At 37.9% G+C, this 57,671-nt stretch carries 50 protein-coding genes, 3 tRNA genes, 1 rRNA gene and 2 pseudogenes (1 of these 56 running past the window's edge); 43 read left to right on the forward strand and 13 right to left on the reverse strand.

Annotated features, from left to right (window positions below; genetic code table 11):
- Positions 1-176 precede the first annotated feature (176 nt).
- The 22 genes and pseudogenes from H8R91_RS00010 to H8R91_RS00115 all read left to right on the forward strand — a co-directional run bounded on the left by H8R91_RS00010 (position 177) and on the right by H8R91_RS00115 (position 14,202).
- Positions 177-252: transfer RNA gene (locus tag H8R91_RS00010), tRNA-Lys, on the forward strand.
- A 55-nt stretch (positions 253-307) separates the two neighbouring features.
- Positions 308-382 (forward strand) — tRNA-Glu (locus H8R91_RS00015).
- A 51-nt stretch (positions 383-433) separates the two neighbouring features.
- Positions 434-550, forward strand: a 5S ribosomal RNA gene (rrf, locus tag H8R91_RS00020).
- A gap of 217 nt (positions 551-767) precedes the next feature.
- Positions 768-843, forward strand: a tRNA-Asn gene (locus H8R91_RS00025).
- Positions 844-1,247: 404 nt separating this feature from the next.
- The gene (locus H8R91_RS00030; protein ID WP_186934401.1) at positions 1,248-1,406 is read left to right on the forward strand and encodes a hypothetical protein; all 159 of its coding nucleotides are present in this window, start codon (positions 1,248-1,250) and stop codon (positions 1,404-1,406) included.
- Between the two features lie 78 nt (positions 1,407-1,484).
- Entirely contained in the window at positions 1,485-1,802 is a 318-nt protein-coding gene (locus H8R91_RS00035; protein WP_243237660.1) for a DUF4314 domain-containing protein, read from the forward strand.
- Positions 1,803-1,906: 104 nt separating this feature from the next.
- Complete coding sequence (dcm, locus tag H8R91_RS12225) at positions 1,907-2,332, forward strand: DNA (cytosine-5-)-methyltransferase (protein ID WP_366477105.1); 426 nt, start codon at positions 1,907-1,909, stop codon at positions 2,330-2,332.
- Between the two features lie 68 nt (positions 2,333-2,400).
- A pseudogene (locus H8R91_RS12230) lies at positions 2,401-3,157 on the forward strand (DNA cytosine methyltransferase); the annotation flags it as partial.
- Between the two features lie 135 nt (positions 3,158-3,292).
- Positions 3,293-4,273, forward strand: coding sequence for a DNA adenine methylase (locus H8R91_RS00050; RefSeq protein ID WP_243237662.1), 981 nt, complete (start codon positions 3,293-3,295; stop codon positions 4,271-4,273).
- Positions 4,263-4,460, forward strand: a complete 198-nt coding sequence (locus tag H8R91_RS00055; protein ID WP_186934404.1) for a TBCC domain-containing protein — start codon at positions 4,263-4,265, stop codon at positions 4,458-4,460. The genes H8R91_RS00050 and H8R91_RS00055 overlap by 11 nt, the downstream gene beginning before the upstream one ends.
- The gene (locus H8R91_RS00060) at positions 4,460-4,747 is read left to right on the forward strand and encodes an AbrB/MazE/SpoVT family DNA-binding domain-containing protein (protein WP_186934405.1); all 288 of its coding nucleotides are present in this window, start codon (positions 4,460-4,462) and stop codon (positions 4,745-4,747) included. The genes H8R91_RS00055 and H8R91_RS00060 overlap by 1 nt, the downstream gene beginning before the upstream one ends.
- Before the next feature lie 18 nt (positions 4,748-4,765).
- Positions 4,766-5,164 carry a SpoVG family protein gene (locus H8R91_RS00065; protein ID WP_186934406.1) on the forward strand — a complete coding sequence of 133 codons (399 nt, stop codon included), beginning with the start codon at positions 4,766-4,768 and terminating at the stop codon, positions 5,162-5,164.
- Between the two features lie 73 nt (positions 5,165-5,237).
- Complete coding sequence (locus tag H8R91_RS00070; protein ID WP_186934407.1) at positions 5,238-5,981, forward strand: hypothetical protein; 744 nt, start codon at positions 5,238-5,240, stop codon at positions 5,979-5,981.
- A gap of 64 nt (positions 5,982-6,045) precedes the next feature.
- The gene (locus H8R91_RS00075; protein ID WP_186934408.1) at positions 6,046-6,645 is read left to right on the forward strand and encodes a hypothetical protein; all 600 of its coding nucleotides are present in this window, start codon (positions 6,046-6,048) and stop codon (positions 6,643-6,645) included.
- An 87-nt stretch (positions 6,646-6,732) separates the two neighbouring features.
- Positions 6,733-10,410, forward strand: coding sequence for a SpaA isopeptide-forming pilin-related protein (locus tag H8R91_RS00080; protein ID WP_186934409.1), 3,678 nt, complete (start codon positions 6,733-6,735; stop codon positions 10,408-10,410).
- 12 nt (positions 10,411-10,422) lie between these two features.
- Positions 10,423-10,734, forward strand: coding sequence for a DUF7768 domain-containing protein (locus H8R91_RS00085; RefSeq protein ID WP_436286322.1), 312 nt, complete (start codon positions 10,423-10,425; stop codon positions 10,732-10,734).
- Positions 10,712-11,056: a DUF3852 domain-containing protein gene (locus H8R91_RS00090; RefSeq protein ID WP_186934411.1), complete on the forward strand. Its 345-nt coding sequence runs from the start codon at positions 10,712-10,714 to the stop codon at positions 11,054-11,056. Before H8R91_RS00085 ends, H8R91_RS00090 begins: the two co-directional genes overlap by 23 nt.
- Before the next feature lie 51 nt (positions 11,057-11,107).
- Complete coding sequence (locus tag H8R91_RS00095) at positions 11,108-12,049, forward strand: conjugal transfer protein TrbL family protein (RefSeq protein WP_366476870.1); 942 nt, start codon at positions 11,108-11,110, stop codon at positions 12,047-12,049.
- A 15-nt stretch (positions 12,050-12,064) separates the two neighbouring features.
- On the forward strand, positions 12,065-12,337 hold the full coding sequence (locus tag H8R91_RS00100) for a hypothetical protein (RefSeq protein WP_117705859.1): 273 nt from the start codon (positions 12,065-12,067) through the stop codon (positions 12,335-12,337).
- Positions 12,338-12,940, forward strand: a complete 603-nt coding sequence (locus tag H8R91_RS00105) for a hypothetical protein (RefSeq protein ID WP_186934412.1) — start codon at positions 12,338-12,340, stop codon at positions 12,938-12,940.
- Complete coding sequence (locus H8R91_RS00110) at positions 12,927-13,745, forward strand: class B sortase (RefSeq protein WP_186934413.1); 819 nt, start codon at positions 12,927-12,929, stop codon at positions 13,743-13,745. Before H8R91_RS00105 ends, H8R91_RS00110 begins: the two co-directional genes overlap by 14 nt.
- Positions 13,746-13,758: 13 nt before the next feature.
- Positions 13,759-14,202, forward strand: coding sequence for a hypothetical protein (locus tag H8R91_RS00115; protein ID WP_186934414.1), 444 nt, complete (start codon positions 13,759-13,761; stop codon positions 14,200-14,202).
- A gap of 247 nt (positions 14,203-14,449) precedes the next feature.
- Here the strand turns inward: H8R91_RS00115 and H8R91_RS00120 are convergent, their stop codons facing one another.
- The gene (locus H8R91_RS00120; protein WP_117705856.1) at positions 14,450-14,779 is read right to left on the reverse strand and encodes a helix-turn-helix domain-containing protein; all 330 of its coding nucleotides are present in this window, start codon (positions 14,777-14,779) and stop codon (positions 14,450-14,452) included.
- A 407-nt stretch (positions 14,780-15,186) separates the two neighbouring features.
- The gene (locus H8R91_RS00125; RefSeq protein ID WP_186934415.1) at positions 15,187-16,290 is read right to left on the reverse strand and encodes a tyrosine-type recombinase/integrase; all 1,104 of its coding nucleotides are present in this window, start codon (positions 16,288-16,290) and stop codon (positions 15,187-15,189) included.
- Between the two features lie 318 nt (positions 16,291-16,608).
- On the opposite strand from H8R91_RS00125, the gene H8R91_RS00130 reads away from it, so the two are divergent.
- The 12 genes from H8R91_RS00130 to H8R91_RS00185 all read left to right on the forward strand — a co-directional run bounded on the left by H8R91_RS00130 (position 16,609) and on the right by H8R91_RS00185 (position 43,349).
- Positions 16,609-18,288, forward strand: coding sequence for an O-antigen ligase family protein (locus tag H8R91_RS00130; protein ID WP_186934416.1), 1,680 nt, complete (start codon positions 16,609-16,611; stop codon positions 18,286-18,288).
- Positions 18,289-18,293: 5 nt separating this feature from the next.
- A complete protein-coding gene (locus tag H8R91_RS00135; RefSeq protein ID WP_243237692.1) occupies positions 18,294-19,640 on the forward strand; it encodes a penicillin-binding transpeptidase domain-containing protein in 1,347 nt (448 codons plus the stop codon).
- 20 nt (positions 19,641-19,660) lie between these two features.
- A complete protein-coding gene (locus H8R91_RS00140; RefSeq protein WP_186934418.1) occupies positions 19,661-22,999 on the forward strand; it encodes a leucine-rich repeat protein in 3,339 nt (1,112 codons plus the stop codon).
- 90 nt (positions 23,000-23,089) lie between these two features.
- Positions 23,090-23,875, forward strand: coding sequence for a cohesin domain-containing protein (locus H8R91_RS00145; RefSeq protein WP_279287557.1), 786 nt, complete (start codon positions 23,090-23,092; stop codon positions 23,873-23,875).
- Between the two features lie 11 nt (positions 23,876-23,886).
- Positions 23,887-26,421: a leucine-rich repeat protein gene (locus tag H8R91_RS00150; protein ID WP_186934420.1), complete on the forward strand. Its 2,535-nt coding sequence runs from the start codon at positions 23,887-23,889 to the stop codon at positions 26,419-26,421.
- A gap of 18 nt (positions 26,422-26,439) precedes the next feature.
- Positions 26,440-28,002 (forward strand): cohesin domain-containing protein, encoded by a 1,563-nt coding sequence (locus tag H8R91_RS00155; RefSeq protein ID WP_186934421.1) that lies wholly within the window; start codon positions 26,440-26,442, stop codon positions 28,000-28,002.
- A gap of 89 nt (positions 28,003-28,091) precedes the next feature.
- Positions 28,092-28,463, forward strand: coding sequence for a DUF5640 domain-containing protein (locus H8R91_RS00160; RefSeq protein WP_117705848.1), 372 nt, complete (start codon positions 28,092-28,094; stop codon positions 28,461-28,463).
- Between the two features lie 26 nt (positions 28,464-28,489).
- On the forward strand, positions 28,490-30,832 hold the full coding sequence (locus H8R91_RS00165) for a dockerin type I domain-containing protein (protein ID WP_186934422.1): 2,343 nt from the start codon (positions 28,490-28,492) through the stop codon (positions 30,830-30,832).
- A gap of 26 nt (positions 30,833-30,858) precedes the next feature.
- The gene (locus H8R91_RS00170; RefSeq protein WP_186934423.1) at positions 30,859-32,340 is read left to right on the forward strand and encodes a dockerin type I domain-containing protein; all 1,482 of its coding nucleotides are present in this window, start codon (positions 30,859-30,861) and stop codon (positions 32,338-32,340) included.
- A gap of 17 nt (positions 32,341-32,357) precedes the next feature.
- The gene (locus tag H8R91_RS00175) at positions 32,358-36,308 is read left to right on the forward strand and encodes a leucine-rich repeat protein (protein ID WP_186934424.1); all 3,951 of its coding nucleotides are present in this window, start codon (positions 32,358-32,360) and stop codon (positions 36,306-36,308) included.
- 20 nt (positions 36,309-36,328) lie between these two features.
- Entirely contained in the window at positions 36,329-40,459 is a 4,131-nt protein-coding gene (locus tag H8R91_RS00180) for a leucine-rich repeat protein (RefSeq protein WP_186934425.1), read from the forward strand.
- A gap of 76 nt (positions 40,460-40,535) precedes the next feature.
- The gene (locus H8R91_RS00185; protein ID WP_186934426.1) at positions 40,536-43,349 is read left to right on the forward strand and encodes a dockerin type I domain-containing protein; all 2,814 of its coding nucleotides are present in this window, start codon (positions 40,536-40,538) and stop codon (positions 43,347-43,349) included.
- 28 nt (positions 43,350-43,377) lie between these two features.
- Here the strand turns inward: H8R91_RS00185 and H8R91_RS00190 are convergent, their stop codons facing one another.
- Both H8R91_RS00190 and H8R91_RS11990 read right to left on the reverse strand, forming a co-directional pair.
- The gene (locus H8R91_RS00190; RefSeq protein WP_186934427.1) at positions 43,378-44,178 is read right to left on the reverse strand and encodes a hypothetical protein; all 801 of its coding nucleotides are present in this window, start codon (positions 44,176-44,178) and stop codon (positions 43,378-43,380) included.
- A gap of 11 nt (positions 44,179-44,189) precedes the next feature.
- The gene (locus H8R91_RS11990; protein WP_243237664.1) at positions 44,190-45,368 is read right to left on the reverse strand and encodes a DUF6076 domain-containing protein; all 1,179 of its coding nucleotides are present in this window, start codon (positions 45,366-45,368) and stop codon (positions 44,190-44,192) included.
- A gap of 299 nt (positions 45,369-45,667) precedes the next feature.
- Between H8R91_RS11990 and H8R91_RS12330 the strand changes: the two genes are divergently transcribed.
- The 5 genes and pseudogenes from H8R91_RS12330 to H8R91_RS00220 form a co-directional block, all read left to right on the forward strand.
- Positions 45,668-45,967, forward strand: a complete 300-nt coding sequence (locus tag H8R91_RS12330) for a helix-turn-helix domain-containing protein (RefSeq protein WP_366477108.1) — start codon at positions 45,668-45,670, stop codon at positions 45,965-45,967.
- A 308-nt stretch (positions 45,968-46,275) separates the two neighbouring features.
- Positions 46,276-46,587 (forward strand): plasmid mobilization protein, encoded by a 312-nt coding sequence (locus H8R91_RS00205; protein WP_436286323.1) that lies wholly within the window; start codon positions 46,276-46,278, stop codon positions 46,585-46,587.
- Positions 46,587-48,059: a relaxase/mobilization nuclease domain-containing protein gene (locus H8R91_RS00210; protein WP_186934430.1), complete on the forward strand. Its 1,473-nt coding sequence runs from the start codon at positions 46,587-46,589 to the stop codon at positions 48,057-48,059. The genes H8R91_RS00205 and H8R91_RS00210 overlap by 1 nt, the downstream gene beginning before the upstream one ends.
- A 19-nt stretch (positions 48,060-48,078) precedes the next feature.
- A complete protein-coding gene (locus tag H8R91_RS00215) occupies positions 48,079-48,285 on the forward strand; it encodes a hypothetical protein (protein ID WP_186934431.1) in 207 nt (68 codons plus the stop codon).
- A 96-nt stretch (positions 48,286-48,381) separates the two neighbouring features.
- Positions 48,382-48,570 (forward strand): annotated as a pseudogene (locus H8R91_RS00220) (recombinase family protein); the annotation flags it as partial.
- Between the two features lie 63 nt (positions 48,571-48,633).
- Here the strand turns inward: H8R91_RS00220 and H8R91_RS00225 are convergent.
- From H8R91_RS00225 to H8R91_RS00250, 6 genes are all read right to left on the reverse strand, one after another.
- Positions 48,634-50,310, reverse strand: a complete 1,677-nt coding sequence (locus tag H8R91_RS00225) for a recombinase family protein (protein WP_002569190.1) — start codon at positions 50,308-50,310, stop codon at positions 48,634-48,636.
- A 100-nt stretch (positions 50,311-50,410) separates the two neighbouring features.
- Complete coding sequence (locus tag H8R91_RS12235; RefSeq protein ID WP_004607973.1) at positions 50,411-50,638, reverse strand: transposon-encoded TnpW family protein; 228 nt, start codon at positions 50,636-50,638, stop codon at positions 50,411-50,413.
- Between the two features lie 414 nt (positions 50,639-51,052).
- Positions 51,053-51,313 carry a helix-turn-helix domain-containing protein gene (locus tag H8R91_RS00235; protein WP_002590583.1) on the reverse strand — a complete coding sequence of 87 codons (261 nt, stop codon included), beginning with the start codon at positions 51,311-51,313 and terminating at the stop codon, positions 51,053-51,055.
- Positions 51,294-51,725 (reverse strand): RNA polymerase sigma factor, encoded by a 432-nt coding sequence (locus tag H8R91_RS00240; protein WP_009255547.1) that lies wholly within the window; start codon positions 51,723-51,725, stop codon positions 51,294-51,296. The genes H8R91_RS00235 and H8R91_RS00240 overlap by 20 nt, the downstream gene beginning before the upstream one ends.
- Positions 51,726-52,261: 536 nt before the next feature.
- Positions 52,262-53,251, reverse strand: a complete 990-nt coding sequence (gene rlmN, locus H8R91_RS00245) for a 23S rRNA (adenine(2503)-C(2))-methyltransferase RlmN (protein ID WP_004607971.1) — start codon at positions 53,249-53,251, stop codon at positions 52,262-52,264.
- On the reverse strand, positions 53,252-53,437 hold the full coding sequence (locus H8R91_RS00250; protein WP_004607970.1) for a cysteine-rich KTR domain-containing protein: 186 nt from the start codon (positions 53,435-53,437) through the stop codon (positions 53,252-53,254).
- Between the two features lie 381 nt (positions 53,438-53,818).
- Between H8R91_RS00250 and H8R91_RS00255 the strand changes: the two genes are divergently transcribed.
- From H8R91_RS00255 to H8R91_RS00270, 4 genes are all read left to right on the forward strand, one after another.
- Positions 53,819-54,172 (forward strand): helix-turn-helix transcriptional regulator, encoded by a 354-nt coding sequence (locus H8R91_RS00255; protein ID WP_004607969.1) that lies wholly within the window; start codon positions 53,819-53,821, stop codon positions 54,170-54,172.
- A 261-nt stretch (positions 54,173-54,433) separates the two neighbouring features.
- Positions 54,434-54,763: a plasmid mobilization protein gene (locus H8R91_RS00260; RefSeq protein WP_002585086.1), complete on the forward strand. Its 330-nt coding sequence runs from the start codon at positions 54,434-54,436 to the stop codon at positions 54,761-54,763.
- On the forward strand, positions 54,724-56,070 hold the full coding sequence (locus tag H8R91_RS00265; protein ID WP_002585087.1) for a relaxase/mobilization nuclease domain-containing protein: 1,347 nt from the start codon (positions 54,724-54,726) through the stop codon (positions 56,068-56,070). The genes H8R91_RS00260 and H8R91_RS00265 overlap by 40 nt, the downstream gene beginning before the upstream one ends.
- A gap of 63 nt (positions 56,071-56,133) precedes the next feature.
- Positions 56,134-56,385 carry a helix-turn-helix domain-containing protein gene (locus H8R91_RS00270; RefSeq protein ID WP_002585088.1) on the forward strand — a complete coding sequence of 84 codons (252 nt, stop codon included), beginning with the start codon at positions 56,134-56,136 and terminating at the stop codon, positions 56,383-56,385.
- Positions 56,386-56,562: 177 nt separating this feature from the next.
- Here H8R91_RS00270 and H8R91_RS00275 read toward each other — a convergent pair whose 3' ends face one another.
- The 3 genes in view from H8R91_RS00275 to H8R91_RS00285 are tightly spaced (at most 2 nt apart) and all read right to left on the reverse strand, a layout consistent with a single transcriptional unit that may run on beyond the window.
- On the reverse strand, positions 56,563-56,928 hold the full coding sequence (locus H8R91_RS00275) for a cysteine-rich VLP domain-containing protein (protein ID WP_186934432.1): 366 nt from the start codon (positions 56,926-56,928) through the stop codon (positions 56,563-56,565).
- Positions 56,925-57,131, reverse strand: coding sequence for a transposon-transfer assisting family protein (locus tag H8R91_RS00280; RefSeq protein WP_002569181.1), 207 nt, complete (start codon positions 57,129-57,131; stop codon positions 56,925-56,927). The genes H8R91_RS00275 and H8R91_RS00280 overlap by 4 nt, the downstream gene beginning before the upstream one ends.
- 2 nt (positions 57,132-57,133) lie before the next feature.
- Positions 57,134-57,671 carry the 3' portion of a hypothetical protein gene (locus H8R91_RS00285; protein WP_002585090.1) on the reverse strand. The gene runs 416 nt beyond the window's last position, so 538 of the gene's 954 nt are visible here — the last part of the coding sequence; its start codon lies off the right edge, out of view; it ends in the stop codon at positions 57,134-57,136.

Raw genomic sequence — 57,671 nt, forward strand, 5'->3', positions numbered from 1 at the left:
AGGTTGATAGGCTGCGTGTGTAAGTGTCGTGAGGCATTTAGCTTGGCAGTACTAATAGGTCGAGGGCTTGACCACAAGAGTCTTTTGGTCAGCTTATTAAAGTATTTACAATATTGCTTCTCACTTTGCTTAATCTTTATTCAGTTTTCAGGGCGCTGTCAAAGCGACTGTGAAATGCACCATTAGCTCAGTTGGTAGAGCACCTGACTCTTAATCAGGGTGTCCCGGGTTCGAGCCCCTGATGGTGCACCAAAAAGGTAACAGGGGCTAATGAAAAGAAGACCATTAGCCTTTGTTACAAACAGATGGCTCGTTGGTCAAGCGGTTAAGACTCCGGCCTCTCACGCCGGCAACGCGGGTTCGATTCCCGCACGAGTCACCATGAAGATGGTATATACTTCTCAAATAAGGGAAGAATAAATACAAGAGAATAGTTGGTGTTGATGACGCTGAGGGTCCACCTGTTCCCATACCGAACACAGAAGTTAAGCTCAGTGGTGCCGAAAATACTTGGCTGGTGACGGCCTGGAAAGATAGGGAGATGCCAACACAGGCGAAACACCTAATCGGGTGTTTTGCACTATATTCCTCCATAGCTCAGTCGGTAGTGCGAGTGTACAGAAATGTACCCGAAACTATTACTTAGCCAGAGGAAAAACTAAATATGTTGTTTAAGTCCACTACCGGGGACTTAAGTAACAAAAAAAGATTGCTCTTTGTGCAGTCTTGACAAAAATCTTTGGTAAACTCCAAAGAAAATTGTATATTCCTCCATAGCTCAGTCGGTAGAGCGCATGACTGTTAATCATGATGTCACTGGTTCGAGCCCAGTTGGGGGAGCCAAAAGAGGCTCATAGTTTTTCTATGAGCCTCAATTACTTATATACAAAATTTATTTCCGGTAGAAGTGATAATTGTTTTATCGGAAAGGAAAAGATATGGAGTTCGAAAATATGACAGACAAACAATTTGATGTTCTTATGAACTCAATTATCCAAATAGTGAAGGATTCTGAAACTAAAGATGAAGCTGTTGAAAAGCTACAAAATTTAGTTAAAGGTAAAGAAAACTGATTACTTTTGCTAATCTGCTTAATTTAATATTATCAAATATATGAGTCAATCATTATATTTCTTATTTTAGAGATATAGTAATTGACTCTTTTTTTATTTGGCAATCGTTTTAATTTTTTTGATTAGAACGGTTGCCTTTTTTTATTTACAAAAAATTGAAAGGAATGATTTTAAATGTATTTTACCGACACACCCGAACTCAGGAAGTTTGAAAGAGAGATGCGTCAGAAACCGAATTTTGACAGGCGCAATGATGAGTGTGATGAAAATGAAATCTCACATTTCTCTGACAACAAAAATGTCAATACAAACAGAAAAAAAGAAGGAGATTGATTTTATGACTATAAAAATCAGGAGTCCTACTAATGGATATTGCTTGAATCAAAACTAAAAAAATAGGAGATGTATAACTTGAACGAATATGAAAGACAGCGCAGAATAGCTGAAAGCACAAAGAAATTGTATCCGCCGGGAACAAGAATTGAGCTTATCCATATGAATGAACCACACGCACCTGTTCCAGCAGGCACAAGAGGAACAGTTAAATTTGTTGATTCAATGGGAACGATATTCCCTGAGTGGGATAACAATCGAACCATTGGTATCGTTCCCGGTGAGGATTCATTCAGAAAGCTCACACAGGAAGAAATCGAAGCAGAAAACCAATCTAAATCAGAAGTTGAAGATGAAACTCCTGATGAGGATAGCGGAATGACTATGGGAATGTGAGGTGAGATTTAATCAATAAATCTTCGTTTGGAATGAAGATTTATGTCCATCAAATTCTTTGATATGTTTGCAGGCTCGGCGGTTTTCGTTCAGGTCTTGAAGCCATAGGTGGTTTTGAGTGCGTCGGATACTGCGAAATCGATAAGTATGCAAAGCAGGCATATGAAGCAATATACGATACCGGAGGTGAACTTTACTTTGATGACGAAAGAAAAATTGTACCCGAACAGTTACCCGATTTCGACCTTCTTGTTGGAGGATTTCCCTGTCAGTCTTTCTCAATCGCCGGAGCAAGAAAAGGATTTGACGATACAAGAGGAACGCTGTTTTTTGAGATTGCTCGAATTGCTTCCGTTAAAAAACCTAAGTATATCTTCCTCGAGAATGTTCCCGATATGCTTAACCACGACTCAGGCAAAACATTTGAAACAATCCTCCGTACGGGGTCCCCGAAAAGCTGTAAGCTTTTTGGGGAGAGGAGGCACAGCATAGCGGACGAGCTTTTGACCGCTTGCGGTAGAAACGAGTAAGCAGAGCTTGTGCCGACGAGGGGTATGATGTGTGCTGGCAGGCACTTAACATCAAAAATTTCGGAATACCCCAATCACGAAAACGAGTGTATATTATCGGATATCTTAGAGGACAATGTGCCGGAGAAGTATTATCTTTCACACAAACAAGCGGAAAAACTCTTATACAAAGAAAAGCCAACGCAAGGTGAGCGAATCTACTCATCAAAAGGACTAAGCTGTACGCTGACAAGCGGTTCGGGTGGATTCGGCGGTCATAGCGGACTTTACCTTATTGAAGATACTGAAAACTTCGGATTGCTGATAAAAGCTAAGACTAAAGACGGTTATCAGGTTGCATATCCCGGCGACAGCATTGATACTGCTTTTTCTGGACAGAACTCAAGACGTGGTCGAGTCGGCAATCAGGTAGCACATACTCTAACAACCTCAGCAACGCAGGCGTACTATTTTATTGACCTTAACCCTGACCCGAAACTGACAGAAATTGCAAGGTGCATAACCGCAAGGCACGACTCGGGAATCAGTAACCGAAAAGCTGAACATTCGGGAGTGTTTGTAGAAAATTCAGATGTTCTCGATAACAATGAAAAATTCGCAGTTGCTTTTGTTGATCCAAACGGAGAAGTCCATATCGGCAGAATAAGAAAGCTTACTCCGAGGGAGTGCTGGAGATTACAGGGATTCACGAACGATCAGTTCAACAAGGCGAAAGCAACAGGACTATCCGACAGCAGGCTTTACAAGATGGCAGGAAATGCGGTGACAGTAAATGTAATCTCTGAAATCGGGAAGATTATCAAAAAAGTAAACGATAAAAATTAAATAATAACAACTAATATCAATCGTTCCGAACGACTGATATTGGTTTTCATATATATAAGCCGTTGATTAGATTTTTTTAATTTAATCAACGGCTTTTTGTCGTTTCAGGGGCGATTGGTATTCCGAAATGGAGTGATGAATATCAAAACCCCTGTGAGTTGGATGGGAAATAAAACTTCCATCCTTCATATTTTGTACGCCCTGTTTCCTCTGAATTACGAAAGGTATATTGAGCCGTTCGGAGGCTCAGGAGCTGTACTTTTAGGCAAGAAAAAGCCTGATAAGTTCGAAGTTTACAATGACTATAACCATAATCTTGTAAACCTATTTCGCTGTATGCGTGACAGACCTATGGCATTCATAAAAGAGCTCGGATTTTATCCGCTTAATTCAAGGGATGATTTCAATGCAATCAGGGATTTCTTTAGACAGGAAAAGTTTGACGATAAGTACCTTGATGAGGAATTGGAACTGACGAAGATTATCCTGCCTGACTTGAAAGCAGAAGAAATTATTGAATTGTATATAAAAGTGAAACAGGACTACGACTTGCGCAGAGCAGTAATGTTTCTTAAACTTCTACGATACAGCTATTCAAGCAGTGGAAAGTCATTTGCCTGTCAGCCCTTTTCAGTAGTGAGCCTGTTTCAACTGATAGAGCAAGTCGGCAAAAGACTTGAAAATACTGTGATTGAAAATCAGGATTTTGAAGTCCTGATAAAGCATTACGACCGAGATAATGCCTTTTTCTACTGTGATCCGCCTTACTATTCAAGCGAGTATGTTTATCAATGTGGTTTCACTTGGGATGACCATTTGAGGCTGAAAAACACACTTGCAAATTCAAAGGGTAAATGGCTTGTATCATATAACGATTGTGAGGAAATCCGTAATTTATATGACGGTTACTTATTCTTTGATTTCACAAGGTTACACAATATGAAACAGAGAATCAATGCAGGCGAGCAATTCCCTGAACTGCTTATCAGCAACTACGATATGTATGAAAGGCAGAGAAATAAACCGTTGCAGTTGAGCCTGCTTGACTTAACCACCGAACAACAAATTGATTTAGAACAAATTTTGAAGGAGTGTATAATTAACAATGGAAAATAGAATTTATGTAAGTATACCGCTTGACGCACTTATTGTATCAGGAATTACATCCGACTGTGCTGTACAGATCTCAGCTGTGGATGGAGCAATTCTGATTGAGAGGTGCGATGATGATAGTGAAGAATGTTGTTGCGACTGCATCTGCGATGAGTGCAGAGCAGAACTCGCAGAAAGCGAGGACGAGTAATGCTCAGGTTGTTCAGAGTTCTCGGAAAAAGAGGAAGAATTACAATCCCTTTTGAAATCCGTCAGCGAATCGGATTCAGATGCAACGACGTGCTGTCGTTTACGGAACTTGATGACAGCTCAGTAGTTGTCAGGCGGGAAAAAATCTGCGACAACTGCCAATACCTTGAAGAAGATTTCGAGGAAAATTACACCCTTGAAGATTTCCTCGACAGCTTGTCAGAGGAAGAACAGAGAAACGCACTTCTGCATCTTTCTCTGCTGTGGGCTGAAAAGCAGAAACACTAAATCGGAGGTAAATTTATAATGGCACAGAATACTAATTTCAAAGGAAACAAAAACAACAATCAGAAAAGGAAACTGCCGTATATCAAGGTAAGGATTGATAAGCTCGTTGATGTAGATGATTGCAACACAAAGGCGTTTGCAAGCGTTACTGTCGGCGGTGCTGTGGCAATTCACGGAATCAGAGTGATGAACTCAAGAAAAGGACTGTTTGTTGCAATGCCTGCAAGTAACTATGTTGACGAAAACGGCGAAACGAAGTTCAGCGAGATTGTTCACCCGATTTCAAAGGAGTCAAGAGATATGCTAAACAGCAAGGTTATGGACGCATATCATCAGGCACTTGATGAACAGCAGAGTGAAGATGAATCCGAGAATATGTCGGAAGATGAATCGGAAAGCTTTACGCAGAGTATGTAACAGCAAATAAAAAAATCTCTGGACATTTGAAATTCTTTGGATATATTTGTTGCTTGAAAGGAGCGATGAGAATATGAAAAAGAAAATCGCAATAATGCTGACATTGATTTTAGCAACAGGAACATTCACAGCTTGTACGGCAGAAGAAAAAATGTATAACAGTTCTTTATCACCCACGGTTTCAACTTCCGTGGGTGTTTCTGCATCTGGGAAAAGTTCTGAAATGGCAACAACCGAAACAATGCAATATAGCGAAAATGCCACAGCTTCAAAAGAAACAGAGCCTTCGGGACAGAATGCCAAAACCGAAGAAAAAGCCGACAGTGGACAAAATTCGGCGGTTGTTTCGGCAACGGCTCCGATTCAGAAAACACAATCCGAGGTTCAGAACAACAGCAAGAATACAGTGAAAGGTAATCAGCAAAAATCAGAATCAACTGCGAAAAAGAAAACCGAAACTTCTACTCAAAAGCCTGCTGAAAAGCCAACGCAAAAGCCTGTGCAGAAACCTACGCAAAAACCTACGCAACCGCCTACTAAAGCAAAAACGGTTGATGTTCAGTATGCGGTGAGTGCCTGCATAGCCTACGGTCAGCAGCTTGGAATGAAATACGATTCCTCACTGAACACAGGCAACGCAAGCTGGTTCTCGCCCACAAACGCATCATATTATGATGATACGCAAAGCCTGACTGCAGATTGCTATGGTGATGTTGAGTATGTAGCCTACTACTTCCAAAGCAGTGGCATAGCTCCGAGAGACTTATCATTCAATGTAATCGCAGAAAACAACAAAATATATGTAGTCTACTGTTGAGCAGACGATTAAGCAAGGCACTCACTTCATTGTGGGTGCTTATTTTTATGAAAGGAAGATGACAATGAAAATCAATAATATTACACTTTCTGACCTCCGCCGTATGAACGGCAAGGAAGGTCTTATCTTGCAGGGATGCGGCGGTGAAACACAGGAATGGATGGACGGCATCAATAAAATGCTTACGGACAAAGGAATACTTCTTGACAATACAAAGTTTGAGAATGTTTCTGTGTTTCAAAATGACGGCGTTACCTGTATTCTTTATCCATTTGCCGATGTCCACCTTGACATCGGCAAGCTTGCAATGTGGAGATTACAGTCCTACACAGCCTTTGCCGGAACTTGGCTTTCCGATTATGTGGATAACAAGCTCGGTGGTTTTATTATCGATGAACAGAGCAAAGCAGAAAAGGTCAAACCCGACTGTGCATTGATAGGTCAGGACGGCAATATATTCAATCTGTTAGGAATTGCAAGCCGTACATTAAAGCAAAACGGTATGGCTTACGAAGCAAAAGAAATGTGCAGTCGTGTTACGAGTTCTGGCAGTTACTGCGAAGCGCTGAACATTATCGGCGAATATGTAAATATTACGGATGGCAGTGAGCAGTCCGATGATATAGATGAAGATTTCAATGAAGGGCAGGCGATGAAATTATGATTTACTTTATCTGAAAACAGAATATTTTATCAGCAGGCAGAGTCAACCGACTTTGCTTTATTTTTTACAAAGAAAGGAATTTTTAGAATGAAAAACATTTTAGCTAAAAGGAATTTCACAAGAATAACTGCACTTTTACTCGTGGTTGCCGTAATATTCGGAACAATGTTCTCGCTCCCTGTAAGTGCGGCAAGCGGTGATAAGGTTACAATTACCTTTGACTACTGTTATGACAGTACAGGAAACACAATCAAATTTCAGCAGACAACAGTCAGCAACGGCTACACGGTCGGAACTCCCGGAGAAGAGTTGTGCAAGATTTTTGCAGATGGCAAAGAAGCCTACTGCATTGAACCCGGTCATACACTCTACTCAGGCAATACGCTGACCGAGGACGGTTCGACCGTCTGGAAGAATTTAGGCTCTGCGAAGCAGAAAGCAATTAACCTTGCTCTGCTCTACGGCAAACCCGGTTCGGAAAAAAGCTTAAGCGGAACAGAGGATCAGAAATGGGTAGCAACACAGCTGATTGTATGGGAGTTTGTTTCAGGCTGTCGCTCTACAAATGACGGCTATAAATGCACAAATACAAAGTTTATTGACGGTATCTGCGCAGGCGGAGCAAACCCCGGCGTTAAGTCGGTTTACAATGCAATTTCTAAAAGCCTTGCAAATTACTCAACCGTTCCAAGCTTTGCATCGGCAATCGCTTCAAAGGCTGAAACCTATGAGATGAAGTATTCAGACGGAAAGTACACTTTAACCCTTACCGACAGCAACAGTATTCTTTCGGATTTCAGTTTCAAGACAACAAGCGGTGTGAGTGCATCGGTATCAGGCAACAAGCTGACTTTGACTTCAAGTTTCCCCGTCAACGATGCAGTAACATTCAACTCTGCAAAATCAATGCCGAGCGTAGGAAATACAACCCTTATCCCATATGGAGATGCAACTTTGCAGGATGTAATCACAGGTGTTGAAAACGACGCTGACCCGATAAGAGCATATTTCAAGGTCAAGACAAGTTCGGGCAATCTCAAACTTGTTAAAACCTCCGAGGACGGCAATGTTGCAAATATTGAGTTTACCGTCAAAGGCGACGATTACAGCAAAACTGTAAAAACAAACTCAAAAGGTGAATTTGAATTAACCGACCTTGTCCCCGGAAAATACACGGTTACCGAGCATACTCCGACAGAGTATGCCGAACAAAAATCAAAGACCGTAAATGTTGAAAGTGGAAAAACGGCAACTGTATCTTTCAGTAATGTTCTTAAAAAGTGGAATCTGACTGTTATCAAAACGGACGCTGAAACAAAATCTGCACAGGGTGATGCAACACTTGCAGGAGCAGTTTATGGCATCTACAATAACGGCAAGTTGGTTGACAAGTACACCACCGATAAAAACGGCGGTTTTAAAACTTCAAACTATGTGTGCGGAGATAACTGGACTTTGAAAGAAATTGAGCCGAGCGAGGGTTATCTGCTTGACGAAACCGAATATCATATCGGTGCAGAGGCGAAAAAATATACACTTGAAAACAACAGCGTTTCAATTGGAGTAACCGAAGATATACTGAAAGGAAAAATTGCAATCATAAAGCACACCGATGACGGCAGTACAAAAATTGAAACTCCCGAAAAAGGTGCTGAATTTCAGGTGTATCTGAAATCATCGGGAAGCTATACAAAAGCAAAAGAATCCGAAAGAGATAATCTTATATGTGACGAGTACGGCTTTGCGGAAACAAAGGATTTGCCTTACGGCACATACACTGTTCATCAGACCAAAGGCTGGAACGGTACGGAGTTTATAGCCGATTTTGATGTCTTTGTAAACGAGGATGGCAAAACCTATAAATATCTCATAAACAACTCTTCACTTGAAAGCTATGTAAAGATAGTAAAGGTTGACAGCGAAACAGGCAAACAGATTCCGTATGCAGGTGCAGGCTTTCAGATTTATAATCTTGACGGAAAGCTCGTGACTATGACCTACACCTATCCCGAGGTTACAACTATTGACACATTCTACACGAACAGCGAGGGTTATCTAATTACACCCGAATCTCTGCCCTACAGCAAAGGCTATTCAGTCGTTGAGGTGCAGGCTCCTTACGGATATATCCTTGACAGCACACCTGTATATTTTGACATTACAGCAGAAAAGATAAGCGAAGAAAACGGCGTTACAATCGTAAAAGCCGAGAAGAAAAACACACCGCAGAAAGGTACAATTACCGTAGAAAAAACAGGCGAGATTTTTTCAAATGTAACTTCATCAGGAGAAGAAGTTTTGCTCTATCAGCCTGAATATTCTGTAAACGGTTTATCGGGTTCAGTGTTTGAAATTTATGCAGATGCGGACATTAAAACCCCTGACGGAACAGTAAGAGCAAAGAAAGACGAGCTTGTCGCAACTCTGAAAACAAACAATAAAGGCACAGCAACAAGCAAACAGCTTTACCTCGGCAAATACCGTGTTGTAGAAAAAACTGCTCCTAACGGATTTGTTCTGAACAGGACTGTAAATCATATTGCGCTCACCTATGCCGGACAGAATGAAAAGGTGACTAACACCTCAACATCATTTACAAACGACAGACAAAAGGTTGAAATCGACCTTACCAAAGTGCTTGAACAGAACGAGAAATTCAACATTGGCAGTAATGACGAAATCCTCAATGTTTCATTCGGACTTTACGCTGATGAAGATTTGAAAGCCGCAAACGGATCTGTCATTCCAAAGGACGGACTTCTTGAAATTATCACCTGTGATGAAAAAGGCAAGGCAACCTTCACCACCGACCTTCCAATCGGCAGTTACTATGTTAAGGAAATCAGCACGGACAATCACTATATCCTATCTGAGAAAAAATACCCTGTTGTGTTTGAATACGCAGGACAGGATACAGCAACTGTTCATATTTCTGTAAATGACGGTGAACCGATTGAAAATGAAATTATCTACGGCACAATCCAAGGCTTGAAAATTGACCGTGAAACAGGCGAAAATATCACAGGCGCATTATTCGGATTGTTCAGTATTACTGAAACCAAATTTACAGAAGAAACTGCAATTCTGACATCCAAATCAAATGAGGAAGGAATCTTCACTTTTGAAAATGTTCCATACGGCGAATACATTGTCAGTGAATTAAAGCCTGCCGAGGGTTATCTCCCTAATGAAGAAAACTATACCGTAACAATTTCTGAAAACAAGGAAATTATCGAAATCACAATTGAAAACGATAAAATACCTGAACTCGGAACAACTGCAACTATAGACGGCAAAAAGGAATTCACAGCTAACGGTGATATTACCATTGACGATGTTGTTTCCTACAAAAACCTGACTGTCGGAAAAGAATACACAGTAAGCGGTGTACTTATGGATAAGTCAACCGGAAAAGCATTCCTTGTTGACGGAAAAGAAGTTTGTTCTGAAGTAACATTCACACCCGAAACAGCAGACGGCGAAGTAACAGTATCCTTTACCTTTGACGGTTCTGTAATTACCAAAGAAACAGAAATTGTTGTGTTTGAAACTCTCTACCGTGAGGGAACAGAAATTGCAGGACACGCTGACATTGAAGATGAGAATCAGACTGTAACTATTCATCCGCAGCCTGAACCTGAAAAACCGCAGACAGGTGACAATTCAAATCTTGGCTTTTATATCGGATTGGCTTCTGTTGCTGTCGGCTGTTTAATTGCATTTCTCATCATCAAATTTAAGAAGAAAGATGAGGACGATGAATAATGCGCAGGGTGTATATCTGTAAACATTGAAAACGCAAAACGATATGCCCGATATGCGTTAGAGTGCGGTATGGCTCCGTTCATACCGCATTTTTATGCGCTGATTTTAGATGACAGCAACAAAGAAGAAAGAAACCTTGGTATGCTTGTGGGACTTTCTATGCTTTGGGTTTGCGATGCGGTCTGGGTTTTCGGTAATGAAATTACCGAGGGTATGAAAACAGAGATTCGCTTCGCCGAAAAGCTGAACATCAAAGTCAGATATATATCGGAGAATGATTTAAGAAAATCAGAGGTAAAAAATGATAAAATCGAGAAGAACTAAGTTAATTAAATGGTTATCAGGCGTATCAGTAATACTGTTAATGCTCGGAATATCGGCAGTAACAGTATTTGCCGCAGGAGATGTATCATCAGCAATCGAAAGCACATGGACATCGGCTCAAACACAGATTAAAAATGTTGTAAACAATGTTGTCTTTCCTGCGGTAGATATGATTCTTGCTATACTTTTCTTTGTAAAACTCGCTACGGCGTATATGGATTACCGCAAGCACGGTCAGTTTGAATTCACCGCTCCTGCAATACTTTTTGGCTGTCTTGTGTTCTCGCTGACTGCACCGCTATACATCTGGACGGTACTTTGATAACAATAAAAACAAAGGTTGTTGTGTTGAGTCATAACAGCCTTTTGCGAGGTGATTTATATTTTTGACTGGTTAGGAGATTTCATCGGCGGAATCGGAAGTGCCATAGGCGGTGTGTTCGATTACCTCGGTGAGCAAATCTCAAATGCTATATGGAACACAATGTTACAGTGGTTCTACGAAACGATTTACAACGCTGTTGCCGACTTTTTCACAATGATGGGAAATATGGGCGCAGATGTGTTCGATCTTGAATGGGTGCAGGCGACAATAAACCTGTTTACGCTTTTCGGCTGGGCTTTGTTCGTCGCAGGCACGGTCGTCGCCGTGTTTGATGTGGCTATTGAATATCAGAATGGCAGAGCAAATATCAAAACAACCGCAATAAATGTATTAAAAGGGTTCTTTGCCTGTTCGCTGTTTGGCGTAGTACCTGTGGAGTTGTATAAGTTCTGCATCAGCCTGCAAAACACATTTTCTAAGGATTTGTCGTCCATAATGGCAGGACAGCAAAGCCTTGATTTAGCCGGACAAAGCACAAGCGTTTTAGAGGGTAGTTTTGCAGTTTCTGTTCAAGTGAATTTTGGTTTGCTGAATCTGTTATGTATGATTGCTTTTGCCTACTGCGTAATAAAAATATTTTTTGCGAACATCAAGCGTGGAAGAATTCTGCTCATTCAGATGGCGGTAGGTTCGCTGTATATGTTCAGTGTTCCGAGAGGTTATCAGGACGGCTTCAATCAGTGGATGAAACAGATAGCGGCGTTGTGCCTGACGGCATTTATGCAGACAACTCTGCTGTTCCTCGGGTTGCTGACCTTCCCCGGCAATATGCTTTTGGGACTTGGAATTATGCTTGCGGCAAACGAAGTTCCGAGAATTGCACAGCAGTTTGGTCTTGATTCAAGCGTAAAGGTGAATATGACGAGCATTGTTCACGCAACCACTACTGCCGTGAACCTGACAAGAAGTGTTGCGAGGGCGGCAAAGTAAAGGAGAATTTATATTATGACAACTTATTTATATCCGCAAAACCTAAAAGCCACAGCCAATCTATGGCTGTGGAGCTTACGGGATTTTGCAATTATGAGCATAGCGCTTTTGTTATCAATACTGATACTTGCACAGACGAGAATAATAGTACCTCTTGCGGTAACTCTCTGTTTCGGCTTTTTGTCAATAAGACTGGAAGATACAACAATTCTTGATTTTATACGCTATGCCGTAAAGTATTTTATATCAACTCAACAGATATATTTCTGGGCAGAAAGGGGCAAATAAATGAAAAACAATCAGAAGAAAACAAAACGAAAAGGCAAATCGGTACAGGACTTGCTCGGTATAAAAACCTTTACGAAAAACGGCTTGAAGGTCGGCAAGGAAGAACTAATTTTCTATATGGTTCAGCCGACAAATATTTCTGTTTTGTCGCACACGAATATTGAAATCAAGGTTCGGCACCTGATGATGGTGCTTTCTGCTGTGCCGGATATTGAGATTACCTGTACCGATTCCTGCGAGTGTTTCGATACAAACAAAAGCTATATCAAGAGTAGAATTGAAACTGAACAGAATGAAAAGGTTAGAAAAATTCTGAATAAGGATTTAGATTTTCTCGACAGCATTCAGACCGAAACCTCAACCGCAAGGCAGTTTCTGTTCATAGCAAGGTGCAAATCCTCAAAATCGGAAAATATTTTGCAGAAAGCAAACAGGGTTGAGAAGATTATTTCAGACCAAGGCTTTGAAGTAACCAGAATGAAGAAAGCCGACATCAAACGTTTTCTTGCAATATATTTTGACGCAAGTATGAACGGCGATTTGATACCCGATTATGACGGCGAGCAGTTTTTTGAAAAGGAGCAGACATATGAAGAAACATAAAGAGAAAATCGAAATAGGTATTGTAATAGGCATATTTTCTGTGATTATAATTGCCTGCTTGGTTTCAATATTCTCACAGGTGTATACAGAGTACAAAGAGAATGAAAGTTTTGAAAAGCTTGCAGAAATCGTGACTGAGGACACAACAGATACAACCATTGAAGAAATCTTAAGAAAACCAAATCTGTTAAATGTCAGTGATTCGGATGATGAATTTCAAACTGAACAGCCTGTGTATTACACAACCTATTACGAACCTCATTCAATATCAGAACTTATTTCAATGAATTCCGAATGTTTCGGCTGGATAAGCATAGCAGGAACAAATATCAATTACCCTGTTATGCATATATCAAGCAATCCGCAGAAGTATCTGAACAAAAACTTTTACGGCGAGTACAGCTATAGCGGTACACCGTTTCTGGACAGCAGATGTTCAGCTGACAGTACAAATTTAATCATATACGGACACCATATGAACAACGGCACAATGTTTGCAGACCTTTGCAACTATACCGATTATTCTTATTTTACAGAACATCCGACAGTTGTGCTTGAAACGAAAGACGGGGCATTTTCTTACTCCGTCTTTTCAGTTATGAGGGTAAAATTCTATGATGATTGGTACAAATTTTTAACAACAGATTTGGACAAAACCTATGAAAAATGGGTCAGTTATGCAAAAACAAAATCTCTGTATAACACAGAAATTACACCTGCTTACGGTCATCAAATTTTAACGCTTTCAACCTGTTACGGCTACAATCAGGATGACCGCATACTTGTGTTGGCAGTCCGAAATTAAAGGGGGTAAAATTATGGGACTATTCAATAGAAAACCAAAGGTGCTTACACCCGAGCAGGCAGAAGAAATATACACAAAGGATTTCTTTGATATGATTCTGCCGTCAACAATTAAGTTTTTTACCGATTATTACATTGTCGGTGACTCATACCGCAGTGTGTGGGCAGTCAGAGAATATCCGCCGAGTACGGAAGTACAAGCAATACTCTCACAGCTTGCAGACAGAAACGGCGTAACGCTTCGCATATACCACAGACTTGTTGAAAGTGTGGAACAGAGAAAAATCATACAGAACGCCACACGAAAAAACAAGCTCAAGTCAAGCGGTAACGATGTAAATGAAACCATTGAAGCACAGGGCAACTTGCAGGATGTTGTCACCCTAATGGCAAATCTTCGTAAAAATAAAGAAGCTTTGTTGCATTGCAGTGCGCCTTATCGGAAACAAATCGAATAGGATAAAGTCAAGGACTGCATTAAAACTGCAGTCCGAAACCTTTTACACAGTAATAACCGAAGTGAATTTTTTATCTTAATAGTCAGAAATTGATATTTAGTAAATCAAAAGCATATTGTGGTATATTATAAAAATGAGCAGCTATGTCCAAAGGGAAATCTACTATCCGTTTGGTTAAAGGTGCCTATTTTATTACAATTAGATTATAGATATTATAATATAAATAGATATAAAACTATACCGACTATCATTCACAGAGATTAATACATTCGTCGATTATTTTTTCTATTGACCTTACCTGAGTTGAGGATGCATTTTTCAGTTTATTAGAAATAATTGATAAATCCTTGTCGATGATTTCGCCAGTAAGGAGGTAATCGACACTTACTCCGAGAGCTGTGCTGATTTTTAAGAGATTTTCAGGGCGAAGTGCTTTTGTTCCCCTTTCTGCTGTAGATAAAAGTTGAGGTGAAACTTCTGCTAATTCAGCTAATTCTTCTTGTGAAAGTTTCATATCTTTTCTGCGCTCGGAAATTCGTTTTCCCATATCTTTAAGTAAAATATCATTGTTGCTCATATACATCCTCCGTTGCTACTGTAGATATTATATGTGCTATGGTTGATTTTTATAAGCGTCTATAGTAGAATAATATCGTCTAAAGAATGCATTCTAGAAAACTATGATTTTATCATTATACATGAGAAATTTATGTTGTGTATTATAATGACATGATAAATATATGTTTTTGTAAAAGTGATTTTTTGCTTTCATATGTAGATGAAATTTTGGCGTAGCACAGAGTCAGTGACTTATACAAATAAGAAATATGACTGCCATTAACATTGTAAAAAATAAAAACAAGTACCCGAAGATACTTGCTTTAGAGAAAATTAATCGCAAAGTATATCACTTTACGATAAATTTTCTAAAATTAAGATATATTCAATATTTTTTTATTTCTCTGACTAATTTTTTGACTGCGATTAAGCTGACAAAAAATCCAGTTTCTCCATATTTTTTCTTTTTAAATCCATAGACGAATGAACATATCTATCCAATGTAATTTTTATACTTGAGTGACCTAAAATCTCGCTAAGACTTTTAATTTCAAAGCCGTTTTCTATGCATCGAGTTGCAAATGTGTGCCTCAGTATATGAAATTTAACACTCCTTATCCCACATTTTTTCAGAACCTTTTTAAAATAATACTGCATACTTCTTGGCTCTATAAAATCGGTTTCCGTGCCTGTAAGAACATAAGCATCTGGATTTCTTCTAAAGTTCTTTAAAATATTGATAACAAAATTAGGAATCGGTATTTCCCGTATCGAATCCTCGCTTTTCGGCGGCGTTATTATTATCTTTGTTTTGCTTCCGTGTTGCTCCGAATAATTATCCCTTATGCGTAACATTGTTTTATTTACACTCAAAACCTTTTCCCCCATATCAATGTCAGACCATTTCAAAGCACACAATTCGCCGATACGAATCCCCGTGTAAATGCATAACAAAATTCCGAGATTTTTGTCATTAAGATTATTAACAAGGTAATTACAGAGCCTTTCCTGCTCAAACAATGTTAATATTTCAACTTCTGATTTGTGTGCCTTCAGAGAAATAATTGATAAATCGCAGTTGTGATGAAAACCCTTTCGTTCAGCGTACCTCAATATACTTTTTATTACGGTCAATATGTCGTTTGCCGTTTTTACAGCGTATCCGTACAAAAGCAGCCTGTTCATATATTGCTGAACTACATCCAGAGAAACGGCCGAAACATCATACTTTCCGAGCAGAGGTAAAATATGCTTGCCGATAATCATCTTATAGTGAGCCAAAGTTGACTCCTTAACGCACAGCCTTTTGTTTTCGAGCCATTCCTCGGATAGTTTTGCAAAGTTAGCAGATAAAATATTACAACTTGCTTTGTGTGATTTAACTCGTTCCAGCTTTTGCTTAACCTCGGTGTAGCTTTTTCCATATAAATAACCATATACAGCCTTGTTGCTCAAATCTCTATCTTTTATATATCTACCTTCCCATCTTCCATCCTTTCTTTTAAAAATATTTTCGCCCTTTCTTGGCATAAAAAATAACTCCCTTCTTGACTGAAATTTTGACTGATAATAAAATAAAAAGTAACTAAGTTTTTTAGAAAATTATTTCAATTTGTCTTTTATTATAAATTTAATGCTTAAACTCCTACAAAAATCAAATGCTTAAACTCCTTTTTATATTGACTTTTCTAACACTAAGTGGTAAAATTTAGATGTAGTATTGTAATATTTTTAATCGTAAAGTGATATACTTTGCGATAAAATCATTTTAACCTTTGCAGAATATTAAATATTATTTATTATATAACCAAGAATATACTTTAAATAGAATTTTTTCAGAGGGAATATATGGGAAAAATAAAAGAATTTTTGTCAGATACATATGCGGCGGAGTGGATTCTGTTGCTTTCGTTGGTATTATCGGGTGGCTTTAACGAGTATGTCGGCTGTGTTTTGTCGGCTATAATTTCGGTTTTGCTGATTGTTAAAATTGCCCAAAACAGGAATTTGGTTGTTAACATAAATATAACGAGTCTTTCTATTGCGGTTATTACGCTGTTATATCTGATTTCCTGTTTCTATGCCATTGATTCCGGAATGGCATTCGTTGGTTTTCTCAAATTTCTGCCGGTGCTGTTGTATATGCTTTTGTTAATGCAAGATAAAGGAATAAAGGAACATCTAATAGCTTTGTTACCTTATGTAGCACTTGCATTGGGAGTACTTTCACTTGTGCTTGTGTTTATTCCTGCAACAAGAGATTATTTTACGGTTTCCGACAGACTGGCGGGATTTTTTCAGTATCCAAATACCTTTGCACTGTTTTTGCTTGTGGGCGAGCTTACTGCATTAAGCAAAGAAAAACTAAAACCTATTGACATAATTTCTGCGCTGCTTCTTATTATACTTCTGTTATTTACTGGTAGTCGTGCAGTATTTATTTTAGCTGTTTTTTCAAATGTTTTAATTATATTTTTCAGAAAGGGGAAAAAGGTTAAAATTCTCCTCGGCATAGTTGTAGCAGTGCTTGCGGTTGCAGTGCTGTTAATGTTGCCTCTGTTTAATAATTCTGAAATTTTCTCAAGATATTTCACGATTTCATTTACCGAGAGCACCTTCGTCGGCAGACTGCTTTATTATTTCGATGCATTTCCATTAATTTTAAGGCATCCGTTCGGTTTGGGCTATATGGGATATTACTATGTTCAGCAATCAATTCAAACGGGTGTGTATTCGGTTATGTTCATACATAATGACTTTTTACAGCTTTTGCTTGATGTTGGCTGGATTCCTTGCCTATTATTCGTAGTTGGAATTATAAAATCGTTTTTCCGCAAGGGCAACTCGGCGGGTAAAAGGATTATTTTGCTTACAGTTTTTTTGCATTGTTTGTTTGACTTTGATTTGCAGTTTATATCAATGTTCTTTATACTTTTGCTGTTTCTCAATTATAACGATGGCAAACAGCTTGAACTTAAAAAGGGAACAGTTTTTGTATTTTCTTTTGTAATCACTGGTCTGTTGTCACTGTATTTTGCCGTTGCGCTGGGACTTGCGCATTTTGGCTTTAATCAAGCCGCCGACTCAATGTTCCCAGGCAACACGCAGAATAAAGTTGATTTGCTAATTGCCGAGGATGATATTGTCACTCAAAATGAAATTGCGGACAGGATAATTTCGCAGAATGAATATGTGCAGATAGCCTACAGTGCAAAGGCTCGTTATGCATTCTCACAGGGTGATTTTGAAAGCCTGATAAGCTATAAAAATAAGATATTTCAGATTGCTCCGTTCTCGTATGACGAATATGAGGATTATTGCTATATGCTTATTCAGGGTATTCAACTCTATAAACAGGCAGGCGATGAATATAGCACAGAAGTATGTGAACAGCAACTTTTAAAGACTGCTGATAGGCTTGATAGACTTGATGATAAACTCAGTAATCTAGGTAGAAAAATTGTTGATCAGCCTAAAACAGATCTGCCTGATGATATAGTTAAGTATATAAACAGTTTGGAGAGTTAGAATTGATGTACAGAAAAATTATTTTAATATGCCTAATATTCACTGCGTTACTATGGATAATTCCTTTAAGTGGATGTTCAAGCGGAAAAATATCAGTTAAAGATAAAGACGATCAGATAATAGCAGAATTGAATCAAAGTGAAATAAGCAACGATACTTTGTATAAACCATATCTTGAAGTTGTTATTGCAGAAGCAATAAGTGCTATCGCCAAGATCAATAACTGTAATTTAGATAAAGCAAATAAAATATTATTTGAAAAAGACCACATAATTGGAACTTGTTTTGACGCAAAGATTTATGAAGCTATTGAAAAGTCATATTTGAATTCTGAACTAGACAGTGCACCATTTGGATGTGCTTTAACCGATTTAAACGGAGGGTTGTGTGCTGTTTACAGTGCCGATTTAAACGAAGATATTAATTACGCTAATACTACATTATCACCGTATTCATCCCTGAAGCCTTTAAGCGTATACGCTCCTGCTATAGAAAGCGGTAAGGCATATTGGTCAAAGGTTTATGAGGATTCGCCTTATAAGCAAATTATGGATGAGAATGGCGAGCTTGTTAATTGGCCTGAAAATGCAACGGGTACATATACAAACAGCAACACAACTGTTTATCAGGCAATTAAGGAATCGATTAACACGGTGGCTGTCAAATGTCTTGATGATTACGGTGTAAATAATTCCATAAGTTTTTTAAAAGAAAATTTTGATATAAATCTTGATTATGAGAGTAAAAAAGCTACAAACGAGGATGAAGACGAGGTAATCGGTAATTTGGCTATGGGGTATCTCTATGATGGTGTTTCAGTGATTGATATGGCAGGATATTATCAGATTTTTGGAAATGGCGGCAAGTATTATAAGCCTGAAGCCATAACTAAAATTATTGATGACCACGGTAAAACAATATACACAAAAAATAATGATTATAAACAGGTGGTTAGTGAGCCAACGGCATTTATTATGAACGAATTGCTTCAAGGTGTAGTGCAGAGTGGCGGAACGGGTGCAGGAGCAAAAATGGATGATATTGAAGTTGGCGGAAAAACAGGTACGGGAATAGCAAATGACTGTCATTGGTTTGTTGGATTTGTTCCGCAGTACAGTTGTGCTGTGTGGCACGGAGGAAGCTTAGTAGATAACTATTCACCACAGATTTTCAAAAGTATTATGCAAGAGTTAAAGCTTGACGAAAGCGTAAAATACCCGAAATGCAGAGAAATAAAACAGGCAATCTATTGTGCGGATAGTGGCTTGTTATGCAACGAGAATTGCAAACGGGTTGATATGGGATATTATTTTGCAGATGAAATTATAGAAAAATGCAAAATTCATCAATAAAGTTTTTAGGAGGCTTTTTTATGAGACAAAAACACAAACTAACAAAGATTTTTAAATTAGTAACAATAATCGCATTAATGGCGTGTTTGCTGATGAGCAGTATCCCGATAACTAATGCAGCATCACAAACAGATTTCAAGAACTTTAGTATTGACGATATAGAAATTATCCAATTTACAAATGGATATTATACTGAAGACTACGATTATGATAAGGACGAGTATGTTAAATGGTACAATTATGACTATAGTAGCAAAATTGTCGGCACAGCTACATTAACAGACGGTTCGACAGTTGATATTGATGATGCTTGGATATACACAAACAATGTTAATATTACGGATGATCAAAGCGTAAATAATCAGTGGGGACTTGGTTCTCATCAGGTTACTGCCGAGCTTGAGGGAATTAAAACAACCTTTAATGTTAATATTGTTAAATCGCCTGTTAAAAGTATAGAAATTAATGACATTGACATTGTCGAATGTACAAGTGGATATTATACCAAAGAATACGATTATGATAAAGATGATTATGTTGAATGGTATAAATATAGTTATTTTGATGTTAACGGTACAGTCACATTTGATGACGGAACATCAGCTGAAATAACAAGCGGCGGCTTTGAATATAAAAATAATTATTATTATTTTGATTTTGAAAATGACCAAAGCTATGAAAACCAATGGGATATTGGCACTCACAAAGTCGTAGCTAAGGCTTTGGGCTTTGAGACATCTTTTAATTGTAATATCAAGGAAAGTCCATATGCTTCAATTGAAATAATTGAGGTCGATCCTGTAAAGGAGAAAGAGGACAGTTGTGATTATGAATATGCATTAAAATTTGTATACAAGGTTACATATAAAGATGGAAGGGTTGAGCAAAGAAATTCAGATGATTATTACGATGATAATCCTACTATTTCAATAATAGGCGACTGGCAGATTGGTAAAGAAAACGAATTTATAGTGCACTTGGGAAAAGCAACCGCAAAAGGTTATGCTGAAGTTATACCTGACTATGGTTTTGATTTTGTGGCACAAAATGACGGAATTTATATTACCAATTGTACGCTTGAAGATGAAGATATCATAATTCCAGAAGAAATAGCAGGAAAAAAGGTTATTGGTATTACTTCATTGGGACATTGTTATGATACTAAGAGCATTACTATTCCTGATTCCGTAAAAACGATTTCCGAGGACGCATTTGAAGGCTGTAGATCATTGCAATCCCTGACAATCGGTAGTGGAGTTGAATACCTTAGCGCTAAAATGTTTATGCGTCTTTATAATTTAAGCGAAATTAATGTTTCTTCAAACAATAAGAATTATTTATCTATAGAAGGTGTTGTATATAATAGTGCAGTTGATACTATGGTGGTTTATCCGAATGGAAAATCTAAATCACATACAGTACCTGCATCGGTTAGTAATATTGATGCAATTACCGAAAGTAAATCTGACAATATTAACATAGTTTTTGCAGATGAATCAAAATATTACAAGACAGTTGATGGCGTTACATATACAGTAGATATGACTAAAGTTGTTTTATGTAATAAAACGAAGGGCGGTAAATACACTATGCCTGATTCTGTTACACAAATTTCCGATAAAGCTTTTGCCGCTTGTAAAAATCTTACAGATGTAAATATCTCCAAAAATGTAACAGATATTGTATATAGTGCATTTAGAGGTTGTACTTCTCTTAATAATGTTTCTTTGCCGAGCAATGTAACAAAAATCAGTAACGAGGCATTTGCCAAGTGTACTTCTCTAAAAGATATTTCACTTTCTGATAATTTGGAAGCGATTGGTGATAGTGCTTTTTATGAAAGCGGATTAGCAAAAATTACAATTCCTGACAAGGTTAAATCGGTTGATGACTATGCTTTTGCAAAATCTAAAGTACAAACAATAACAATTGGAAAAAGCGTTGGAACAATCGGAGAGGGTACATTTCAACAAACACCCGTAATAAATGTTAGCATCCCTGATAATGTTAAATCAATTGGTGCATCTGCTTTTTGTTTATGTGAAAATTTAAAAAGTATAAATTTAGGTTCTGGATTAACTGAAATTAAGGACTGCACATTTGCTCAGACTGCATTAAATAATGTTTTTATACCAAAAAATATTACCAAAATTTGTTATAAAGCTTTTGAAAACTGTAACTATCTAAATGACCTTGAAATTAAAGGCGATAATGTTGAAATCGGTGAAAGTGCTTTTATTGGCTGCCCACTTAAAAATTATTCACCGAGTGAGAATATTTCAAACTATGGCGATAGCAGTTTTAGATACTCCAAGATTAGAAACTTCCACGCAGGAAAAACTGTTACAGAAATAGCATATAACTCATTTGGCGGATGCTCAGAACTTTCTGATATTCAAATTCCTGATACTGTTCTCAAAATTTCAAGCTGTGCCTTTGACGGCACAAAATGGTATGATGCTCAGCCCGACGGTTCAGTATATCTTGACCATATCTATCTGAGAAACAAAGGCGAGTCGGCTCCGCAAAATCTTACCATAAAAGAAGGTACTAAAACTATTGCTGACGGGGCTTTGTTTAATGTTTTTTGCGGAGCAACTGAGAATATCAAAACTATTTCTTTGCCAAATAGCTTGATAAGAATCGGCGACCTTGCTTTTAATGGCTGCACATCACTCACAGAAATTACAATTCCTGCATCCGTTGAACAAATCGGTGATTATGCTTTCTTGGGTTGTGAATCGCTGACATCAATCAATGTTGATCCCAATAATAAGTTTTATTCAAGCGAAAACGGAGTACTGTTTAATAAAAACAAAACAGAGCTAATCTATTGTCCAAAACAGAGCAGCGGCGAATATACTGTTCCAAACTCTGTAAAGACAATCAAATCATTTGCTTTTGCCAATAGTGGGACTGAAAGAATTGTAATCAACAGAACAAATGTTAAGTTGGAAGATTATGCAATTGGGTATACCACTGAACCTTGGATACCGGTTGTTTCTGAGGTTACAAAAAAATGGAGATCTAAAAACCTTGATGCAATTATCTGTTGCGCAAAGAGTTCAACAGCTGATCAATATGTTCAAAATACTAAAGACAATGACAAACTAAAATGTGAATATATTGATCCGACTATAATTATTGATTTTGGCGATGCTAACGGCGATGGCGAAATCAATGCAAAAGACCGTATGATGCTTACTCGTCATCTTGCAAAGTGGTCAGGCTATGAAAACATTGATATGACCGCTGCAGATTTAAATAACGATGGTGCTGTCAACGCAAAGGACAGAATGATATTAACAAGGCATATAGCAAAGTGGAGTGGATATGAAACACTTCCGTATACAAAGTAAAAAACGGAGTCAGTAATGAATAAGGTATATAAAAATATAATTCACATATTTGCTTTTGCGATGTTTTTTTGCAGTTTGATATCAATGAATATGTTTATATGCTTTGCAGTATCTTCTAAAAACCCGAGCATTGTCATAAACAGTGCTCGGGGAGAGGCAGGAGATACCGTGGATGTGACAATAACAATGTCAAATAATCCGGGATTTGTTTCGGCTAATCTCTATGTAAAATATGACGAGAGCGTACTTACTCTAAAAAAAGTAAAAGACGGCGGCTTGCTTTCAGGAGTAACACACAGCGACAATTATACAAGCCCATATGGATTGTGTTGGGTGAATGATTTGTCTAAAGAGAATTTCAAAGTCAATGGTGTTCTCGCAACACTTACATTTGAAATTTCAAAGGAAGCTAACCCCGGCAGTACAACAATCAGTCTTGAACAGGATATTTTGAATTGTGATATTGAAAATGTTGTTTTTGATTTGGTAAGCGGTAAAGTTGAAATCAGTAGTTCATCACAGTCAAAAGATAGTGATTTGCCGGAAACAACATCTAAGGCATCGAATTCTGATTCAAATGTAAATTCGGTCGATGATTCCGATAAAGCATCAAAAAATAATGAAAGCGTAAATCAGTCTGAAGTCAAAGACTCTGATGCAAGCGACATAAATGAAAAATCAGAGGATTATGATGCAACTGTTTTATCTACAAGCGATTTAGTTGGTAATACTAAAAAATCTTCAACATCTGATTCAGCAACAAATAAAGTGGGAGGAGTAGTTCAAACAGTGTCTATATTAATTGCGGTAATCCTTATTGCTGCAATTATATTAACAGCAGTATTTGTATATTACAAACGCACAAGAAAAAAATGAGGTGATTATTAATGTTTAAAAAGAGAAAAATTGTTTCAGTTTTACTTGCGATAATAACTGTATTCGGTGTGTTTACATCTCTGCCTTTTTCAGCAAGTGCAGTAGAAACAAACAGTGAAAGTGTAGGTGAAACTTATACAAGCGGTGATTTTGAGTATGAGATTAGAGAAAGATATAATTATGATACAGAACAATACTATGAAATTGCTGTAATCACTGATTATAACGGAACAGATGAAAGCGTTTCTGTTCCATCACAACTTGGTGGGTGTAATGTTACAGATATTGGTGATGGTGCTTTTTCCGATTGCACAAGTCTTACAAGCATAACAATCCCTAACGGTGTTACGTCTATCGGTTGGAATGCATTTTCCGATTGCACAAGCCTTACAAGCGTAGTGATCCCCGACGGTGTTACATCTATCGATGATTCTACATTTTACGGTTGCACAAGTCTTACAAGCATAACAATCCCCGACAGTGTTACGTCTATCGGTCAGAATACATTTTACGATTGCACAAGCCTTACAAACGTAGTGATCCCCGACAGTGTTACATCTATCGGTAATTCTGCATTTTCCGGTTGCACAAGCCTTACAAACGTAGTAATCCCCAACAGTGTTACAGTGATTGAACGTGGTGCGTTTTGCGGTTGCACAAGCCTTTCAAGCATAGAAATCCCCGACAGTGTTACAGAGATTCGCCAGGATGCGTTTTCCGGTTGCAAAAGCCTTAAAGAAATAGTAATTCCCAACAGTGTTACATGGATTGGTTATAGTGCATTTTCCGGTTGCACAAGCCTTACAAGCGTAGTGATCCCCGACGGTGTTACATCTATCTATGATTATACATTTCAAGGTTGCACAAGTCTTACAAGCATAACAATCCCCGACGGTGTTACAGAGATTGACGATTCAGCGTTTTACGGTTGCACAAACCTTAAAGAAATAGTGATCCCCGACAGTGTTACATGGATTGGTGCTTATGCATTTTACGGTTGCACAAGCCTTACAAGCGTAGTGATCCCCGACGGTGTTACATCTATCTATGATTATACATTTCACGGTTGCACAAGCCTTGCAAGCATAACTGTTGCTGACAATAATCAAAGCTATTGCGATGTTGACGGAGTATTGTTTAATAAAGATAAAACAGAATTAGTACAATATCCTGCCGGAAAAACATCTGCAAGTTATTCTATTCCAAACAGTGTTACAGAGATTGGTGATGGTGCTTTTTCTTATTGCACAAACCTTAAAGAAATAGTGATCCCCGACGGTGTTACATCTATCGGTAGGGATGCATTTTTCGATTGCACAAGCCTTGCAAGCATAGAGATTCCCGACGGTGTTACATCGATTGGTGCTTATGCATTTAACGGTTGCACAAGCCTTGCAAGCATAACTGTTGCTGACAATAATCAAAGCTATTGCGATGTTGACGGAGTATTGTTTAATAAAGATAAAACAGAATTAGTACAATATCCTGCCGGAAAAACATCTGCAAGTTATTCTATTCCAAACAGTGTTACAGAGATTCGCTGGAATGCGTTTTCCGGTTGCACAAGCCTTACAAGCGTAGTGATCCCCGACGGTGTTACATCTATCGATGATTCTACATTTGACGGTTGCACAAGCCTTGCAAGCATAACAATCCCCGACAGTGTTACATCTATCGGTGAGTATGCATTTTACGGTTGCACAAGTCTTACAAACGTAGTGATCCCCGACAGTGTGAAAAGTATAAGTTCTTATGGTGGAGGTGCATTCGTTAACTGCCCCAACCTAAAATGCGTTACTGTTCCGAGCAGTGTTGAAAGGATTGGCGAATATTCATTTGGATATAATGGTTGCTCTTATTATGACTCTGAAAAAGGTGAAACTGTTGATAATTTTACAATCTTAGGTAAGTCGGGTACTGCTGCAGAAACCTATGCAAATGAAAATGGTTTTACATTTATTGATTTGGACAATAAGAATTATAACCATACAGATAATAACAGTGGCATAGGAGTTATCGCAAAAGCTGACGCTGAGCTTGTTGTAAAAGAGATTTCAGATAAAGAAAATCTTGATAAAATAAAGTCCTTATTTGACAATAACAAGAGCATTTTGAATGTGTATGACATTACATTGTCGAAAAACGGGAAAAAGGTTCAGCATGAGGGAATGGCAGAGGTAAGCATTCCTTGTAAAGATGAAAACGCAAAGGTTTATCGTGTTGAGTCAGATAATACACTGACTGATATGCAAGCAGTGTATAAAGACGGATATTTGAAGTTCTATACTGAGCATTTCAGCGATTATGTTGTTGCATCGCCGAGAAAGAGTGTTTTAGGTGACATTAATAATGACAATGAAGTAAATGCAAAGGACAGAATGATGCTCACTCGCCACCTTGCAAAATGGACAGGCTATGAAAATATAGATATGACCGCCGCTGATGTAAACAACGACGGTGAGGTGAATGCTAAGGATCGTATGGTTCTTACAAGACACTTGGCAAAATGGCAGGGTTATGAAACCCTACCTTTTGATAAATTTTAAAGAAAGGAAGAAAGTTTGATGAAGAGAAAACTTTCAGCTGCATTTGCAGTGATTATGGCAGTTTGTATTCTGATGGCTCAGGCAGTATGCTTTACAGCGTTTGCTGATTCGGAAGACGCACCGTCAATCGTTGTAAGCAGCACAGAAGCAAAAGCAGGCGATACCGTTGATGTTACAATCACGATGTCAAACAACCCGGGCTTGGTATCGGCTAATCTGTATGTGAATTACGATGCTGATGTACTTAAGCTCAAAGAGGTGAAGGACGGAGGTTTGTTGTCAGGAGTTACTCACAGCGACAATTATACAACAAGCCCTTACGGTTTGTGCTGGGTTAATGATACCGCTCCGGAGAACTTTAAAGTTAATGGCGTTCTTGCAACATTGACCTTTGAGGTTTCAGAAGAGGCCGTGACAGGCACTACAACCATAAGTCTTGACCAGGATATCCTTAACTTTGATATGGATAATGTTGTCTTTGATTTAGTAAGTGGCAATATTCAGATTGAGGGCAAACATATCCACGAAACAGAGTTGATTCCTGCCAAGAAGTCCAGCTGTACAGAAAACGGTAATAATGAATATTACTACTGTGCAGGCTGTGGAAAGTATTTTAAGGATGCAGAGGCAACTATTGAAACAACAAAAGAAGCTGAACAACTTCCGCTAGTTGCTCATCACGGTGGCGAAGCTACTTGTACAAAGAAAGCTGTATGTGATGTTTGTGGTCAGGAATACGGCGAATACGCTCCTCATCAGTATACAGAAAAAGTTGCTGACGAATACTTAAAGACTCCTGCAACATGCGTTTCAAAAGCTGTTTATTTCAAGAGCTGTTCTGTATGTGGACAGGCAAGTGATACTGAAACCTTTGAGTATGGTGAACTTGCAGACCACAACTACGATACAACCACATGGAAATCGGATAAAACAGGACATTGGCATGCGTGCACAGTTTGTGAAGACAAGCTTGATTTTGCAGAGCATACTTCAAGTGGTCCTGCAACAGAGTATGAACCTGAGGTTTGTAAAGAATGCGGATATGTAATCACTCCTGCACTCGGACATACACATAAGCTTACATTAGTTGAGGGCTTTGCTGCAACATGTACAGAGGATGGTCAGAAAGCATACTATGTTTGTGACGGCTGCGGAAAGTGGTTTGAGGATGCTACGGCATCTGTTGAGATTACAGACCATGACAGTGTAATTATCAAAGCAGCACACACCCCTTCAGACTGGATAGTTGATAAGGAAGCCACTGAAACTGAAAAGGGCAGTCAGCATAAGGAATGTACAGTATGTGGTACAGTTCTTGAAACAGAAGAAATTCCGGCTATTAAGCCTGTTACAACTGAACCTACTGTAACTGAACCAACTACAGTGGAATCAGCTACATCAAAGCCAGACAAAGGCTTATCAACATCCGATACTGTAACTTCTTCAGTGATTTCTTCGGATAATGGCACTGTTCAGACTGGAAATAGCAATATTGCAGTTATACTTGCTGCTGTATTAATGCTTTGTTCAGCGGTTGTTTATGCTTATGGCTACTTTAGAAAAAATAAATCTACAAAATAATACCACATTATTCTTGAATTAGAAAAATGATTAGCGGACGGTGGCGGATTTTCTGTCATCGTCCGTCTTTTATATTAGAGGAGTAAGTTGTGAAATTGACAAATTTTAAATCTGTATGTGTTTTAGCATTGGTTGTATTATTTTTTGCATTTTCGTGCGGTTGCAGGAATAATCAGGATATTAGCAGTCAGATTGAAGTTACTTCCGATGAACTAATTGGAATATGGAAACTGGACAGCGTTACAAAATATACTTTTGACGGCAGAGGAAACGGTAAAATGGCTGTTTCAGACTCAGAATATGAATTTAATTACACTATAAATAATGATGAAATAAAAATTGATTTTGTAAGTGAATCTGCACAGGATTCGACTTATGAGTTTATTATAGATGAAAACAAATTAACACTTTTGTCAAAAGATAAAAATAAGGGAACTTTTGAATTGACAAAAGAAAATTGAAATTAAATTTACGAGGAGGAATAGAAATGAAAAAAAGTAAAAAATCAATAGCTATTATATTAGTGATTGTTCTTGTGTTAATTACAATGTTGTCAGTAATAACAGTAAGTGCTTCAAGTGAAAGTGATTATTGTAATAATTTTATTAATAAGTTGCTCAGCAATGAGTCTTCTTGGTTACCTCTAACAAGTAATTCAATAAGAATGCAGGCGGGATTTGAATTTTTAGATTTGGATTTTGACGGAAAATGTGAATTAGTTGTTCAGGAAGCCGGTGGTACAATGGATAACCATTCTGTAAGAATTTATTACTATAGTAATGATTCCATACATGAGGTAACCGGTAAAAAATATGGTGAGTACTTAAATGTTTATAGCTTAAAATATTATTATAATAAATTATATGATAAATATTTTATTACAGGAATGAACACTTGTGCTGCTGGTTTTGCTGCAGATAGATGGTGTGGTAATTACAAATTAACTTATACTAATAACACTCTGAATTTTTATTATTATTCATCAAATTATAAGGAAGTGAATTTCACTACTTACGAAAATATTTTTACTTATTACGATGGTGCTGTTGGTTATGGTAATTCTTCTGGTTTTAATGCCATTGAAGAAGCTGAGTATAATACTATAAATGAAAATATTTTGAAAAACTGTGTAGATGCAAATTTAAAATCAAAGTTTATTACAAAGAGTGACTGGGATTCTTACACATATTCACAAAAGAGAGAATCCTTATTAGATTCCTATAGCAGTTTTAGTTATAATTATTATAGCGATAATAACTATTTTAAACTTAAGCAAGATACAAATCAGTATTTGCATAAGGCTACTACTTATCATGTTAATAACAAAAATTATAGACACAAATTATATTGGGATAGTTTAAATACTTGGGATAGTACTTTCAGAATTCACGATGAAATGTATTCCGGAGAAACAGGAGGAGTGTGTCATGGAATAGCTTTGAGTATGTGTTATGCAAATAACGGGAATTTGGATCTTAAAGCTTTGAATAATGGCATACAGATTAGCAATTATTGGGGCTTAGGTTCTATGTACGATAGTGATAAAGGAAGATTCAAGGATTTAGTTACATATTATCAGTTAACTCAACTTACAGCAAATGGTGCTGAAAGTTATTCTGTTGAAAGGAACGGATGGCATACTCAAAGTCTCAATAAAAGATTGTCAGATTTTCTAAAAAAATTCAAACAGGATGCTGAACGTTCCCAGAATGAGAAAAAGCCTTTTGTACTTTCATTTAGCTATAAGCATAACAATGATGTGTCCGGACATAGCGTTGTAGTATGTGGATACAACTATAATGATAGCACAAACGAGCATGAAATCTTAATCTATGATGAGAATACATATCCAAATGTAAGGTACTTTATTTTTAAAATATCTTCAGATTATAGCTCTTTTACATTTACAGATGCTAACGGTGAAGCGCTTGGATATATGATTAGTGACATTTGGACTAATCTTGAAGTTTATGATATTGATAAATTATACAGTGGAAAAAATTTTAGCAGTATTTCGGTAGTAAAAGGAAGTGAGCCTGTTTCTGCAAGTAATACCACTCAATTAAATATTACTGCATACAAAACATTTAAAGTGGTGAATGATAGAGGTGAGTATCTTGAATATGATGGAAGCAACTATAACGGTAATATGAATGTATATGATTGTAAATTGGTGGACAATTTGGATAATACTTGTTCATGGGATATTACCGTTAATAATAGTTCAAAATTTGTGTTTTCAAACTTAGAAAATGACTGTGAGATTATCGGCGAAACATATTCCGGAGGATTTTATATTTGTTCAAATTATTCAGATGGATTCACTATTAATGGTAAAAGCGTAACGGTTGAGGGTAGAAACTATGATTTTGATATTGCTTTACAAACGCAGAGCGAAAAAGATTTTATCCGAGTTTCAGGTAAAGCAAGCGGAAATACATCTGTGAGTGATAATAGTAATACAATAGAGATAAAATCTGATACATATATAAATGCAGCAAATGTTAAATCGTATGAATTTGATAATATTTCTGAAAACAATGTTGAGAATACTGTCAATAACATAATGATTGATGATGAATCAGGTGAAATTGTCAATAGCAAAAAACTTTCGTATACATTCGGAGACATAAACAATGATGGTGTGATAAATTCAAAGGACAGGATGACATTAACGCGGTACATTGCAAAATGGAATGGCATAAAAATCATAAATGATCAGGCTTCTGATGTGAATTATGACGGCAAAGTCAACGCAAAGGACAGAATGATTCTTACACGGCATCTAGCAAAATGGCAGGAATATGAAATCTTACCAAATAATAAATAAAATTACTTTTACAGGAGGGGAATCTTATGAAATGTAATTTAAAAAGAGTATTGAGCATTTTGTTTTCAGCAACAATCATTATAAGTGTGGTTATTAACACATCCGTTATAGCAGGAGCTGCAACGGGTGTAATGACTGATGCAACACAAATTGATGTAAAAAAGAATATTAGTATTAATTCAACAGATGTAACAATATATGCGATAGAAGATTGGGCTGCAAAATACATCAGTATTCCGTCAAATTTTAATAGTTCTTTTCAACTTATTGTTAGTGGGGCAAACCAGATATCTTATTATGTTGATGGATATGAGAAAGTGAACATATCAAGCAATGGTTTAATTACACCTAAAATTAATACATACTATTGGTATGGTAATTATGGTACAACTGTTGAGGAACCTAACAAAACACCGACAAAAATAACCAAGGATATTGAGTATGGAGAAAGTACAATCATTGTCTGTGCTGATGATGTAGAGTTTGAGGTTAAAGTTGATGTAGTTGATTATTCTGATGTATATGCAGAAAAAATAATGGATGACTATGTGTCGAAGAATATAAAAAACGATATGTCCACATATGAGAAAATTAATATCATCGCTAAATTTGTAGCAGAAAGAGATTACGATGATGGTTATTCGTCTTATGCAGGGTTGATTATTGCAGGAGGTGGAGATTGTTGGGCTTCAACAGACGCTATAATATATATGTCAAAAAGTGCAGGTTTACAAGCATGGAAAAGAAATGGAAGTAAAGATTATGGAGCTGGTTCAGGACATATGAACGCTATGGTTTCTGATGAAAAGGAGTATTATGAAGTTGAGGCAGGATTTACAGGAAGTGCCCCTAGATATTACAGTGTTAAGGTTAGAAACAGTTTGTATAGTTATAGATTAGATGATTTTGATGGAATGCAAATTTATCAATATGATGGAGAGATGTACCCTTCAGTGCTTGAAATTCCTTCGGAAATTAATGGAAACAAAGTTACCTCAATAGCGACATATTTTGCTCAATCACATCCTTTGATAGAAGGAAATTCTAATATCAATAGGGTTATATTACCTGATACAGTAAAAGAAATAGGAGATGGAGCATTTCTTGCTTGTGAAAATTTGGCTAGCATAACAATTCCAAAAAGTGTTTTATATATTGGCCAAAGAGCATTAGGATATTTATCTGATTCTTATAAGAGAGAAGGCTTTATAATTTACGGTTATAAAAATACTGCTTCCGAGGAATATGCTAATATCAACGGTTTTGAATTTATTGCTTTAGACGAGAAGTTTTTTTCTTCCGGTGACGCTAACGGTGACGGCTCAGTCAACGCAAAAGATCGTATGATGTTAACCCGCTATCTCGCAAAGTGGTCAAGCTATGAAAATATTAATATGACATCTGCAGATGTAAATAAAGATGGTGAGGTCAATGCGAAGGACAGAATGATTCTTACACGCCACCTTGCAAAATGGAACGGTTACATTTCTTTACCGTATACTGGTTAATTGGAGAGTGAAGAAAAGTGAGAAAAACAATTTCAATTATACTGACATTTGCTATAATTTTAAATATGTTTTCAATTCTATCCCTTACTGTTTATGCTGAAAATGAGAAAATAATTGAAAGAGATATGTTCAGTTACCATATTTACCATTCAAAAGCATATATTTCGGGGTATACCGGTAACTCTACGGTGGTTACATTTCCAGGGAAAATTGGTGGCTATGAAGTTGTTGGATTAGGAAAACCAACTTCGCTTGATCCGTATGGAAATGAAAGTAGAATATCCGGATTAGAAAGTGTTACAGAAATAAAAATAAATGAAAACATTAAAAATATATATCAGAGTGCTTTCGCAAATTATAGTAATCTCAAAAAAGTAATAATACCTTACGGAGTACAAAAAATAGGTAGGGGGGCGTTTGCCAATTGCACAAATTTATCTGAAATTATTTTTCCAGACTCAATCGTAAGTATAGGGTTTAATGCGTTTAATAATACCAGTTGGTATAATAAACAGCGTGACGGAGTAGTTTATGCCGGAAAATTTGTATACAATTATAAAGGTGAAATGCCTGAAAAATATACTTTTAAGATAAAAGATGGTACTTTTGGAATTGCTAATCTTGCATTTTTGAATCAGGAGAATCTTACAAATATACAGGCTCCGCAAAGTTTGTTTTGTATTGGTCAAAATGCCTTTATAGGAACAACATGGTACAGTAATCAGAATAACGGAATTGTTTATGTAGGAAAGGTTGTTTATTCTTATAAGGGCGATATTCCGCAAGACGGTACTATTAAGTTTAATAAGAACATTATGGGAATTGCTGACGGAGCCTTTTTTGATAATTCAGGTTCATATATTGACTCTAATTCTTCAATTAATTTGACATCTATAGATATTCCCGATACGGTAAAATATATTGGTGATTCAGCATTTTGTAACTGCGACAATCTACTTGATTTATATTTACCGAAGAATGTAGCATATATCGGTGAATTTGCTTTCGGTTACCATACTAATGGAAAAGCGTTGCCGACATATTCGGGAAAGGGAAGATACCTGCATAGCATCTATAATTCAACAATTGAGGAGTATGCGTTGTATAACAGAATAGGATATAAAGAACTTGCACCAAAGGAAATATCAGAATATATGCAAAAATATGGTGATTTCTATTATATGCCATTAGATGATGGTTCTGTAGAGATAACTGCATACAGAGGTCAATCAAGTGATATAGTTATTCCTGATTCAATTAATTCAAAAGCAGTTACAAAGATAGGAAATCATGCTTTTGAATCAAATGATTATATTAATACTGTTACAATTCCTGATACAGTAAAATACATAGGTGAATACTCATTTTGCTTTTGTAGTAACCTTCGAAATATAAACTTTGGTGCAAATATAAGGCGCATAGAGGATTTTGCATTTAGATATTGTAATAACTTGGAAACAGTTATTATTTGCGATAGTGTTATGTCGTTGGGAGAATATTGTTTTTCGGATTGCACATCCTTAACTGAAGTTGATTTGGGAAAAGATTTGAACAGACTAAATAGAAATGCTTTTTCCTTTTGCAGAAATCTAAAAAATATAAATTTAGGGGACAGCATAATAGATATAGGATGGCAGGCTTTTGAGAACTGCAACAATATTAGATCAATATATATACCTGATTCAGTACTGAATGTTGGTGAATATGCATTTGTGAATTGCACTTCATTACAGTCAGTTTATTTGAGAGACAATATTGAAAAAATAGACAGTTGTGCATTTGGATATTATACTCCGAATTATGACAGTGTTTATGAACGGCTCAACCGTTTCACTTTATATGGCTTCTCGGGAACAGAAGCCGAACGCTACGCCAATAACCATGGAATTAAATTTAGTGTAATGGCACCAATCCAGTTTGGAAAGCCACAAATGAATTGCAGGGCAAATGAGAGTATAGTTGCTGATTTGTATATTTTATATAATAATTATTCAGCGGGGGATGTTATTTATAAAAGCAGTGACAGTGACATAGCCAGTGTTGTGGAATCGGACGGAGACTATAATGCATATTGCAAAAACCCGAAAGTGCATATTAAGTGCAATAATATTGGTACTGCATATATTACTGCTCAGATGCCTGATGGTAATTCCACAACTATGACGGTACAGGTTACTGAAGGCTTAAACGGAATTAGAGTGTATTCCGATTATGCCGACTTGAGTGTATGTAATGGCAGTTTGATCAAAATTGGTGCAGGAGTGTTTAATAATGGCTTTCAATCTGATGATATATCAAAATTGACATATACTGTATACGATACTTCTATTTTGGAAGTGGAAGAAACCTCATTGCATGATAATTGCAGATTTATTGTTGCAAAAGCAATCTCTCCCGGTACAACATATGTGTCATTTAGCGATTCAAAAACGGGTTATGTTACCAGAGTACCTGTTACTGTATACGAGGGTAATTCTATGACATTTACAGTTGAAAATGTACCAGAACAAAGAATTGAAAAATATGTATCAAATTTTTATAATGTAAACGGTATGTATATTGACAATTATTCATATGCGAAAAATAACGATGATTCATGTACAGTATCTTTTGATGTATACAATACAAAATATATTTTCGGTGCAGTGGAAATTTATAGCGAAAACGGTGATATAAAAGATGCGGTTGTTATTGATAAGATGACAAATAATGCAGGTAGCATTAAAGAGACGGTTTGGGATAATTGCTGTGATCTAGCAAGCGATATATATAATGGGAATTTATTAACATATCGTCAGAAAACTAATTCTTCAAAGATAACAACTGTTAAAGTTACAATTCCTAAAAATGGATATATTAACATCACTAATGATACGGAAAATTCGGCGATTGTTTCATCAATTAATGCATTTGATTGTATTCTTCAACTTAAAGGACTTTATGGAGACATAAAAGGAATAGACTTAAACAATACATTTTTACCTGCACAAAAAATGACAAAAGAAATTCTCAAGAATGCCGTATCGTTAGAATGCTTTAAGGATCAGACCAAATTCAGTAAAGAATTGCTTAATGGTGCTTTTAAGAAAACATTAATAGGTGGTGAAGCAGTAGGAAATTTTGGAGAAACCGTAGTTTATAATATGCAAAACCTAAATCTTGAGGATGTTTGCAACGATGCATTATTAAGCTGTGGCTTTTCAGTCGGAGAAAGTGTATTTGAAGATATGGCTGGGATATTCGGGGTTGTCTTAAAAGGAATGTTTACATTTGGAGACTCGCTAAATCTTTTGTCTGAAATAATTAGTATTTCTTATTCTAAAAATTCAGGGTTTATTACCTTACAAAATCAAAGCGGCAGTACGAGAAATTGCTTAGGTGTACAAGTTAAAACAGATACTAATTTTAACAGTGACACTGCACTAAAAGTGTTTCGATTATATGCTGATAGTGAGTTGATTCAAAAAATAAAAGATACACATCCGAAAGTTTACGATTTAATTGCTTCGGTGTCTAACTCTACATACAATATTTCTATGATTAAAAACGGCGATGAAACGCAGATAGATAAAAATGTTGAAGTTTCTATACCAATATCAGAAGAACTTAAATTTTTAGCTTCAATGGGAATGATAAAGGTACATCGAGTCGAAGATGACGGTACTATCACTGATATGAAAGCTAAATATAAGGATGAAAGATTGATTTTTACAACTAATCATTTCAGTATTTATGTTGTTTCTGTTCCGGATAATATGATTATAGGTGATATTAACAGCGATGGCTCAGTCAACGCAAAAGACCGTATGATGTTAACCCGCTATCTCGCAAAGTGGAGCGGATATGAAAATATAAATAAATCCGTTGCCGATGTAAACAACGACGGCGAAGTAAACGCAAAGGACAGAATGATTCTTACAAGACACCTGGCTAAATGGCAGGACTATGAAACCTTGCCTTTGAAATAAAAATACAGGAGGATAAAACAATGAAAAAGTATAATAAGGTTATGTCAATTTTCTTATCTATTATTATAATATTAAGTGTTTTAACAAGCTTTTCAATTAATGTAGGAGCAGCTGAAAATAGCAATGGAAATATAGTAGGAGAATATTATGTAGTTGGATTGTTAAAAGCAGTAGACCCATTATCCAACAACATAAAAGTGGATAGTAAAAAGTATCAGGCAACAGATAATTTTGATTTTAATGAGGCAGTAAAGTATTTAGTAGAACGACCTGACTGTAGTGTGGTTTGCAAAATTGTTGACGAAAAAGTATCGGAAATATATTCGGAAGATGATATTTGCCGTGTTGATGTAACTGCAACTACTAATCCAAAAGCATTATACGCAAAAAATGGCAAGCTAAATGTATCTGAATTTACAATCAATATAAATATTTCATATATTATTGATGGCAGCTATGGCTTTATTCCTGAAAACGTACTAAAAAATATGAGCGTTATTTGCAATGGGGTTAATATAAAAGCAAATTCAGATGCTCTTAATTTTGGTTCAACCGGATTTTGGTGGTTTAAAGATAATATATCTGAATTAAACGATAATAGTTGTTTTTCTATTACTGTCGGAACCAGCATCGACAAATCTTACACTGTTTATGTTAATGATGACTATAAATTGAAGAGTGCAAATTCGATTATGAATTTAGAAACTACAGTCAGTTATGAAAATAAGCAAATAAATGATACGGCTCAGATTACAGTAGGTAGCATAGATATAGTTAAAGAAAAAACGGATAAACAGCAAACTACATCAGAAAACGGAAAAACAGTGAACCGCGCCAGACAGCACGTGGATCAAACAGCTGAAAATGCATTGACTTTTTCGGGATACATTGATGGTTATCTTTCATTAGAACAGCAAAAATATATCAGGGAAGTTTTATATGTATGGGTAGCAGATATTTTTGCTGCTTTAAGTTCTGAATACTGTGAGCAGAATACTAAATTGCAAGATTTAGTTTATGAAAAACTAGGAATAGATGATAGTGTTTTAACAAGCAAATTTAAAACCAAAGCAAAATTTTATTTTAATGTTCAGACGCACATAGGAAAGCGGACTATCGAATTTGAATTAACACTTAATAATTATTCCTTAGGTAAAAAACCATCTTATGCGGGTTTTGGAAATTTAAATTATAAAATGTACAAGAAAAGTGACAAAAATAATATAGAATGTCAGGGAACTGGTATGGTTTCGTTGACGGATATGGAATCCTTTACTCAACAACTGACTAAAATTGCTAATAATCAGATAAAAACAATATTTAAGAAAACGGTTGGCGATGATCTTGATAAAATTGCAAATTATCTTACAGAGGGAACAATGGTTGAGGTTTTAAAAAATGCGGGTCTGTTAAAAGGCTCTTTTTCGGATAATGTTTATAATATGCTGTTATCGCCTACTGAACACTATTTGGATTTAGAGGTTGATTGCCCTGTTGATGTTTTTATATACAATTCTGACGGCGATTTAGTTGGAAGAGTAGTAGATAATAAAATTGATACATCATATGACGAGATTTATATGTTTGTGTCAGGAGAAGAAAAGCATATATTTCTTTTTGATGAGAATTATTCTGTGAAAATCGTTGGCTATGATAGCGGAACTATGGATTATATCGTTAATGAAATGTCAGAGGATGGGAGCGTTGTAAGAAAAATAAGCTATAAAAATCTAAATGTTGTAAAAGGAGAATCATATCAGGCAGCGTTACCAAGTGCTTCTTTACAGTATCCTGAATTATATAATCCAATAAATGCTCAAGGAATTAATGTAGCTCCAACTAATATTGATCAAATTGATTTGTACAATTTTAAAGAAGATATTGAACCTTGGTATAGTCTCAAATGCGGTGATAATGTTTATTATGAGCGTTACGAAAATGGATTTGTTCGTATTTATGGAGAGGGTGCCATGCATAATTATTCCTTGCCTGACGACAAATCACCATTAACTGTTGCAAAATATGTTATGGTGGATGATGGTGTAACTACAGTTGGAGATAGTGCTTTCACGGATAGCGCGGTACAGTATATTTGTATAGGTAATTCTGTAACCTCTATTGGGCAATATGCACTATACAATTGTGAAAAGCTTAAGAAAATAACATTTGGGGATAGTGTAAACAAAATAGAAAACTGGGCATTTTCATATACTAATAATATTTCTGAATTTGATGTGAGTGAAAATAACCAGCATTACTCATCTGTCGACGGTGTTTTATTTTCAAAAGATAAAAAAGAATTAGTTAAATTTACAAAACCTGAAGCAACAGAATATACAATACCGGATGGCGTAGAAACGATTGGAATAGACGCATTTGGTGATTATACAAATTTAAAATCTATAACATTTCCAAACAGTATGACGACAATAGAAGATTTTGCCTTTGATAAGTGTACAAATCTAGAAAATATATCTATACCAGATAGTGTAACATATATAGGTAGTAATGCTTTTGCTGGCTGTAAAAGATTTACGGACATAATAATTCCCGAAAGTTTAACATATATAGGTAGTTTTGCGTTTTCAAATTGTACTTCCCTTACAACGGTAAATTATAATGCGGTAAATTGTGAAAAATTTTCTGATAAAATTTATGAAGGTGGTTATTCCTTTTCACCTGAGCATCCTTTTGATGGGTGCACAGAGTTAAAAACGATTAATATAGGAAAAAAAGTTGAAACTATTCCAAATTGCTTTCTATATGGTTGCGATAATATTACAAGCATTATAATCCCAAACAGTGTAAAAAAAATTGGTGACTATGCTTTCATGCATTCAAGTGTTGAAAATTTAGAAATTCCAGAATTTACTACGAGCATCGGAGATTATGCATTTGCTTATTCAAATTTTGAAAGCAGTATTCCCGATAGTATTACCTATATGGGTAAAGGTGCTTTTAAAGAGTGTAAAAAACTAGTAAATGTTACAATACCTAAGAGTGTTACAAGTATAAATGGGTATACATTTTATGATTGCACAAATCTTGAAAGAGTAATAATTAATAAGGGTGTTTCAACTATTGATTTTCAAGCTTTTGAAGGCTGTTCAAATTTATCTAGTATAACGGTCCCAGACAGTATTACTCGAATTGGTGTAGGAGCTTTTGAAGGCTGTAACAATATCAAAGAAATAATAATCGCGGATGGTTCACAGGTAGTGGAAAGTCAAATGATTGTAAGCGATACTGTAGAAACAATTGTAATAAATGATGATGTTTCTGAATGTTCGGTGACAGCTTTCGAGAGTTGCTATAATCTTAAAAATATAGAAGTAAGTGAAAATAATAAGAACTACTCTGATATTGATGGAATACTTTTTAACAAAGATAAAACAGAAATTCTTTGTTATCCGCAAAGCAGAGAAAATATTTCTTATACAATTCCTTCTGGAGTTACAAAAATAGGAGATGGTGCTTTTATAGCTTGTCAATATTTAAATTCAGTCGTTATTTCCGATAGCGTTATAACAATAGATTGGAATGCATTTACAAGTTGCAAAAATTTAGCGTCAATAAATATAGGAAACAATGTTGAAGAAATTGAAGATTATGCTTTTGCAAATTGCACAAGTCTCACATCTGTAACATTTCCAAATAGTGTTAAGGAAATTGGTTGCGAGGCGTTTTCAAATTGTACAAACCTAAAATCAGTATTAATTGGCGATGATATTAATTATTTATGGTATCATGCTTTTTACGGATGCACTAATTTGTTAGACGTTACTATACTAGTAAATACTATACCAGACGAAGGTATTTTCTTATACGATGATGTCTTTGAAGATTGTCCAAATCTGACAATCCACGGTTATAAAAATTCAGTTGTGGAAGAATATGCAAATGATAACAGATTAAAATTTGTAGCATTAGAAGAAACTGTTCCATTCGGTGACGCAAACGGTGACGGCTTAGTCAATGCAAAGGATCGTATGCTGTTAACTCGTTACCTTGCTAAGTGGTCTGGTTATGAAGATATTAATATGACCGCCGCAGATGTAAATAATGATGGTGCAATCAATGCGAAAGATCGTATGATTCTTACACGCCACTTGGCAAAATGGCAGGGATATGAAACCTTATCAATTTTATAAGAAATATATGGAGTAGGAATTTAACATGTTCTTAGTTTCTATTCCGCAAAAGATAAAAAACCAAGGAGTGAAATTTATGTTAAGGAAAGCAAAACAGATTATTTCTATTATACTTTCTATAGCAATAGTATTTAGCATTTCTTCTGCAATACCTTTTTCTGCAAGTGTTTTGACTTATGTTGTGGAGGAGGGTTCAGAAGTTTTACCTGAGGATTATTCAAATATTTTGTCAAGTTATTCTCCTGAAGCTTTCGGTACTCCGAAAACTTCATTTGTAAATAAATTGTCAAATGGAAATTATCAAGTAGTAGTGTATAGCGATTTATTGTATATTATGACTTATAATTCAAAGTTTTCTTTGTTATCAACCCAAACTATTGAGCTTGAACTCCCATTATGGGGTGGATATTATTGCGGAGAGAATTATAATTATGTAGTTTGCGGTCAATCTTATGATACATCTTTGGACAAGGGGGGCGATGTATACAGAATTATTAAATACGATAAAAATTTTAAAAAAATAGTGGGGTTATCACTTAACGGAGCTGAAACTTATACAAAGAGACCTTTTGATTCTGGAAATGTTTCGATAGCGGAGAACGGCAATTCGCTTGTAGTATATACAAGTAGATTGCGTCTTGATGGGCATCAGTCAAATATGACAATAAAAGTTAATACAGATAATATGACTGAATATAGTTGTATGTCTGATTTTTGGGCTACAGAATATATGTATCCTTATAAACATGTGAGTCATTCGCTTAGGCAAATAGTTAAATTCGATGGTGATTATCCTGTTTATGTCGACTTAAGTGATGGATATCCTGAACGTTCAGTGTATTTGCAGTCTTACTATGGTTCTCAACCTTTATTGAAAATTTCGGGTGACATTGGTGATAATGTGACAAATGCAGAGGTATCAGGTATGGAAATTTCACCAACAAATTATCTCGTTGTGGGCTCTTCTATGAATAATGAAATGAACAATATTTTTCTATCAAGCTACAATAAGTCTTTAAATACTTCAGAATGTGAATGGCTGACTGCTTCTAGTACATTTTATGCAGAAGGCTATGGCAATCCTAAAATAGTTAAAATAAATGATGATAGATTTGCAGTTATGTGGTCAGCTTCAAAAGGACCTTCCGTTCAATATGTTATTGTAGATGGAAAAGGTGCTGTTATTAGCAATCTTAAGAACCTTAATTTTGCCTATTTGTCGGATTGTGAGCCGATTTATGATAATAACAGAATTATTCTTGTTAATATTTTTGATGGAAAGGTGAACTTTGACCTTATAAATGATTTGGCAACAGGCGGATCATATTATATTAATCATGATAACATAAAAAGCTCTGAAAACGCATGGAACGGAATATCTGATGTGTCTTGGTATTCTGATGGTAAAAAAAGTTTTGATATTACTACTTCTGAGCAGCTTTCAGGATTGGCTCAACTTGTAAACGAAGGAAATACATTTAAGAATAAAACGGTAAATCTTAAGAATGATATATATATTAATAAAAATGCTTTTTCTTATGTTAACAAATGGACACCAATTGGAAACACCGAGCAAAAATGTTTTGATGGCACATTCAATGGTAATGGATTCAGCATTTATAATATGTATGTGCCCGAGGAAAATTCAGGTGGCTTGTTTGGGTATATTGGCGAAAATGGTATAATTAAAGCACTTAACATATCGCAGGGTACATTTCAATACGGTGGATGTGTAGCCAATGATAATAAAGGGATAATTATGTTTTGCAACAGTAAATCTTTAGTTTATGGCTATGATTTGTTCTCAACAGGGGCTATTTGTAATAGAAACAGCAATTTAGTTTACGGATGCAAAAACTATGGCACAGTAGATGGAAGCGATACAGGAGGAATTGTAGGCAATAATAATACAGGAGGGACCATTAGTGCTTGTAATAATACAGGTATTGCTATGGCAACAGGTTCTGTAGGTGGAATTGCCGGGTATAATTATGCTTGGATATATGATTGTTATAATACCGGGCTGGTTACAGGTGGTTTTGGGTTGAATAAGGCATCTTGGGTTGCAGGAATTGTACCGGAAAATCATTCAAGATCAAATGAAGAAGGAATATCCAATTGTTATAATGTAGGTAGTATTTCGCAGGCTGATATTTTAAAAAGTGCAATATCTCGTGGTGAATTTAAAAATTGTTTTACAAATATTCAGCCCGGAGTTAACAATGGAAATGCAACAGTGTTATCTAACGCGGAACTTATTGACAGTTCATTTGTAGAAAAACTTAACAGCGACAGTAATTCTATTCTTCCCGGTTGGATAGAGGACAGTATAAAAATTAATAACGGTATGCCAATAACGATTGCTGACTATAATGCTTATGTCAGGACCTATAAAATGATTCCTGAAATGTGGGCAATCGGGGATATCAGTATGCTTAATGATATTAATAGTGAATGCGTTTATTCCTTTTGGCTATACTTTTGCGATGTAGTTCCTGAAGTTGAAGTGGAAAATTCTGACATTGCTGAGATTATAAGTGATATATCAATTAATGGCGGAAAAATTATTATAAAACCAAAAAGTAAAGGCACAACAAACATTATAATCAACTTTAAGGAAACCGAAAATAATTGCAGTTTTACATATAAGTTGCCTATTACAATTAATGGATATATTTCTATTGGGGATGTAAATACCGATAGTCAGGTAAATGCAAAAGACCGTATGACGCTCACACGCTATCTTGCAAAGTGGATAGGATATGAAAACATTGATATGACCGCCGCAGATGTAAACAATGATGGTGATGTAAACGCAAAGGATCGTATGATTCTTACTCGTCATATTGCAAAATGGCAAGGCTATGAAAATTTACCATACACAAGTTAATAGTATTTATTTTATAAAAATTAGGATGTTAACTATTTTTCAACATTTGTTTGAGCTTTTTTAAAATTCTCTTGCGTTTCTTTTGAACAGCACTTTCTGTCATACCGAGCAGAAGTGCTGTTTTATTGTATGAAAGCTTTTCTGTTGTTTCAAATGTGTCAAAGTTGATTCCTGTTGTAAGTTCAAGCAATTTGCGCTCTATCGTGGATAGCGATTGAATAGCTTCTTTTATTTGTTTAGATTTGTAGTTGTTAAAGACAATATCCTCGGATGCGGTAATATCCTCTATTTCAAAAGATTCTCTGTTTCCAGAATATTTTGTTGCTAACGCTGCTTCTATATACTCAATGACAGTATTCTCTGAAATATGTAGTTGTTTGGATATTTCTTTTAAAATTTCATCAAACGGCTTTGTATCTTTCATTTTGAAGTACAATGACGTTACTTTACGGAGATTGTTATGTGCGTTTTTACTTTCAATTTTTGTAATACCGCAGTCTGTACGAACATATTCTAACCACGCTTTGTGAGTTTTATATTTCATAATTTGCAGAAGAGGGAGTTTTTCGTCTGCTGAATATCTTTGCAATTCGTCCCACAGTAGAGAAACAAAAATTTGTTTTAAATCAGGTAACCTGTATTCTTCAATATGGTTGCATTTTATAAACTCGGCAGCTTTTCTGTTAAGTATAGGCTCATAGAAATGCAGAAATTCATTAAAATATTTACTATCGTTTGTTTTCAGGTACTGTATAAAATAATCATTGAAATCATCAAGTCTATTTGGTTCGTAACCTAACTGATACATATGCAGGTTTTCATTTTGCATTTGCTCACCGCCTATTCTTTCATTGCTTCCTCGTAAATCTTTTCTAAATTCATTTCGTCTTCGTAGTTATTTTCAGCATAGTCAAAATCAAACTGTGCTCGCTCAAATTTCATATCGATAATCTTTTTAGCCTTGGATGATACAGCTTTACTGTATTTGCCGAGGCTTTTATTTTGGCGTATTGAGCTGTATCGCCTGTTCCAGAGAACATAATACGGACTGTCGGATTTTTTCTGCTTTTTCATTTTGCGTTTTGTAATTTCAGGGTGCTTTGCAACATAGGAACAAGGCACACCGTATTCCTTATTTACCGTACTGCAATAAAGCTGCTTGTGTGCTGTAGTCATAAGAAAATATTTGTTGCAGACTCCGCACTTCCATATGTAGTGACCTTGCGAAAGTGCCTCAAAAAACTCCGTCACAAAGAAATCCATCATTCTGCTGAAATACATTCGTCTTATAATTTTGTACTTACCATTTTCAATTTTTATCGTAGGAACAGCAGATTGAATCGGTTTAAGGTTGAATCCGTCCATTATCATTGCCGCAGGATTGCTTGCTGCTAAGTTCATTTGTACTTCTTCGTTCTCGAAAAACTCACAAGTGAATTTAGCAATGTTATCTTTCTGTCGTGAATCTTCTTTTATAAAATTCTCTACATAGTTAATTATCATTGTGTCGAAGTTAGCGGTATCAACGCCGATATATGAATATGCTCTCAAAACATTTTCAGCGGTCTTTGATTTATTCTCTATTTCTTCAAGCCTTGCAATTTCGTTTCTTTCTGTTCTTCCGTAATTGATTTTTAGATGCTTCAAAAGATACTCGTAATCATCAAGTGCATCTTTACCAAACAATTTTGAAACAGTCGTTCTTGATTTTTCAATATCAAAATATTTAAAAGGCTCAAGTGATTGCATATAGTCAATCATTTTATTTATGTCAGCAAATATATCCATAAATAATTTTCTGCTGTAACCGTTTAATTTAAGTTCCTGCCAATGACGATTTATCTTACCGCTGTGAATCAGTAGATTGGTTGCGAACTTCTTTGGAAGATTGGCAATGCAGTTGCTTATATATCCAAGCGGTAGTTTCTCGTTGTTTAAAATTATATTCTTTTCATCAAAATCTACTGCGAAATAATCAATAGTTGTGATTTTATTTTCGTACCTTTCAATATAGCTCAATTCTCTCACCTAAAAAGTATTATATAACTGAACCGGCAATATCACAATATACTAAGAAATAATTTTACTCTGTCACGGGAATTTCTGTGATTTTAAAAAACTTTGACATTTATATATTAGAGGACAAAGGAGAGTGATGAAAATATGCTTGTAACCAGTGACAGGAGGATAGTTTAAATTTTCTATCAGGTGGTTCAATATTTCTATTACAACTAACAAGAGTTACATAACAAAACTCAAGTAAAGATATTATCAACTGCAGAGGAAGAAGAAGGGAGAAAAAATTTTTGAATGATACAATGGTACAGCACAAGGATTTCTTTATAGTCAGCAATAAAATATTTGATTTTAATTTGCCCGCAAATACAATTGCAGTTTACTGCTGTCTACTTATGTTTGCCGACAGAGAAAAGCTCAGTTGTTTTCCATCGCTGAGAATGATTTGCGAGAAGTGTCATCTGACAAAGAATACTGTAATCAAATGCTTGAGATCACTTGAAAAAATTGGGTTAGTCCAAGTGAAGTTAAGAAAGAGATGGAACAATTCTAACAGCAGTAATATGTACTACTTATTTGATCCTTCTGTTGTGAATTCATAGTGTAATAAAAAGTGACGATAGATACAACGAGAGTACCGTTTTCTTATTCATTTATCGTTGCAAGGCAGTTGTTTCGCCGTCGTTGCCGATTTGTGCGATTATTTTGCAGAGGGCGAGAAAGTACCCGTCTTCAAGTAAAAATCGCAATTGGGGCGAATTTACGGCAGAATTGAAAGTTTATTTTCAGTAGCAGAGGTTGGGGCTACATTTCCCGGACTTGTCCGGGGCAAGCAGAGCGCCCGGCTGTCCGCCAAACGCATAAAGTCGGGCGGAAGCCCGGACCCACTTTAACACGGAGGTGCATAAAAATAGAAAAACGTAAGAGAAATCAAACCTTAAGTATCAGATTAACTCAATCTGAAAAGTCTGCAATCTATAAAATGTCAAAGAAAGCTCAGCTGACATTGACTGAGTATATTTTGAAATCTTCATTAAAAAGTGAAATCAAAGTAGTTGATTTACAACCGTTGCTTGTTGAGCTAAAAAGGATTGGCAACAACCTGAATCAGATAACGAGAAAGATAAACAGCGGTGCTTTTAATTCATACAACTTTAGTGAAATGATTGCTATGCAAAGAAAAATCTATGATGCAATCATAAAACTGTCGGAGGAAAAGTAATGGCGACCGTGACATATATTCGTGAGTCAAAACAATCAATCAGTGCGATGAAAGGTGGTATAGATTACTGCTTTCAAGATAAAAAAGTCTATGATGAGATTTCAAATCAAAGACTTGTCAGCGGAATTAACTGTGACGGTGAAAATGCATTCAAAGAGTTTATGGCTACTAAAAAGTCATACGGTAAAACTGACGGTATGAATTTCTATCAGTATGTTCAGTCTTTCTCACCCGAAGAAAATATCACTCCGCAACAAGCTCATGAGATAGCTATAGAGTTTGCCGAAAAAGCGTGGACAGGATATGAAGTTTTAGTTGCAACACATTGCGATGCACAGCATATTCATTCTCACTTCGTAATCAACTCAGTCAGCTTTGAAAACGGCAAAAAGCTTCGTCAGAATCCAAACACACTCAAATCGTTACGGGCATTGAGCGATGAAATTTGCAGACAGCATAATCTTTCGACTCTTGAACCTTACAGCAAGGACGGTATGAAAATCTCTACAAGAGAATACCGCACGGCAGTCAAAGGTCAGAGTTGGAAATTCAAACTGATGAATGACATAGACAAAGCTATGAACATAAGCGGAGGCAAGGAAGATTTCATAAACGCAATGTCGATTATGGGTTATTCGGTGACTTGGACAGACGACAGGAAATACATCACCTATCAATGTCCTAACAAAATGAAATGCAGAGATATTAAACTGCACAACGATAAATATTTGAAAGGAAGTATGAAAAATGAATTCAGATACAGGCAAGAACAATATTTTGGAAAGTCTAAAACAGAGGAACAGCAACTCGCTGACAGCGATAGAACTACTGTCAGGAGAAACGAAAGTGATTTCTATTCCGTCACAGGTCAAAGAGGAAGAACTCAATCTGTTGAGAACGGCAATAACATTTCAGCCGGAGCTATACAACCGAATTTCAAACATTCCAAATGCAGAACAGATGACAGATTATCTGAAACAGATTTTAGAAATCGAACAGGAGTATATGGAAACAAGCTTGAAGAATTGTCAGACGGAGCTGAAGAAAGTTTCGGAACAGATCCTGAAAGAAATCAGGTCGGTGCAAACTCAGATGACGAAAACTATCGAACAGGCTGGGAAGAGTCAAGAAGAGTTTTTGAACAATACCTTGCGACAAGGTCGGGAGTTGGAATCGGCAATAGCGTCACAAGTAAAGAAGTCAACTCTGCTGACAACCTTAAAATGGATAGCAATAACCGTGCTGTCCTCGGCAGTATCAACTCTCTTGCTGAATCACTTTCTCGGATAATTGATGATGAATCGGAAGATGAAGAAGAACGCAGAAAGAGAATTGTAGCCGAACAAAACGGCAGTGATATTGGTACTTTACTTGGACTTACCGCCGGATTGATTACAGGTGCAATATCAAAAGAAGAAAATATTGAATATGAAGATGAAGAAATTGATGACAGTCCGACTATGCAAATGTAGTTGGAGAAAGGAGCATTTAATGGAGAAAAACAATAATACATTTTCAGAAGAACATAACCTTACGAGCCTTGCTTTTAAACGCAGGCATATATGTAAAATGAATGTAGTTGAAATTGATAACACATCTTATTGTGTGCAGGATATATTTCCTATAGCGGACGTGCAAAAACATAATACCGTATCAGATAAAATAAAGTATCTTGTTTCAGGTGAAAAACCTGAATAAAAGTCTGGATATTCAAGCCGAATAGGAATATTGTGTAGTCGTAATCCTATTCGGTTTGATTTGATAGAGTTGATAACACTCGGAAAGGAATGAAATATGTTGAACACAAATTCAAACCAACAGTTAATTACAGCACTTTACTGCCGCCTTTCACAGGAAGATGAATTGCAGGGAGAGTCAAACAGCATAAGAAATCAGAAAGCACTTCTTGAAAAATATGCGTTGGATAACGGATTCCATAACTGCCGATTTTATATTGACGACGGTTATTCAGGGGTTGATTTTGTTGAGGTAAGATAACGATACCTTTTTTGCAGAGGGTGTTATCTTACCTCTTTTTGATGTATGTTAGATAGCATAACTCTTTACGTCGGCTCCTATCTGTCTGAAATAGGAGATACTTTCAGTAGGCTTGTCGCCTGTATCAACTCTGCCGACAAAGCTATAAAAGATTTCGATTTTGCGGGTGTTCGTTTCCTTATCCAGTTCGTGAATAAGAATACGGTCAATAAATTCATGGACGTTTTCGTAGGTCAGTTCTTCAATCGCTGTGTATCTGCGTACCAGTGCGACAAACCTTTTTACGTCCGCGCTGCGCTCGGTGGCGTTGTCGATTTCCTGTGACAGCTCCGCAATCCTCCGGGTCAGCGTCTTTTTTTCTTCATCATAGCCGGAAGTCAGAAAAGCAAATTGTTCATCTGAAAGTTTCCCTAAAGCGTTGTCCTCGTAGAGCTTGCGGAATAAGATGTTCAGCTCGTTAATACGGTTCTGCGCCTTGTCAAGTTCTTTCCGCTGCTGTGTCAGCGTCTTTTGTACTGCCTTTGCGCTGCACTCGTTGGCGGTTTCGATAAACTCCTGTTCATGCTCTTTCACATAAGACGTTACTCGCTGCAAGTCTGCAAGGACAAGTTCTTTCAATACGCTTTTGCGGATATAATGCGTAGTGCAGAGCATATCATTTCTTGCCCGGTTGCGGTAGTTGCCGCAAGTGTAGGCGTGTTTCCGTTCAAGCGTCCCGGCTCCGCGTACTGCATACATTTTGTAGCCGCAGTCCCCACAAAAGAGCAGCCCGGAAAACAGGTCAATTTCATCAACCTTTGTCGGGCGTTGCCGGGTGGCAATCCGCTTCTGTGCAAGTTCAAAGGTTTCTTCATCAATCAAAGGTTCGTGAGTGTTGGGGAAGAAATACCTTTTTTCCTCCGGGTTCTTTTTCGTCTTTTTCGACTTATAAGATACCTTGTAGGTTTTCCCGGTTATGGTATGCCCTAAATACTCTTTCCTTGTCAGAATGTCGTACAGTGTCTTATCCGGCCAGTTGTACCATGCGTTGAGCTGTGGGCGGGGGTGGCGTTTGCTCCCTGTCCTGCGGTAGCGCAGTTCCCCGACGGTCAATATCTCATTGTCCCGCAGCCAGTTCTGGATTTCACACATACGGTCGCCCCGTACATACATTGCAAAAATCTGTTTTACGACGTGTGCCGTTTCCGGGTCGGGTATCAGATGATTGCGGTTATCCGGGTCGATAAGGTAGCCGTAAGGAGCTTCGCCGTTGACGCGCTCGCCTTTCTGTGCCTTTGCCTGTTTGACAGCCCGGATTTTCTTTGAGGTGTCGCGGGCGTAAAACTCGTTGAACCAGTTCCGCAGAGGGGTAAACTCGTTATCTTCCCTCGCTGTGTCTACACCGTCGTTAATGGCAATGTAGCGCACTTCGTATTCGGGGAAAACAATCTCTATCAGTTCGCCGGTTTTCAGATAATTACGTCCCAGACGGGAAAGGTCTTTTGTTATGACGGTCGCCACGTTCCCGGCTTCAACCTCATGCAGCATGGCTTGAAGCCCCTCACGCTCAAAGCTCACGCCGGAAAATCCGTCGTCTACAAAAAAGCGTGTGTTGAAAAAGTGGTGTTCGTCAGCATACTTTTGTAAAATCAGTTTTTGGTTCTGTATGCTTTCGCTTTCCCCGGCTTGCATATCTTCCTGGCTCAATCTGCAATATAAAGCGGTAATCTTGTCTGTCTGTAACATTTTGTCCTCCTTTCCGACGACAGACAAGCATGGTATTTGTACTGTCTATATTATACCACATACCGCTGCCTGTGTCATGTATAAAATGTGAAGAAACGCCCTATTTCCGGGCGTTTGCGGGGTTCAGCTCCATGTCCTTGCGAATGAGCTTCTTTATCTTTTTATCCAGTGTGTCCGTTGCGCGTTCACTTGCGGACGAACATACAAGGTAAGTAACTTTTCCGATTTTATGCTCCGTTGTGGTAACGGGCGTCTGGTTTTGCGTCAAAGAAAATCCCCCTTTCTTTCGCAAACATATAATACAGTCTATGAATAGCAGCAAGTCCACTATTCAAGAAAACAAAGGCTTTAATCGGACGGTTATTAGCATAACCTCATGGGAATTTCACCCCGGCATGGTTCTCATGCAGCCCTACCCATTGCCTGCGACGCTCTTAACGCTCGGACTGTGGCTGTAAGGAAGTATCATTGTATATTTTGCGTGTCGTCGCCCGCAAGCCGCTACACTTGCTTTCCGGCGCGGTGTTGGTCGCTCGGCTGTCCGGGCGGGGATAACCTCACCCGGATAGCGTCATGGCGCACCCACCGTATGGCTCGGCGCAAAAGGAACGTATCCGATTTGCCCTATGCTGCGCCGCCGTTATCTTGCGCCGCTTTCTTTGTCAAGGTTCAGAATGGCTTTGCTGCCGCGTCAGCAGCGGAACGGAAAAGGGGGAGAGAGAAAGCGTCCCGCCGCTGCGGTTTATTCCTCTGCCTTAAAGGTGAGGACAGCCATCATCAGTTTTGCTTGCAGCCGTTCCCGAATGTCGTGGTCTACGCCAAAATAGACGTTCCCGCGCTCGTCGTACAGCTTCCGCATGGAGAGGCGGGCTATGTAGCCGCTGAAATGCTGCAAGACAATCTTCATAGCGTCCGGGTCGCCCTTTGTCGCTGCCAAAATGACAGGATAGGGAACAAGGGCTTTTTCCGGGTAGCCGGGTTCGTTACCATTCGTCCCATTCATCAGCATTTTCCTCCAGATATTTTTTTAGCAGCTCAAAAGAGCTTGTCCGCCTGTACTGTATCGTGCTTCTCGACGTATCGAACAGCTCCGCAATCTCGGTGTCGTTCATTCCCTCGAAATAGTACAGGAGTACGGCTTTGCGCTTTTCTTCCGGCAAAGTACGGATTGCTTCAAGAAGCAGCTTCGGCGTGATTTTCTTCCCGGCTCTTTCAAAGGCGATTTCCCCTTTGAAATATTCATCAAAGGTATGAAGCTGCCGCGCTTCTTCTAAGGTCAAGTCGGAAAAGGTAATCTCCCTTGCCTTATGCCTGTGCAGCTCTTTGTGAGCGTCACACGCTTCATTGTGCAGTACCGTATTACAAAACTTCTGGAAAGCGCACTGTTTTATAAACTCCCTGCGATTAGGTTCCACATTCTCACCCCCTTTCTCGTTGGAAAGTTGGTGGTGCTTCCCCCTTTTCGCGGGGCAATACTGCCTTTTGAAAAAAACGCCGAAGATTTTCGGATTTTTTTCAAAAAATTTTTTGAGCAGCAAAATACGCCTGTCCGAAAAGCCCGGACAGACGTATAGGTATTGTAAGCGGTATTCAGATGATTAGACAGTTCATATTGATAGACGTAGTTTTCCCCGGCGGTGGTCGGGCTTTTTTTGATGTGTCAATGACCGTCGGATTTTGTCGATATGGTATGTGCTTCATGGCGGCTACCTCCTTTTAGCCGCCGCTTTTAACAGTGATACCGCGTCATTTCATTAGAAGATAAAAAGAAACGGCGGCTTTGGTTTTTCAAAGCTGCTGCGGAAATCAAAGAACGACAAGCAACAGTTCTGATTTTGCTCCAATATGGTTATTGGGGGCACAAATTAAATCAAAAAAGAGCCGATAACAGCAGTATTTCAAACTGCATATTATCGGCTCTGCGTCTGTGCGTCTGGCTCTTTTAATTAAATTATTTTTGTTGTTTTTTGGCTTTATTATATGTATTAGCTAACTGTCCACAAGCTGCTTTAATCTCTCTACCATGAGAAACTCTCATGGTAACTTCAAGTCCTGTTTGCTCTAATTGATGTTTGAACGCAACCATTTCTTGTTTTTGTGGTGCTCTAATTTTTGAATTACTCGTCGGGTTGTATTGCAGCACGTTAATCATAACATTTTTGCCCTTAAACCATTTTGCAAGTTGCCTTATATCTGAGGAACGGTCATTTATACCTGGTAAAAGCAAATACGCAAATACCACTTTTCGATTATGCCTTTGTGAATAGGACAATGCTTGCTTAACAACATCTTCAATAGCGTACATGTGCATATGAGGAATGATGCAGTTTCTCGCAGCCTGTGTTGCTGCATGTAAAGATATTGTCAACTGAATTTTTAGATGTTCTTCGCGCAATTTTTTTAATTGATTAACTGGACCAACTGTTGATACGGTAATGCCGTCGGTTGGAAAGTTAAGTCCATTTCTATCTCGAAGAATATGGATTGCTGCAATCAAGTTGTCGTAATTGAATAAAGGTTCTCCCATTCCCATAAAAACGATACGATTTACTTTTTGACGTATCAATATGACCTGTTGCACAATTTCAGATGGTGTTAGATTACGAACGAAACCATTGCGTCCGGACTCACAAAAAATACAGCCAACAGAACAACCAACTTGCGTACTTACGCAAACAGTCCCACCATCTCGCCGTTTAATAAAAACCGTTTCGATATACCTGTTGTCTTTCAATTCATAAACATACTTTTCAGTATCGCTACTTTTATAGACTTTTTTTGTTGATATTGATAGATTTTTTTTGTGAAATGGCTGTTTATACAATTCCGCATATAAGGCTCTTGCTTTATCCTCTCCAATTACTTCCGACATTTCTTTGTAAGTAAATCCGTATGGGTCATTCAATATTTCCGTAAGTGTACTTTTAGGTAAGTGTTTCATTTAATATCCTTCCTTTTGTTTTTCAGAGTTTTTGATTATGATTTCTAATTTTTCAACATCAATGATATGTGTTAATTTACATTTAGGGCAGAAAAGAGGAAAATTTCTTAATACCGTATTATAAAATACTTGAACCCTCGTCTTTCCGTTACAAATTGGACATTTTATCCAATATTTTTCAAGCATAATATTTCTCCTTTTGTGCAAAAAAATACAGGTCAATTCTCAACATGAGCATTGACCTGCATTTATACATATAACACTACAACAAAATTAAGGCATAGTTTTTATACTATGTCTATACATCGTTAGTTTTGTTGTATAGCATACGCAAAATAAGCATGACAAAAAAGCCCATATTGAAAATGGGAAAAATCTTTTTTGATTTCAATGCTTATCGAATACGCATGCTATGTAACATAAACATTTCCCCCTTTTAATAATACTATACAAAAAAAGCGGCTAATTGTCAACATATACATATGAATTATTTTGGCTAACTGATTGAATTGTGTAGACATATCCAAGAAGAAAGGGGAACAGTAAAATGTAACAGGGTGAATAACTATGGCAAAAAGACCAGTACCGAAATACGATTTCAAGGCTTTTGGGGCAGCGATAAAGGCGGCGCGGACAGGGCGCAAGGAGAGCCGCAAGAAAGTGAGCGACGAAATGTTTATCTCGCCGCGCTACCTTGCGAACATTGAGAACAAGGGGCAGCACCCAAGTTTACAGATTTTCTTTGAGCTTATGCTCCGCTACAATATATCCGTAGACCAGTTTCTTTTGGAAACGCCGCCAGAGAAGAACACGCAGCGGCGGCAGCTTGACGCGCTTCTTGACGGTATGAGCGATACAGGCATACGGATTGTGAGCGCAACGGCAAAGGAGATAGCGGAAGTCGAAACAGAGGGCAGATAAGAAGTGTCCGTCAGAATTGAATAAGGTTTAGAGAGCGTTGTAATCTTTTTTTGAGGATTGCAGCGTTTTTCTTTTGCGGAAGTTTGGCAAAACCGGGCATAGCTCCGTAGTAAGGCATAAGGGATAAAAACATTCGTAGCAAGCATAGGAAGCGGGTACCCACTTCCGTATTTTCCCCTCCCGCGCTGCGGCGCGTCGGTTGAAAATTGCTTGTTGGGAAGTGTCCCAAACCCTCGGAACGGAAAGGAAAGGAGCGAATACATGAACGGACGCAAAAGAACGGTGCAAATCAAATTCAGAGTGACGGAAGCGGAACGGGATTTAATACTGGAAAAAATGAAGCTCGTACCCACCCGGAACATGGCGGCATATCTGCGGAAGATTGCCATTGACGGGTATATCATTCAGATAGACCATGCCGATATAAAGGCAATGACCGCAGAGATACAGAAAATCGGTGTCAACGTCAACCAGATAGCACGCCGCGTAAACGCGACGGGGAACGCATACCAAGAGGACATAGAGGAAATAAAGGGGGTGCTTGCGGAGATATGGCGGTTACAAAGATTAAGCCTATTAAAAGCACTCTAAGCAAAGCCCTTGACTATATCGAAAACCCGGACAAGACGGACGGAAAAATGCTTGTGTCCTCTTTCGGCTGCTCCTATGAAACGGCAGATATTGAATTTGAATATACCTTGTCCCAAGCACTCCAAAAGGGGAACAATTTAGCCTTTCATCTGATACAGTCCTTTGAGCCGGGGGAAGTCGATTATCAGAAAGCCCATGAAATCGGAAAGCAGCTTGCCGACGCGGTAACAAAGGGGCAGCATGAATATGTACTCACGACGCACATTGACAAAGGACACGTCCACAATCACATTATTTTCTGCGCCGTAAATTTCGTAGACCACCGCAAATATAATTCCAACAAAAGGAGCTATTACGGCATACGGAACATGAGCGACAAGCTGTGTCGGGAAAATGGCTTGTCCGTCGTCGTTCCCGGCAAGGGCAGCAAGGGAAAGAGCTATGCGGAGTACCAGGCAGAAAAGACGGGTACAAGTTGGAAAGGCAAGCTAAAGATTGCCGTTGACGCGCTTATCCCCCAAGTTTCCAGTTTTGAGGAATTGTTGCAGCGGTTACAGGCGGCGGGCTATGAGATAAAGCCGGGGAAATATGTGTCATGCCGCGCCCCCGGACAGGAACGCTTCACCCGTCTTAAAACCCTCGGCGCGGATTATACAGAGGAAGCCATAAGGGAACGGATAGCGGGCAGACGGGCAAAGGCGGCGAAAGCCCCCAGAGAGCAGCGCGGCGTTTCGCTGCTTATCGACATTGAGAACAGTATCAAGGCGGCGCAGAGTAAGGGCTATGAACAGTGGGCGAAAATCCACAATCTGAAACAGGCAGCAAAGACCATGAATTTCTTGACGGAACATAAGATTGAACAGTACGCGGATTTAGTCAGCCGGATTGAAGAAATGGCAGCGGAAAGCGGACAGGCGGCAGACGCATTGAAGGACGCGGAAAAGCGGCTTGCGGACATGGCGGTGCTTATCAAGAATGTTTCCACCTACCAAAAGACAAAGCCCGTCTATGACGCATACCGCAAGGCAAGGAACAGGGAGAAGTACCGCGCCGGACAGGAACAGGCGATTATCCTACATGAAGCCGCCGCAAGGTCGCTGAAAGCGGCGGGCATTGCAAAGCTCCCGAACCTTGCCGCGCTGCAATCGGAATATGAAGCCCTCCAAGCGCAGAAAGAAGCCCTTTATGCCGACTATGGGAAGCTGAAAAAGAAAGTCCGGGAATACGATATTATCAAGCAGAACATTGACAGCATTTTACAGGCAGACAGGCAGCCGGAACGGGAAAAGGGAACAGAGCGCGGATAAGGATAGCAAAATCCCCGCCGCTGTGCTATGATAGGGCTATCAAAAAGCAGAGGAGCGTTGAGCATGGAAAACCAGAAAATGCCGGAATATGAAACCATACGCGCCGCCGTTGCCGGGGAAAAATGGGCGGTGGAGAAAGTCGTGGAGTGCTACAAGGACGAAATCGACAGGCTATCGACGGTAGCGGTCAGACAGCCGGACGGAAGCACGAAACAGGAAATCAACGAAGATATGCGCCAGTCCATCACAAAGAAGCTGATAGAAGCCCTCCCGCAGTTCCCGCTTGAAGAAATGGAAAAGGGAAATGTCAGATAGGCAAAAAAAGAACAGGGCGCGGAAGCCAGTATATGACTTCCGCGCCCTGTCTTTTTATGGGTGCTGTTTTCGTGAATGTTACGCAGTAGAACGCCATTTTTGGGGGTAAAGGTATAAAGTATCGCCTATCCGATTTTCACGCCCGGAAAGCCCTGTAAATCAAGGGATTTTCCGCGCCTACTGCGTAATAGGGGCGCGTCTTTTCCTCATGCGCTCGGCGGCTTGTCTGCGGGTGATACGTTTCCGGCAGACGGGGCAGTATTTGACACTGTTAGAGGTTGACGCAAAGAACGCGCCGCACTCGGTACATTTCTTCTTATCCCCTGTCTGGTAAAGCTCCGCATAAAGCAGCCTGTCGGCGGGAAGCACCGCAACCCGGAACCACTTGCAGAGAAGCGAATAGGAAATGAGCTGCGGACATACGCACTCGTCCCCGTCGTCCAGTAAGATACAGTTCCCGTTATCATAATTGCAGCACGTCCGGCGCACAAGGGCGTTGACTTTCCGGCTCTGGGGCGGCGTCAGCCGCTTAACCCCGTTCATACTTCATCAGCGGCGTAAATGGGAAGCTCTGCAAATTCCGCTTCGGTCAAAGCGTCCACTTTGGAAAGGGTGCGCTTTGCAAGCTCCCGCATATCCGCGTCCATGTAGGGCAGCGCGGCGTTGACATTCTCAATCAAAGCCCGCTTGCCGCCCTCGTTGTAAATGCTCAAAAGGTTTGTTTCTTCAACAGTCAGTCTAATCATGCTCATACCTCCATATCGTGATTTTTTGTTTTTGCCGCCGCCTTTTTCGGGGCGGTCTTTGCCTTGTCTGCTTTAAGCTGCGCCCGGATAGAGGGGCGGGGCTTCCTTATCTCCCTGTCCCGGTTCTCCCCCTTGTCAATCAGCGCATACGTCCCATGTCTGCCCTCGATTTTGGAAAAGGAAAGGGTCTTGTAGGGCAGCATGGAGAAAAGGCGGTCAGTGTCCTTTGTGGCTGCAAGCCGCATGAACGCCGGGGAAAGCTCTGCCATGAAATGGGTCTTGTTCGGGCTGTTCGGCTCGTAATGCCGCTTCATTTCCCGCACAATGCGCCGCGCTTCCGTTTCAATCAGCCCGTCCCGCAAAGCGGCAATATGCGCCTTGAAATCCCCCGGCGAAAGCTGCTCCCGGCTGCGCCGTTCTTCCTGTAAGAGCGATTGCAGCGCGTCCGGGTCGTTGGGTACGGCTTCAAAGCGTTCAAATTTCCCAAGCTGCGGGTCTGGGGTTCCGTCAAAATATCTCCCGGCTTCCTGTACCCTTTCC

The organism is Ruminococcus intestinalis (assembly GCF_014288065.1).
In the GTDB taxonomy this organism is placed as follows: Bacteria; Bacillota; Clostridia; order Oscillospirales; family Acutalibacteraceae; genus Ruminococcoides; species Ruminococcoides intestinale_A.

Bases quoted from the DNA above. Each gene is read 5' to 3' on its own strand.
- H8R91_RS12330 (WP_366477108.1), top strand. From the start codon at position 45,668: ATGGTACAGCACAAGGATTTCTTTATAGTCAGCAATAAAATATTTGAT.
- H8R91_RS00280 (WP_002569181.1), bottom strand. From the start codon at position 57,131: ATGATTAGACTGACTGTTGAAGAAACAAACCTTTTGAGCATTTACAAC.
- H8R91_RS00165 (WP_186934422.1), top strand. From the start codon at position 28,490: ATGAAAAAAAGTAAAAAATCAATAGCTATTATATTAGTGATTGTTCTT.
- H8R91_RS00050 (WP_243237662.1), top strand. From the start codon at position 3,293: ATGAATATCAAAACCCCTGTGAGTTGGATGGGAAATAAAACTTCCATC.
- H8R91_RS00270 (WP_002585088.1), top strand. From the start codon at position 56,134: ATGGAAAACCAGAAAATGCCGGAATATGAAACCATACGCGCCGCCGTT.
- H8R91_RS00080 (WP_186934409.1), top strand. From the start codon at position 6,733: ATGAAAAACATTTTAGCTAAAAGGAATTTCACAAGAATAACTGCACTT.
- H8R91_RS00030 (WP_186934401.1), top strand. From the start codon at position 1,248: ATGTATTTTACCGACACACCCGAACTCAGGAAGTTTGAAAGAGAGATG.
- H8R91_RS00155 (WP_186934421.1), top strand. From the start codon at position 26,440: ATGAAGAGAAAACTTTCAGCTGCATTTGCAGTGATTATGGCAGTTTGT.
- H8R91_RS00070 (WP_186934407.1), top strand. From the start codon at position 5,238: ATGAAAAAGAAAATCGCAATAATGCTGACATTGATTTTAGCAACAGGA.
- H8R91_RS00135 (WP_243237692.1), top strand. From the start codon at position 18,294: ATGTACAGAAAAATTATTTTAATATGCCTAATATTCACTGCGTTACTA.
- H8R91_RS00260 (WP_002585086.1), top strand. From the start codon at position 54,434: ATGAACGGACGCAAAAGAACGGTGCAAATCAAATTCAGAGTGACGGAA.
- H8R91_RS00265 (WP_002585087.1), top strand. From the start codon at position 54,724: ATGGCGGTTACAAAGATTAAGCCTATTAAAAGCACTCTAAGCAAAGCC.
- H8R91_RS00060 (WP_186934405.1), top strand. From the start codon at position 4,460: ATGCTCAGGTTGTTCAGAGTTCTCGGAAAAAGAGGAAGAATTACAATC.
- H8R91_RS00130 (WP_186934416.1), top strand. From the start codon at position 16,609: ATGGGAAAAATAAAAGAATTTTTGTCAGATACATATGCGGCGGAGTGG.
- rlmN (WP_004607971.1), bottom strand. From the start codon at position 53,251: ATGAAACACTTACCTAAAAGTACACTTACGGAAATATTGAATGACCCA.
- H8R91_RS00185 (WP_186934426.1), top strand. From the start codon at position 40,536: ATGTTAAGGAAAGCAAAACAGATTATTTCTATTATACTTTCTATAGCA.
- H8R91_RS00105 (WP_186934412.1), top strand. From the start codon at position 12,338: ATGAAAAACAATCAGAAGAAAACAAAACGAAAAGGCAAATCGGTACAG.
- H8R91_RS00125 (WP_186934415.1), bottom strand. From the start codon at position 16,290: ATGCCAAGAAAGGGCGAAAATATTTTTAAAAGAAAGGATGGAAGATGG.
- H8R91_RS00215 (WP_186934431.1), top strand. From the start codon at position 48,079: ATGGAGAAAAACAATAATACATTTTCAGAAGAACATAACCTTACGAGC.
- H8R91_RS00275 (WP_186934432.1), bottom strand. From the start codon at position 56,928: ATGAACGGGGTTAAGCGGCTGACGCCGCCCCAGAGCCGGAAAGTCAAC.
- H8R91_RS00140 (WP_186934418.1), top strand. From the start codon at position 19,661: ATGAGACAAAAACACAAACTAACAAAGATTTTTAAATTAGTAACAATA.
- H8R91_RS00180 (WP_186934425.1), top strand. From the start codon at position 36,329: ATGAAAAAGTATAATAAGGTTATGTCAATTTTCTTATCTATTATTATA.
- H8R91_RS00210 (WP_186934430.1), top strand. From the start codon at position 46,587: ATGGCGACCGTGACATATATTCGTGAGTCAAAACAATCAATCAGTGCG.
- H8R91_RS00100 (WP_117705859.1), top strand. From the start codon at position 12,065: ATGACAACTTATTTATATCCGCAAAACCTAAAAGCCACAGCCAATCTA.
- H8R91_RS00190 (WP_186934427.1), bottom strand. From the start codon at position 44,178: ATGCAAAATGAAAACCTGCATATGTATCAGTTAGGTTACGAACCAAAT.
- H8R91_RS00225 (WP_002569190.1), bottom strand. From the start codon at position 50,310: ATGTTACAGACAGACAAGATTACCGCTTTATATTGCAGATTGAGCCAG.
- H8R91_RS00065 (WP_186934406.1), top strand. From the start codon at position 4,766: ATGGCACAGAATACTAATTTCAAAGGAAACAAAAACAACAATCAGAAA.
- H8R91_RS00090 (WP_186934411.1), top strand. From the start codon at position 10,712: ATGATAAAATCGAGAAGAACTAAGTTAATTAAATGGTTATCAGGCGTA.
- H8R91_RS00250 (WP_004607970.1), bottom strand. From the start codon at position 53,437: ATGCTTGAAAAATATTGGATAAAATGTCCAATTTGTAACGGAAAGACG.
- H8R91_RS00110 (WP_186934413.1), top strand. From the start codon at position 12,927: ATGAAGAAACATAAAGAGAAAATCGAAATAGGTATTGTAATAGGCATA.
- H8R91_RS00170 (WP_186934423.1), top strand. From the start codon at position 30,859: ATGAAATGTAATTTAAAAAGAGTATTGAGCATTTTGTTTTCAGCAACA.
- H8R91_RS00055 (WP_186934404.1), top strand. From the start codon at position 4,263: ATGGAAAATAGAATTTATGTAAGTATACCGCTTGACGCACTTATTGTA.
- H8R91_RS00150 (WP_186934420.1), top strand. From the start codon at position 23,887: ATGTTTAAAAAGAGAAAAATTGTTTCAGTTTTACTTGCGATAATAACT.
- H8R91_RS00145 (WP_279287557.1), top strand. From the start codon at position 23,090: ATGTTTATATGCTTTGCAGTATCTTCTAAAAACCCGAGCATTGTCATA.
- H8R91_RS00115 (WP_186934414.1), top strand. From the start codon at position 13,759: ATGGGACTATTCAATAGAAAACCAAAGGTGCTTACACCCGAGCAGGCA.
- H8R91_RS00235 (WP_002590583.1), bottom strand. From the start codon at position 51,313: ATGAATGGGACGAATGGTAACGAACCCGGCTACCCGGAAAAAGCCCTT.
- H8R91_RS00255 (WP_004607969.1), top strand. From the start codon at position 53,819: ATGGCAAAAAGACCAGTACCGAAATACGATTTCAAGGCTTTTGGGGCA.
- H8R91_RS00120 (WP_117705856.1), bottom strand. From the start codon at position 14,779: ATGAGCAACAATGATATTTTACTTAAAGATATGGGAAAACGAATTTCC.
- H8R91_RS00075 (WP_186934408.1), top strand. From the start codon at position 6,046: ATGAAAATCAATAATATTACACTTTCTGACCTCCGCCGTATGAACGGC.